The organism is Campylobacter sp. CH246, from assembly GCF_004378835.1.
Lineage (GTDB): Bacteria > Campylobacterota > Campylobacteria > Campylobacterales > Campylobacteraceae > Campylobacter_D > Campylobacter_D jejuni.
This window is the reverse complement of sequence record NZ_RYYA01000007.1, coordinates 20371-77469: the sequence shown is the minus strand read 5'-3', so window position 1 is coordinate 77469 and position 57099 is coordinate 20371. Positions and strand designations below refer to the sequence as shown.

Below are 57099 nucleotides of genomic sequence, written 5' to 3'. Positions count from 1 at the left end.
AAATTTAAACCTTCTTTGCTTTGTAGATAATGTTCATCGTGCGTATCATAGGTTAAAAGCAAATGCGTGTTATTAAAATCGATTTGATTTAAGGCTTTAAGAATATTTTCTTTGATTTTTAAAGCCTTATCAAAACCTAAACTTCCATCAATAAAATCATTTTGATAGTCCACTAAAACAAAAGCTTTTTTCATGCTTTTATGCCTTTTGAAGCCAAAAACTCTCCGTGTGTAAATTGGCAAAAGCGGTTTTTAAACTTGTAAAAAGCTTAGGATGATCTTTTTCTAAATTTGCTAAAAGCTGTTTAGCTTCTTCTCTAGCGTGGGGGAATTTTACATTTTTTTCGCTGAGTTTCATACCAGGACAAAATTCATTTCCTATCACGCTAAGTTCATTTTGCGTAGCATTATCCCTAAGCTGTCTTTCTCGCACAAAAATCAAAGGGCGTATCACAGTTACACCGCGTTTGCTTTGATAAATAGGCGCTAAGGTTCTTAAAGCTCCATTATGAATAAAATTCATAAAAAAGCTTTCTGCTGCATCATCTAAATGATGAGCTATAGCAAGCTTGTTAAAACCTTTTTCAAGAGCGTAAGTATATAAAGCTCCACGACGCATTCTCGAAAAATAACTACAAAAACTTGAATTTTCTCTTATGGTATCGCCTGAAACTTCATAAATATTTGAATCAAGCACGCTATGTTTAATGCCGTGTTCTTCACAATGTGCATGAAGATGAGAATAATCCTCGCCCATGCCATAACTCAAAGTTACCGCTTCAAGTTCAAATTTAAAAGGAGCGTGAGCTTGCATACGATTTAAAAGATGGGCTAAAGCCAAAGAATCTTTTCCGCCGCTAAGCCCTAAAAGAACCCTATCTCCATCTTTAATAAGTCCAAATTTAGCATTAGCTTGTGCAACTTGGCGTATGAGTTTTTTGCTAAGATTTATCATAATTTCTCGCACATTTTAAGCACAAAATTGGCTGAAATTTTAGCTGAATTGATCACAAATTCATCAAAATCAAATTCAGCCTTTTCCCCTGCTTTATCACTCATAGCTCTTAAGATAAAACAAGGCACCTTTAAAGCATCACAAACCAAAGCCACACTTGCGCCTTCCATTTCACAAGCATCAGCATTGAAAATTTCTCTGATTTTTGCTTTTTTTGCTTCATCGCAAATAAACTCATCACCCGTTGCAATAATGCCTGCACGCAGTTTGATATTTAATTCCTTAGCAACTTCTAAAGCAAGATTGTTTAATTTCTCATCGGTTTTGATAAAAATTTCATTACCTGGAACAAAACCCAAAGGATGCCCAAAAGCGGTAATATCAAGATCGTATTGAGCTAATTTTGTTGCATAAAGCAAATCGCCAATTTCAAGTTCAGGATTAAAAGCACCTGCAACACCCGTAAAAAGCAACACTTGTGCGCCAAATTTTTCTATCATCACACTAGCACTAAGAGTAGAATTTACCTTGCCGATTTTAGAATACGCTAAAACAAGTTCATGATTTTTATACTTTGCAAAATAATAAGTATTGTTAGCGTGTTCTATTTTCGTATAATCTTTAAGTGTTTCAAGTAAAGGAGTGATTTCTTCACTCATGGCTCCTAAAATTGCTATTTTCATCATATAACCTTTAAAAATTCATCAATATCATTCATATTTGTTAAAGCATAAGTTTCTTTTGAAGTGATTTTTTTATTCAAACCCTTAAGCACACTTGCACCAAATTCTATGAAATAATCTACTTCATTTTCACATGCCTTGATACTTTGTTTATAAAGCACAGGAGAGATAAGTTGTGCTTTTAAAAGTTCAAGGGCTTCTTCTTTGCTTGTATAAATTTTGGCATTTGCATTAGAAATTACGGCTTTAAAATTTGGTTTTAACACCTTTTCAAGCTCCACACAAAGCTTAGCTGAAGCATTTTCCAAAAGAGGACAATGACTTGCCACGCTCATATTTAAAAGCATAGCTCTTTTAGCTCCTGCTTCTTTAAATACACTTTCATAACTTGCTAAATCAGGTTTTAAACCTGCTACAACGATTTGTCCATCGCAGTTATAATTTGCAGCGAAAATTTGCTTGTTTTCTTTTTGTGCTTTTTGACAAAGCTCTTCAACTCTTTCATCATCAAGTCCCAAAACAACCATCATACCCGCTTCAACTTTTGCACAATCTTCTTGCATAAAAAGCCCTCTTTTATTAACCAAAGAAAGAGCCTCTAAAAAATCAAAAGCACCATTAACAGCTAAGGCTGAAAATTCCCCTAAAGAATGTCCTAAAGCAAATTTCGAACTTAAATCAGGTTTTTTTTCAAGTAAAACACTATAAGCCATTAAGGAATTTAAAACGATGGCGGGTTGAGTAAATTCACTTTGATTGAGTTTTTCGTTTTCTTCAAAAAGCAAATGTTTAAAATCAATCTTACAAAAATCACTTGCGTTTTGAAGGAGTTCTTTGGCTTTTATAGAGTTTTCATAAAAATCTTTTCCCATGCCAAGACTTTGTGAGCCTTGACCTGGAAATATAAACGCAGTCTTCATTAATGACAACCGCAACCGCCACCACAGCAACCGCCACCACCATGTCCGTGATGATGATCGTGCCCATGCCCACTTCCACAACCACAACTATGACTTCCTGCGATAATACCTGTAAGAATTTCATCTTCACTTGCAGCTCTAGCGTCTACGATATTTAAAGAAAAAAGCAAATCACGACCTGCATAAGGGTGATTATAATCAATTGTCACATCATTTTCACCAATCTCTTTTACAGTTACACGAACGGTTTCGCCATTTTCACCTTCGCCAAAAAGCTCCATGCCTACCTTTAAATCAATACCTGCAAATTGCTCTTTTGGTAAAGTTTGAACGGCATTTTCATCGTATTCGCCTAAACCTTTTTCTTTTTTAATTACCACATCAGCATTGCTAGGGCAATCAAGCTTCATCACTTCTTCTTCTAAGCTTTCTAAAATCTGACCTTTGCCTAAAATAAAAGAAATAGGTTGAGAATATAAATTTGATTCTAAAACTTCATTTGTATTTGCATCTTTTAACTCATAAAACATTGAAACTACACTATTTTTTTCTATAGCCATTTTATCTCCTTAATTATTTTCTATTAGGTGAAGCTTTTGCTTCGGGTGAATTTGGATAATTAGTTTTTAAAGCTTTATAAAAACCATTTGCTGTTTTTGTATCACCTGTTTTATCCAATGAAATGGCAGTATGATATAAAAGTTTTGGGAAATAATCCCCTTTTGTACTCAAAGAAGAACTTTTTTTATAATAAACAATAGCATTGTTATAATTTTTTTGTTTATACTCGATCTCCCCTAACCAAAAATTTGCTCTTGCAGGTTTATACTGCTTTGTTATGAGAAAATTTAATTTTGCTTTGGAATCTTCAAAAGCATTTTTATCAACATCTTTTATCGCTAATTCTAAAATTTCATTATTTTTTTTCTTTTTCCAAGATTCATCAATTTGTTTTGCTTTATCATCTTGGGTATTTTGAGTATTATTGTTTTCAATGGTACTATTTGAATCTGTAGTTGAAACAACAACACTAGGTGTAATAGTTTTAACGCTTAAATTTGCATCATTTAATTCGTTTTTAGAAACATAATTTGCATTAATAGCATCTACTAAAGAACTAAGTTCAGCTAAAACTTTTTTTACTTGCTTATTATTAGCTTCTTGAATTTTTCTACTTTCTTCAACATAAGCCTTTAATTTTTGAATTTCACTAGTAAAATTATTTTCAATATTTTGATTATTCTCTTCAACTTGACTTAATCTAGAATTTGATTTAGTATATTGAGAATTTATACCTTCTAAAGTGCTTTGTAAACCCTCGATTCTTTCATTAATTTCATTAATTCTAGCATTTGTTTGTATATTTTCATTATTTAAATTATCTAACTTTTCTTTAAATAATTTTTCATTTGAAGTTAAACCATAAGAAGAATTGCTTGTTATATCTCCTGCACCAAAAGCTGAGCTTTCTGCATAAAGCAAAGTAGCTCCAAGAAGAGCTACTGTGAATATTTTTTTCATTAATTATCTTGATAATTTAAATTCAGCACGTCTATTTTGCGCATCGCAAGCTTTAGTTTTCTCAGTGCACACAGGATTTGTTTCTCCATAGCTTTTAACAGCAATTCTATCAGCATTTACACCTTTAGCAATTAAAGCTTCTTTTACAGCTTTTGCTCTTTTTAAACCTAGAGCTTGGTTATATTCATCGGTTCCCCACTCATCGCAGTTTCCTTCAACAGTAATACTTACACCGCTTACTTCAGTGTTAAAAATATTAGCATTTGTGCTTACAACATTTTGCATATCAGGACGAATGTTGAATTTATCAAAATCAAAATATACTTTATTTAAAGTATCATTAAGTTGAGAAATTTTTGAATCAATATCCCAACCATCACTTCCACCTGAACCACGATTTGAATCAACACTACTATCACCGCTTACGCTAGTGCTTTTTGTGCTACAACCACTAATAACAACTGCAAGAGCTGCAATTGAAGTAAAAAGAATTTTTTTCATTTATGACCTTTCAAAGTTAATAAATTCTTATTATTATATCTAATTTTTAATTAATTTTAACCTAAAATTGAAATTTTTACCAATCAATTGATTGAATTTTTCCAACCCTAAGAGGAAAATAAAAAGTCTTATTTGCATTTACACGAATAACACCCAAAGCACTTTGCCCACCTAAATATTTGATAAATACTATACTTCCGCCATCACTAGAAAATCTTGGAAATAAATTTTTTCCATTTGCTGTAAGTTGACGGATATAATCACTATTAATTGACATCAAATAAATATTAAAAACACCTGCTTGATTTGGTTCACGACTTGAATAAACCAAAAAATCTTTATAAGTCGAAACAGCCGAATTGTTTCTACCATGAAAAACAACTTGTTCAGCACTATTGCTATTTAAATCTTGCATAAAAATATTAGGATATCCTAAACGATCGCTTACAAATACCACTTTACTATCATCTGAGCCAATAAAATTTCCATTAACATCAATACCAGAATAATTAGTTAATTGTGTTAGATTTTTGGTATTTAAGTCATATAAATAAACATCAGGCTGATCTTTTGGAGCCATGGTAACAAGTAGTTTACTTCCATCTACATTCACATCACTTGCTACAACCATACCGCCACTTGATAAAATTTTACTAGCTTTATTGGTATTTAAATCATAACGGTATAAAGTTGGCTTATCATGATCATAAGCTGTATAATAAAATAGAGTTTGTTCTTTATTTCCCCATTTTGGAAATAAATTAAGTCCACCATCAACAATAACTTTTTGATAAGTTAAAGTATAATCAGCCATAATAATTTGACTTTTTTTAGAGCTAGAATTTCTCGCGATCAAAATTTTATGATCCATCCAATCAACAGGTGCAAGTCCTAACGCATTTACAGAAGCTTTGACGCTTTTATGTGCCAAAAATGGATATTGCTCTAAACCATTTAAAGTATAAGTTTGCTCTGACTTATCAGAACCGCCAGCTTTTATTTTTACATTTAAACTCAAAGTGTTACCATTTTTATTTAAAGTGTATTCAAAAGTATAATTACTTGTCTCAGTTGCATTAGCAACAACTTCAAAGTTTGAACTTACTTTCAAATCATTCACAATGATATTATAAAAGCTTTTCTTTAATTTCTCATCACTTAAATTTGAATTGTCTTTAACAATAATCTTTGGTAAAACTACACCAGAATTAACAACATCAATCACTGGATCTTCTGCCCAAAGACTTCCTAAAAAGACTAAAAAAATTGCTACAATTTTTTTCATTTTTTTCTCCTAATCATTTTTAACTTTTACTTCATCTCTTAAATTCATGGTAATGCTTATATTTTTATTTTGCGGAGGATAAGTAATAAATTTACCTTTTTGACTTTCTAAAAATTCAGCCACTTTAGCATCATATAAAGGATTCCCACTTTTTTCAACTGAAGTATAGCCAAATTTTCCATTTTCATCAATAAAAATTTTTACCTTAACAGAAATTTTTTCACTATTTGGATAATACTGAGTCCATCTTTGAGTGATAATACGCACAACTTTCCCTAAAAATTCATCATAAATTCCAATCTTTTGCGCCTTTGTGCTTTCGCCTTGCGTTGAACTTTCTTCTTGAAGTAAACTATCATTAAGTTGTTTTACAAGTTCAGAAGCTTGAGGTTTTGGAGCACTAGAAATTCCTGATTTAGCACTTGATTGAATTTTTGTAGTCTTTTCTTCTTGTATTTCTTTAATATTTCCAAAAAGCTCATTAAAATTACTTGCCTTTTGGTCAATATCTTCAGTTTTAACTGTTTTATTTGTAGTCTGAGCAAAAAGCTTTTCTATATCAATTTGCTCTGTTGATTTTTGTATTTCTTTAGGAGTGTTGCTTTGAGTAATAACTTGTTTTGATGGTTCAGCAAGTTCAATATCTACAAAACTATCTTTTATATCGGTATATTGTATAGCAGGTTCAACCTCGCTTACAAGTCTAAAAAAAACAAGAATTACTATACCAATATATATTGCTAAAGCAAGTAAAAACGAATTTAAATTACTCAAACCATAATTTTTCATGATTATTCAGTCTGTAAAGCAACTTTATTAAATCCTAAATTTTTTACACTTCTTAAGACTGAAATAACATCGTCATATTTTAAGCTTTTATCAGCGCGTATAAAAACCGGATCTTCGGTATTAAATTGTGCTTTTCTTTGAGCAAGATTGTCAGCAAAACTTATAAAATCGTATTTTTCTTGATTTAAAAAAATTTCTTTTTTTGCATTAATACTAATAATTAAACTCTTAACAGTTGGAGCGCTAGTATTTTTTTGACTACCTTGTGGAAGATTAATTTTTTCTTCATAAGTAATGCTTGGAGCTGTTACCATTAAAATCGCAAGCAATACAAGCATAATATCTACTAAAGGTGTGATATTAAGTTCAGGTTTTTCATCATCAAATGGCATTTTTAACCTTATTTACTCGAACTTATAACTTTAATCTCGCTATCAATAATGCTTAAAAGTTCAAAAACTTTTCTTTTAATGATGAGATGAAATGTATAAGCAGGAATTGCTACTAAAATACCACAACCTGTAGCAACTAAAGCCTCACTGATTTTAGGAGCTATGAGACTTAAAGAATTTTGAGTTCCAAGCCCACCAAAAGTTTCAAGTATAGAAATAACTGTCCCAAAAAGACCTATAAAAGGTGAAGTTGAAGCAATAATACTAAGCCAAGTAAGTCCAGCAGAAGCGCGGCGACTTGCTAAATTTTTATAGATTTCTAAATGATTTGAAGTTGTATCATTACATTTTCTTAAAATCGAATCAGTACGACTTAAATCCTTCTCACCCAAGAGCAAAGTTTCTAAACTTTCTTTCTCCTTGTTTCTCCATGTAGCCAAATAAGTCAATCTAGCAAACAAAATACTAAATGCTAAAATAAAATATAAAGAAAGCCATAATAAAACTATATAAGTAATAATACTTGAACTATTGAAAAAATGAAATATAGCTTCAAAATTCATTAATGCATCCTTGCATTATCAAGTTTTGAAAAAGTTGCTGCTAAAGCTGCATTATCAGAACTCATAGATTTAATCAAATCTTTTGCTTGAGCAAGATTTCTTTCAATCTCACTTTCATCACTTCCACAAACCCAAATCGCACCCTTTGCTAACACGCAAATCTTATCTTCATCTACCTTTGCATGTCCAGCATCAATAGCAACTAACTCATGATTTAAATCAGCTTTTTCAATATCAATTACTCCAGATTTTAAAGAAGAAACCAAAGCAGCATGTCCTTTAAGCACACCAAATTCTCCTTCACTACCTGGTAAAGTAACAGATTTTACTTCTCCTTGATAGATTACACCCAAAGGCGTAACTATCTCGAAATTAATCAAATCGTTCATAAATTAACCTTTTAATTTATCCGCTTTTGCAATAGCTTCATCTATATTTCCAACCATATAGAAAGCATTTTCTGGTAAATGATCATATTTACCTTCTAAAATTCCCTTAAATCCTGCTATTGTATCTTCAAGGCTTATATATTTTCCTGGGCTACCTGTGAAAACTTCTGCAACGAAAAATGGTTGTGATAAGAATTTTTCAATCTTTCTTGCTCTTTCAACTACAAGTTTATCCTCTTCGCTAAGCTCATCCATACCTAAAATGGCAATGATATCTTGTAAATCTTTGTATTTTTGAAGTACTGATTGAACACCACGAGCAACATTATAATGTTCTTCTCCAATGATATTTGGATCAAGCATTCTTGAAGTTGAATCAAGTGGGTCAACTGCAGGATAAATACCCTTTTCAGCAATAGCTCTATTTAAAACTGTTGTAGCATCTAAGTGAGCAAAAACAGTTGCTGGAGCTGGGTCGGTTAAGTCATCAGCTGGAACATAAACAGCTTGAACTGAAGTGATTGAGCCTTTTTTAGTTGAAGTAATTCTTTCTTGGAATTTACCCATTTCACTTGCTAGGGTTGGTTGATAACCCACAGCTGATGGAATTCTTCCTAAAAGTGCTGACATTTCAGAACCTGATTGTGAAAATCTAAAGATATTATCAATAAACATAAGCACATCAAGACCCATTTCATCTCTAAAATACTCAGCCATTGTTAAACCTGTTAAAGCAATACGATTTCTTGCTCCTGGTGGTTCATTCATTTGTCCATAACATAGAGCAACTTTGTCTAAAACATTACTTTCTTTCATTTCATTATAAAGGTCATTTCCTTCACGAGTTCTCTCACCCACACCTGCAAATACAGAATATCCGCTATGCTTAAATGCAACATTGTGAATAAGCTCCATAATAATAACAGTTTTACCAACACCTGCACCACCAAAAAGACCTACTTTACCACCTTTTGCATAAGGAGCAAGTAAATCTACAACTTTAATCCCTGTTTCAAAAATCTCACTTTTTGTGCTTTGATCTTCAAAAGCTGGTGGATCTCTATGAATTGCCCATTTTTTATCAAAAGAAATTTCTTCACCTTCATCGATCAAATCTCCAGTAACATTGAAAATTCTTCCTAAAACTTTCTCACCAACAGGAACACTAATAGGAGCACCTAAAGCCTCAGCTTTTAAGCCCCTTACCAAACCATCTGTCATATCCATAGCAATAGTTCTAACTCTATTATCTCCTAAATGAGCTGCTACTTCTAAAACAAGTTTATGTTTTTTTCCTTCGCTTTCAAAATTTACAACAATTGCTTCATTAATTTGAGGTAAATAGTCGTTAAAATCTACATCAACAACCGGACCTAATACCTGTGAAATAAATCCTTGCATTATTTATCTTCTCCTTAAAATTTACTATTTCATTGATTCAACACCACTGATAATTTCTATAAGCTCAGTAGTAATGGATTCTTGTCTTGCTTTGTTATAAGCTAAATTTAGTTGTTTCACTCTTGCCTTTGCGTTATTAGTTGCATTATCCATAGCTTGCATTCTTGCACTATGCTCTGCCGCCAAAGAATCAATTAACGCATAATACATATTATACTCAAAATATGTTTTCATTAAATCTTCTAAAAGCTCAGTTCCTTCTGGTTCAAGCTCTAAAAGAGAATTATGAGTCTGTTTAATACTCTTTGGTTCAACCGGAATAAGATGATTAATTTTAAGTTCTTGGGTAATCATATTTTTATAACCATTATGAACTAAAATCACTTCATCTGTATTTCCATTTAAAAAATCATCCACAACAGCATGAATTACTTCACATGCTTTCTCATAATCAGGACTAGAACTAAGATGGAAATATTTCTCTAACAATTCTATTTTTTGAAAATTAAAATATTCAATCCCAGTTTTACCTATAGCTCTAAGACGAATATTAATATTTTTTGCTTCATATTCTTTTAGCATTTCACTTACTGTTTTTAAAGTCTTAATATTAAAACCACCGCATAAGCCTTTATCTGCAGTAATAAATATTAAATCTACGGTTTTAATTTGTTCTTTTTTATGAAACAAAGATAAACGCACATCATCTTCATTGTGAACAATTTTATTGATCTGAAATGAAATTTCACTTAAAATTTCATCAATTTTTTGTGCATAAATTTTTGATCTTTTAGCTGCTTCTTCTGCTTTTTTTAACTTAGCAGTAGAAACTAGCTTCATAGCATTTGTAGTCTTTTGAGTGTTATGAACACTTTTAATTTTTCTTTTAATTTCTTTTAAATTAGACATAAAAGACCTTATAAATGATTTGCTTTAAACTCATTAATGGCTTTAGCTAGTTTTTCTTCCAAATCAGAATCTAAAGCTTTTTTAGAGCGAATTTGCTCAAAAATATCTGGATGTTTTGCCTCAATAAAAGGATAAATTCCATCTTCAAATTCTTTAATTCTAGAAACAGCAATATCATCTAAGAAACCTTTGGTTCCTGCAAAAATTACAACTACTTGTTTTTCAACACTAAGCGGAGAATAAGGTGGTTGTTTTAAGAGTTCAACCATTCTTTGTCCACGTTCAAGTTGTTTTCTACTTGCTTCATCTAAATCACTAGCAAATTGTGCAAAAGCTTGAAGCTCTCTATATTGAGCAAGGTCAAGTCTTAATGTGCCTGAAACTTGTTTTGTAGCTTTAATTTGAGCAGCCCCACCTACACGAGATACTGATAAACCAACATTAATTGCAGGACGAATTCCTGAGTTAAATAAATCAGTTTCTAAGAAAATTTGTCCATCTGTAATTGAAATAACATTAGTTGGAATATAAGCAGAAACATCTCCTGCTTGTGTTTCAATTATCGGCAATGCTGTCAAAGAACCAGCACCTAATTCATCATTTAGCTTGCTTGCTCTCTCAAGCAATCTTGAATGAAGATAAAAAACATCGCCTGGATAAGCTTCACGACCCGGGGGACGACGTAAAATCAAAGACATTTCGCGATAAGCTACAGCATGCTTGCTCAAATCATCATAAACAATTAAAGCATGTTTTGCGTTGTCTCTAAAAAATTCACCCATGGTTACGCCAGTATATGGAGCTAAGTACTGTAAAGCCGCAGGATCTGAAGCACCAGCATTTACAACAATAGTATATTCCATAGCACCATGTTCTTCTAGTCTTTTAACCACTTGTGCCACTGTGCTTTGCTTTTGACCAATTGCAACATATATACAGATAACTCCTTGACCTCTTTGAGATATAATAGTATCAACAGCAACAGTAGTTTTACCTGTTTGTCTATCACCTATGATAAGCTCTCTTTGACCACGACCAATTGGCACAAGCGCATCAATAGCTTTAATTCCTGTATGTAAAGGTTCATGAACACTTTTTCTCGCCATAATACCTTTTGCTTTTTCTTCAACAAAACGATATTCATTAGCATTGATCACACCTTTAGCATCAATTGGCTCGCCTAAAGCATTTACAACACGACCAACCAAAGCCTCACCTACTGGAACTTTAAGTAATTTCTTAAGTCTTTTTACAGAAGCACCTTCTTTTAAACCTTCTCCTTTTCCAAGTATAACAATACCTACACTCGACTCTTCAAGGTTTAAGGCCATTCCTTTATCACCATTTTCAAATTCTACCATTTCTCCAGCCATAATATTCTTAAGTCCATATACCTTAGCAACACCATCAGCTACAGAAATAATCTTTCCTGTTTCTTCAATTTCAAGATTTAAATCAAAATTTTCAATTCTTTCTTTGATTATTGAACTGATCTCATCAGCTTTAAATTTCATTTACTTTTTCTCCTTAGATAATTTTCAATATATATTCATTTAGCTTATTTTGAAGAGCTTTCATAGAAAAAGAAAGTTCATAACCTAATTCTTCCAATTCTATTTTAATGCTATCATCTTGACTGATTTTATTGTTTAATTTAATATTTGCATTAAATTTTTTGTTAAGTTTTACTTCAAGATCTTTAAGATTTTCTTGACTTAATTTTTCTTTAGAATACACAATACCAACAAAAATATTTTCTTTAAAAGCTTTCTGTCTTTCAAGTTCTTTAACTATTTGAGGAATGCATTTTAATCTTGAATTTTCAATCAAAAGTCTTAAGAAATTTTGAAAACTAGAATTTTTAATATCAAAAAAAGAATCAAGAAATTCCATTTTTCTTTCTTTTTTAATCTCATTAGATTCTATAATATTTTTAAATTTTGGCAAAACAAAAGCAGAATTTAAAATACACAAATTCTGATAAAAATCATTTATATCAGCTCTTGAAGCTATCGCTTTTGCATATCTTCTTGCAATTATATTTTCCATATTTAAGATACCTTCTTCATCATAAGTTCTATTATTTCACTCTGTTTTAATGTCATATTTGGATCAGAAAAAATTTCATTTAAAGTATTTGATACTAATTCTTTTTCCATTTTTCTAAATTCATAATCTTTCTGTTCCTCGAAATGTTTTTGAAGTAAATCCAATTCATCTTGAGTTTCTTTCTTAATATTTTTAACTAAGATTTCAGCTTCTTTTTTTGCTGTAACTAAAGCAGCAGCAGCATTTGCTTTAGCTTCTTCAAGTTTTTTCATCGTATCTAATTTCTTAGCTTTACTTTCTAAAAGTTTTTTTTGAATTTCATCAAGCTTAGAAGAAATTTTTACAATACGGTTTTTGTAAAAATTTTTAAATGGAGTTGCAACAAAATAATACAATATACCCACAAAAATTAGAAAATTAATAGTCCTTGGAATAATATCATATTCTCCACTATCATTTGATGCACCAAAAGCATACAAAGGTAGCAAAAATATAATAAATAATAACTTACTCATTTCTCTCCTCTTAAATTTTCTTTATATTATTTTGCAAAGCTTGCTTAAGCTCAGGTAAATGTATGTTTAAATGTTCTTGTAACTCTTTTTTTTGAATAGCTAAATCTGCATAAAAGCTGGCCATTTTTCTTTCTAATTCTTCTTTCTTGCTTCTAAGAATTTGCTCTGCCTCTTCTTTAGCAGCAGCTATAGCACTTTGTTTGATTTTTTGAATTTCTTCTCTAGTGTTAATATGAATAACTTCTAATTCATCATTCACACATAAAACTTCTTGAGAATTTTCTTTTACTTTATTCTCATCATTTTTTATAGAATCATTTCTTTCATCCATAAATTTTAAAAGCGGCTTATACAGCATACTATTTAAAATAACTATCATAGCCAAAAAAATAGCTATAGTAGCAAGCATTATGGAAGGATGCATATCTTCAAACATAATTCTCCTTGGTTAGAATTTTTGAAGGACTATTTTACCATAAAAAATCTAAGATTTTGGTTAAAACTTTTCAAGCATTTTGATTAATTTTTTAATTTTATCAATATTTTCTAAATGAATTACAAAATCATTATTTTTATTTTTGCAGTCAAATCCAAAGCGATTTAGTATTTGTTTTAATTTTTTTATTTCATCTTCAAATTCTTGATTAGGTAAGCTTTCATTATTTTTTATTTTTTTAACTATTTTTTCAGTATCTCTAACATTAAGTTTTTGACCTATTATGCTATCAACCAACATTTTTTCATCTTTTTGATCTAAACCAACCAAAACTTTAGCATGACCCTGAGAAATTTTTCCAGAAGCAATCAACTCTTGAGTTCTAATATCTAAATTCAGAAGTCTTAAAGTATTTGTTATTTGAGTACGAGACTTATGAATAAGTTCTGCTAAATTCTCTTGAGTAATCTTATGAACTTGCATCAAATCCTTATAAGAATTAGCAAGTTCAATAGGGTTTAAATTCTCTCTTTGTATATTTTCAATAAGAGCCAATTCTCTAAGTTTATTCTCATCAATATCAGCAATAAAAGCTAGAATTTCTTTTTTTCCTAATGCTTTTACTGCTCTTAAGCGACGTTCTCCAGCAATTAAAATAAATTTATTATTTTTTTTAAATACAATAATAGGCTGAATAAGTCCAAATTCTTTGATAGAATTAGCAAGCTCATCTAAAGTTTCTTGATCAAAATTCTTTCTTGGCTGAAATGGATTAGGTGAAATTTGATCAATTTCTATCATAGTGCTTTGATTTTTATCAAAACCCAATTCTTTGCTATAAACAGTATCCATATCACTGATTAAACTACTTAAACCCCTATCTTTATTTAACCCCATTATAATTATCCTAATATAGAATACGCCAAATTTTGATAAGCAACAGAACCTGGCGATTTAATATCATAAAGAATTATAGGCTTTCCAAAACTTGGACTTTCTGCAAGTTTTACATTGCGAGGGATCACAATAAAATCATCTTCGTTCCCATTAATAGTAAAAAGTTGTTTTTTAAAATTTTGTTTCAAATCATCTACAACATCTTTAGAAAGATTATTTTGAGAGCTATACATTGTCGGTAAAAATCCACGAACCCTGAGTTTAGAATTAATAGTTTTTTTGATAATTTTAATTGTATTTAAAACCATAGCTACACCCTCAAGCGCATAAAATTCACACTGTATAGGGATAATTACGCTATCACTTGCTGCAAAAGCATTTATAGTAATACTTCCAAGAGCAGGTGGAGAATCAATAATAATAAAATCATACTCATCAATTACTTCTTGAATTTGATTTTTAAGTAACATTTTTTTCTCATTATTTTCACCTTTAGCAAGCTCTTGTTCTATACCTACAAGACCTATATTTGAAGGAGCTAAATGAAGTTGTGGCAATTCTGTTTTTAAAATAATATCTGAAAGCTTTTTTCTTCCTATAAAAACATGGTAAATATTATACTCATAATTATTACGATTAAAACCAAGTCCTGTAGTCGCATTAGCTTGCGGATCAACATCAATCAAAAGTACTTTTTTTTCAGCCACAGCTAAAGAAGCGGCTAAATTTACTGCTGTTGTAGTCTTTCCTACCCCACCTTTTTGGTTTGCTATTGTAATAATTTCGCTCATCTTAAACTATACACCCTTTTATCACCTAGTAAAATTGAACCATCTTCATACAAAAAAGAATTTTCAAGTGAAAAAACTTTACCTTCATGATGGACGCTAAATTTTCTTGATTTTTCAAATTCTAACATATACTTGCTAAAAATATTCTTCCATAAAATTTTTTTTTCTACTTTTTGCAAAAACTCACTCACTAAATCTTTAAGCGAAATTTCTATATCGCATAAAGCTGTATTTTGGGGTGAAAATTTCAGATTTAAACCCATACCGCCTATGATAAAATTTGAAATTTTAGCACTTATAACTCCTCCAGCTTTTTTATCATCTAAATATAGATCGTTAGGCCATTTAAGCCAAATTTTAGAACCTTTTTCTTGTAAAAGTTCTTTAAGTAAATAAGCAAAATAAATACTCACAGAAGCTAAAGGTAAATCTTTTGGTAAATCTTCTTCTTTAATACAAAAAGAAAGATGTAAATTTCCTTTAGAGCTTTGCCAAGAATTTTCCCTACTTCCAACTCCATTTGTTTGTTCTAAAGCATAAATAGCAAAATTTCCATCAATCTTTCCATTGCGTATTTGCTTGCATAAAAAAAGATGAGTTGAGTCTATACTTTCAACACAAACTATCTTCACTTTTAAGCCTTTTTCCATTTAAATAAGTCCTACCATCAAGAGCTTTTTTTCCACTTTCTTGAAGTTTTTTAATACGCAAAACTCCTTGTTTGCAAGCAAGCAAAAAACTTTCTTTTTCTAATTCTAAAATTTCACCCATCCTAGCATTTTGTTTTAATTCATCCACAAGTTCAAGTTCTAAGAATTTAAGTCCATTTTCCAAGAAAACTCCAGGCCAAGGGGTGAAAGCTAGATATTTTTGATAAAGTTCTCTTGCATTTTGCAAATTTATAAGCCCATCTTCTTTTTTGATTTTTCTACAAAGCGTTACTAGACTTTCCTCTTGTTTTTTAGGGGTGATTTTATCAAAATTTAAAAGAGTAGAGAGGATCAGCTTAGCGGCCAAATTTGCTAAAAGTTCAAAAACTTCACTTGAATTTTTATCTTTTATATCACATTCTAAGCTTTCAAGTATAGCACCTGTGTCAAGCCCTTCTTCCATGAGCATGGTGCAAACTCCACTTTTTTCATCTTTATTTAAAATTGCACTTTGGATCGGACTGGCACCACGGTATTTTGGAAGTAAAGAAGCGTGCAAATTCACACAAGGTGCTAAATCCAAAATGGCTTTAGGTAAAATTTTTCCATAGGCAGCAACCACGATAAAATCAGGATTTAAATCCTTAATCTCTCTTATAATATTTTCATCTTTTAAAGAACTTGGAGTAAAAATAGGAATACTAGGATAATTTTGACTTAAAAAAGCCTTAGTATCACTTGGAGTTAAAATTTGCTTTCTACCTACGGCTTTATCAGGCTGGGTAAAAAGTGCTACGAGTTTAAAATTTTCATTTTCTACTAGTGCTTTTAAAATACAAGTTGCGTAAGATGGAGTACCCATAAAAATAATTTTTTTCATTTTTTCGCTTTGTGTGAAATTAAAAATTTTAATTATAGCTTATTTGATTTTAAAAGAGAATTTAATAAATTAATCACTCAAACAAAGTTCCGCCTATTTGTTTATTTTCAAGCAAAAAGGTTTCAACCACATTTAAATTAAAGCCACTTGCTAAAAACATTTTTTTATTGTGTTCAAGTAAAAATTGAGCTGCTTTAAGTTTGGTTACTATACCACCTGTTCCGTGCTCACTACCTGTTTTTATGGTTGCTTGTAGCCATTCTTCTTTAATGTGAGTGATTTTTTCTAAACGCTTTGCATCACTAAATTCACTAGGATTTTTATCATAAAATCCATCAATATCGCTTAAAATCACAAGCAAATCCGCATCAAAAAAATGCGTAGCATAAGCACTTAAACTATCATTATCACCAAAGACAATTTCTTCTATAGCTGTAGCGTCATTTTCATTGATAATAGGCAAAATTCCTAAATTTATCATCATATCGATAGCATTTTTTGCGTGTTTAGTAGCTTTTCTAGAGTCAAAATCCTTGCCTGTAAGTAAAATTTGTCCGCCTAGTTTGTTAAATTTAGCTAAAAGCTCGTTATAAACACTGATTAAAAAAGGTTGTCCAATAGCAGCTAAAACTTGTTTATTAATAAGGTTTTTTCTATCGATATCTAGTTTGGTGTGTCCTGCCGAAATAGCCGCTGAAGTAACCAAAATTACTTCATATTTTTCCATGAGTTTAGCTAAAAATGCGACTAAATTTTTAAGACGCTCAAAACTTAAAGTGTTTTCTTCGCTAATCACATGAGAACCCACTTTAACAACTATTCTTTTCATGCTTATTCCTTGAAAAATTTTTATAATTTTAGCCAAAATTTCATATAAACTAGTTATTTTTTGAAAAAATAGGGAGTGTTTGAAATTTTTAATACAAAACACTTCCTAGAATTGTTAAAATTTTTTATTTGTTATTTCTTAAAGTTTTAATTTCTTCTAAAAGTATAAATTTAAGTTCTTTAAGTCCTGTTTTTTCAAGGCTTGAGACTTTGATTAAAAAGCTTTGCGGATTGTTTATTTCTTTGAGATAATTTTCTAACTCACTAATGTTTAAAGCAATTTGCTCAGCAAATTCTTCTCCTAAATTAACACTATCACTTTTTGAAATCATGATGCCAAATTTACGCCCAAAAAGTTCATTGGAAAATTTTTCAAGTTCTTTTCTTAGTACTATAAATTGTTCTTTTAAAGGCATTTGCCTCATAGGATCTAGCACGAAAAGCAAAAAGCTCGTTCTTTCTATGTGCTTTAAAAAGGCAAGTCCTAAGCCTTTGCCCCCACTTGCTCCTTCGATAATCCCTGGAATATCAGCCATAACAAAGGAATTATACTCATCTACATCTACGAGTCCAAGTTTTGGAGTAAGGGTGGTAAATTCATAATTTGCAATTTCAGGTTTTGCATTTGAAACAACGCTTATAAGAGTAGATTTTCCCACATTTGGAAATCCCACAAGCCCTACATCGGCAATAAGTTTAAGTTCAAGTCTGACTAAGCGACTTTCTCCTTTTATACCAGGTTGTGCGTAATCGGGGCGTTGATTGGTGGCGTGTTTAAAATGGGTGTTGCCAAGTCCACCTTTTCCACCTTTTAAAAAAAGCTCTCTTTGTCCTTCTTTGGTAAGATCAAGTAAAATTTCATTAGTTTGTGCATCGATAACTTGCGTTCCTTCGGGTACTATAAGTTCTAAATTTTCACCTTTTTTGCCATTTTTATTGCGTCCCATTCCACCAGCACCATTTTGCGCGCGTAATTCTCTTTTGCCTTTGAAATTTACAAGAGTGTGGGTATTATTATCACATACGAAAATAATATCACCACCATTTCCACCATCTCCTCCATCAGGGCCACCAAGTGGAACATGTTTTTCACGGCGAAAACTTACAGCACCTTTGCCACCATCGCCTGAAGCTAAAGTAATTTTAACACTATCAATAAACATTTAAATTGCCTTTGACTTTAAATTTATAAAGCTAAATTTGAGTACATAAAAGAAGTTAAATTTATAAATTTAAAGTTTTCAAGACGCTAAAAAGCGTCCTAAAAACTTATGCAGGATATACAGAAACTTTTTTTCTATCTTTGTCTTTTCTTTCGAATTTTACAAAACCATCAATTAGAGCAAAGATAGTATGATCTTTTCCCATGCCTACATTGTTACCTGCATGAGTTGCAGTTCCTCTTTGGCGGATGATGATATTTCCAGCTCTAACAAACTCGCCACCAAATTTTTTAACACCTAAACGACGACCTATGGAATCGCGGTTATTTTGAGTTGAACCTTGACCTTTCTTGTGTGCCATTCTTTACTCCTTAAACTTTGATATCTTTTACTACAACGCGAGTAAATTGTCTTCTAAAACCGCGTTTGAGTTTAGAATCTTTTCTGCGTCTTTTTTTGTAAATCACAACTTTTTTATCTTTTCCGTGATTGATCACTTCCAAAACAACTTTTGCACCTGCTACGAAAGGCGCACCTACCTTTAATTCTTTATCATTGATAGCAAGAACTTCGCTTACTTCAATACTTGCTTTGCTTTCAGCTTCAAAGCGATCTAGTTTTAGCTCATCGCCAACACTTACTTTGTATTGCTTTCCACTGTGTTTGATAATAGCATACATTGCTTTTCCTTATAAATTGGTAGTACCATAAAGCACCGTAATAACGGATTTAAAAGCTTTAGTGGTTTAATAAAATTTCGATTTTACAAAATTTTTCTTTAATTTTTGATGAATTTAAGAAAGAGTTTAGAGTTTGAGAAAAATCAAACTCTAAAAATTTAAAAGCCTAGATTTACTCCGCCACCTTCTTGGGTTTCATAATTTGTATCACGACCTATAGTGTAGCCATTTCCACTACCAGTATTACTTAAAGGTCTGCAAATATCGCCCACTTTTACACTACCTTCTATGATTTTTGCATAAGAAAATTTAGGGCTTGTGCGAGTGATTTCAATACTTCCTGTTTTGCTTTCTACTCTTCCTGTATTTTCTTTTGTATAAGTATCTTTTATAACCTTCCCAAGAGCAAAACATTCATAAACATCACCTTGATTTAAGCTTTGAGAAAATATTACTTCATTGTTTTCAACAGCTGCAACCTTTAAAGGATAAATTGCATTTAAAATATCTCCTGAAATGCGGTTTGCAATTTGTTTGAGTGCAGCTTCATTGGCACTAAGACTATTGTCTTTAAGATTGACTTTCATGCTTAAAGTATTAGAAAATTTAATTTGTCTTGTAGCAAATAAAAGCACACGATAATCTACGATAACTTCAATTTCAGTTTTGCTTTTTCCTGTTAAATTGCTTGTTTTTTGTTTACCTTCAAGTCCTGAAATAGAAAACAATAAAATATAATCTGTTGCTAACATATTTTTAAGTTTATAAACTTCATCGCTAGCTGCGTCGCCACTTTTGATTAAAGCTTTTTCCATTTCATAATAGCCACTAGAATCACGGTCTAAAACATTAAATTTACGACTTTGCAATAAATCAGAAATGATTTTTTGTTGCAAAGCTGAGCCTATACCTCTTTTTGCAGCATCTGGAGTAGAATCAAAAACAGTAATACTTCTTCTATTATCTGCACTTAAACCTGGAGCTTGATACTTTTTTGTTGTTGTGGTTTTAAAAATCGTTACATTGGCTGTATATTTACCATTTGCATCTTGTTCAACACTATTGATTTCATAAGTATCAGCTCTACCTTTGGTGGCTTTTGAAATTTGCTCGCTGTAATTATCTTGTATATTTGAACCTGAATTATCAGTTGAAACGCTAGTATTAGATTTCTTAAGAGAATTGATGCTTACTCCACTCATTTTTCCTATAGCTTCTATAATGGCATTGTTTATCGCATCTTCCCTAGTCAAGCCTGTGCCTTCACCTGTACTTGATTTTGTTGAAGTTGTGGTTATAACTTTAGCATTAAGACTTAGGCTTAAAAATAAGCCTAAAAAAAGAATTTTAATTATTTTCATCTTTTACCTTTAAAAATCATCCATACTATTTACAACATTAGAGCTTCTTTGTATGCTAGAAGATTTTTTAGCTTCATTTTTTGTTGCATTTGACTTTGAATTTAAAGCCTCATTTGTGTTAGCTAAATTTTCATAAGAATAAAATCTCACAGCTCCTACATGTTCAATACCATTTTCACTTGTATAGCTCCATTTTTTAAGAGTACGAATACCACGAATTTTACCGCTTGCGCTTGCTTTTATTTTACTATTTACTTTGTCAATAATATTTGTTATGTTTTGAGTTTGTTCTTGAGTGGAACTATCATTAACATTAATACTTTGTTTGATGATTTCCTCGTAAGTATCACCAGTTGTTCTTTCATCTTTAAGACTTAAATTTGTATTAATAAACTCTATAATAGCAGCATCAGCCATAGTAAGTGCTGTTTCTTTGGCTCTATCTTCTAAAATATTTGTTTTTTTAGCATTGCTAGGATCTGCTACATAACCCCAGTTTCCATAACTTAAAATAATAGGTGCACCATTTTCATCATAAACTAAGCGAATTCCATATTCATTTAAAAAGCCTTTTGTATCTTTTGGCAGATACTCACTTATTGCCTTGCCTTTACCCTTAATAGCACTCTGTCTTGCTAGTGCCATATCTTTTGCTAATTGGCGAGTTTTATTGGAAATAATAGCAATAACACCTACATCATACTCACCTCTTCTTTGTGTAACTATAGTTTGCACAGGAACAAGTCCACTCATAGAACCTATGGCATTTGTCATAGTTTTATTAAGAAATTCTTGCTTTAATAAAGTCTTTTTTCTGTCTTCGCTTAAAGAATTTGTATCTATACCTAAATCTTTTAATGCCTTATCAAGCTGAGCACCAGCTAATTGTGTAAGTTTATTTAAAATTTGATCAACCTTATCACCTTTTGGCAATTCATCAAATTCCTTAGCATTAGTAGAATTGTCTGCTTCATAATTTTGAATCTTGCTTGTAGCAATTCTTCCAAAAGCATCTCTTATAAATTCGCTTTGCAAATTTAACATTGCTTTTTGGTAAGCATTTTGTAAAGCTTGTGCAAATTGTGGATCAGTATCATTTACAGCAACAGTACTTTTTCCAGTATAAAAAGTTTTTCCATCTTTGGTTATACCATATTCTATACCGAAATTATCCGCAAATTCTTCAAAAAAATCTTCAATTGATTTTGGGGTAATATCCTTAGTACTTGCGTCAGACATTTCATTTTGAGTATTTATATCTTGTTGTGTAATTTCTACAGGCTGGGAACCTTGTGCATAAAGTAAACTTGCCATAACTAAAGAGCCGATAAATAATATTTTTTTCATTTCGTATCCTTTTAAAAATCATAAAAAAAGCCCAAGCTAAACACTTGAGCTAAAAAATTTTATTCATAAATTAATTTTTATTTTACCAAGTAACTGATTTACTAGAACCGGTTTTATCAATAGTTTGCTCATCTTCCCAATAAACTAAACCTGATGTTAGATCAGTAAGTCTTAACAAGAAAAAGTATTCTACTTGAGTTTTACCATTGCTAAGTTTTACATTATCTTGTCTAATTTTACCCGCAAGAGAAAAATCAGGCGATACCAATGTCCCTTTTTTTGCTATGGTTTTTTGATTAAACTCATCATTATCTCTTAATTCTCTTACATCTTCACTCATGCTATCAAGTGCTCCGCCTGCAGCAACTGCTGAAGTTAGAACAAATTTACCTGATTTTCTTAATGCAGAAGTGATTTTTGCGGTGAGTTTTTCAGTATCGATTCTTTGCGGGGTATCATTCACAACCCTACCAATAGCAATAACCTTTCTTGTACCTGGTTTAATATTTGCAAAAGCAGGATCGCTTAACATACTATTTATCATAGTTTCAGCTGCACTTTCAAAATCTTGTCTATCAAGACCCAAGGTTAAAGCATCACCTTTTTTTATCTGACTTGCCTTTCCATCTGTATAAGCTATTTGCGCACAACCACTAAAAAGCAAAGCTCCAATAAGAGCTGTTCCTAAAATTTTTGTTTTTTTCATGATTTATCCTTCCTAAAATGAGATTAATTTTTTGCTTTAATTTCTAATCTAAAATCCTTCGCTCTTGTATCAGATGCAAGTTTACGAAGAATCACCTCTTGTCCTGCTGGAATTCTAAGGGCTTGATAGTCCTCATTTAAAACATCTCTTAGCACAAAACCATCTTTATCTAACCAATCCACTTTATAAATTACATCTTTAGCAAAAGTACTGCGTAAAATCACTTCAAATTCTAAATAACCATTGCTATTTATACGCTTTTGAAATTGTTTTACTAAACTTTTTGGTAAATTTGAATCTAAAATTACAGTATTTTGATTTGAATTTATTTGATAACTTGGTACACAAGCACTAAGTAAAAACATTAAAATAAATAAAATATTTTTTTTCATCTTTTAGCCTTATTTTTCCATGATAGCAACACTTGCGGGTAAATACGGAGCAAAAGAACGCACTATCACAAGAGCATTTTTATTTTTATCCAATGATTTTTGAAACAAAATATTGCCTTGTGGATCTTTGATTTCTAAATTTCCGTCGTTTTCTATTGTTGCTATGGCAATACTTTTTGGTAAACCTCTCCAAGAACGCACATCAGCTTTATTGGTTGCAGCAGTTGCTACTGCTGTTGCAAGACTTAGCCATCCACCTGTAGAGTCATTATTTGCAACAGCTACATTTAAAGTGGTTTTAATTATAGTTTGAGCTAAGGCTTTAGCAATCATTGCAGGCATATTTATTTTAAATTCAGTAGCGACAATATTGTCTAAATCTACAAAATCATTTGTATTTTGACCATTTATATTTAAATTTGCAAAAGAAGCTTCCCTTTTTTTCAAGGTTTGTAAAGCAATATTTGTGCTAATAATTTTTTTATCCACTATAAAAGGTAAGGTTAAAGCAAATTCATCCTTAACTACACCAAATCCATTTTCATAAACTACAAAAACATATTTTTTAGCTTTTTTGACTTTTATTTTTGTGGCATATTCTTTAAAAATTTTAGCCTCTTTTTTGATAGTTTTGTTTTTTGGATAAATAATAGCTACTTCTCTAAATAAATCTGCAGCTTTTCTATAATCTTTATCCATAAAGAAAAATATTGAAGCAAGATAAGTCGCATAAGGATTTATGAAATTTTTTGTTGTATCAAACTCTTTAAACAAGTTATCGTATTGTGCTTCTATAACTTTTGAGTTTTCATTCATATTTTTATCATAATTTTTATCTTCTTTTGCCTTATCTAAATCAGCACGATTTTTCTCAATTTCTTTAGCAAAATATTCTTTTGCCTTATCTTGACGCATTAAAGCACGATTAAACTCAACTCTTGCATTTTCATAATCATCTTCTTCCATATAGTTTAGAGCTTTATATATATTAACCATAATTCTTTCATATAAAGAACCATCATAATCAACTATAGTATCATTAAGCAAGGTTGTACCAACAAATTTAGCTGCTTTAGAGCCTACATTTTCTAAATCCACATCATATTTATAAGATTCTTCCGCAGCATCAAAAAATACATTACTTTTGTTAAAATCACCACAATTTCTAGCAATCAAACCTGCATTTAATCCTGTATAAATGACATCATCATTTTTTTTAATTTTTTCTAAATTTTGATTGAAAAAATCATCACCACAATATTTTTGTGTTAAAGTATTTTCAAATGTTGTATTTTGTTTAACCTGATTAACACAAGCTGTTAAAAAAAGGCAAACAATACCTGAAAAAATCAACCCAACTTTTATCTTCATTAAATTCCTTTCTTAAAGAAAATTGAAAATGAATATTATAACGTAGTATATACTTAAAAACTAATGAAAAAAATTTAACCCTAGGAGAAAAACCTAGGGTTTGATTTAAATAAGCATAGGAGCTAATACAAAGCCTAATACTACAGCAATTGCAATAGCTAAAACCCCTGGTATAAAGAATGAGTGATTAAATATAAATTTACCAATTCTAGTCGTTCCTGTATCATCCATTTGCACTGCACCTAACAAAGTGGGATAAGTTGGAAGTACAAAAAGTGCTGAAACTGCTGCAAAACAAGCTACAAGCATATAAGAATCATGCGGATTTGCTGCTGAAATTCCTAAAGCAGTGATAATTACAGGTACAATGGCCTTTGCGGTTGCTGCTTGAGAATATAAAAGCATACTTGCAAAGAAAAATGCAACTGCTAACATAGCAGGGGTTTGTTTAACCCAGTCGCCTGCTACTTCTTTGATAGAAGCTTCGTGTCCTGCAACAAAAGTATTTCCAAGCCATGCTACACCAAAAACACAAACACAAGCAGTCATACCGCTTTTAAATACACTAGTGTCAAGAATTTTACCTGGTTCAACTTTACAAAGCCAAGTGATCAAAGTTGCTGCAGTAAGCAAAAAGCTCATAATAGCTGCATCTCTTGGAACCACAACAGGATCAATCCATTTAATATTACTTGAAATTGCGGTTGCATAAAGTACAACTGCCAAAACAGTGATCAAGAAAATTACCACTGAAAGTTTAGCACCTGGTTTATCTTCGCCATGCAAAACAGCTCCTGCATCCTTTACAAGTCCTGCTTTTAAGCGTTCTTGATAAACGCTATCTTTGCTTAAATCCATAGGAGTGATTAAACTCACTATAAAAGCTGCAAGCATACAAGCTACAAAAGTTGTGCTAATCCAAATTCCAATTAAAGTTGGATAATTCCATCCAAGTGGCTCTAAAACTCCGCTCATATAAACCACAGCTGCACTTACAGGAGAAGCAGTGATTCCAATTTGCGAAGAAACAACCATTAATGAAAGTGGAACACTAGGTTTTATGTTTTGAGATTTTGCAACATCAACTACAACAGGCATTAAAGAAAATACCGCATTTCCTGTTCCTGCTAAAATTGTAAGCAACCACCCACAAGCTGGAGCTAAATAATTTATAAATTTAGGACTTGATCTTAAAATTTTTTCTGTCACCCTTACCATGTAATCAAGTCCACCTGCTTGTTGCATAGCAGAAATTGCTGCAATAGCTGCAGCAATAATTAAAATAACATCCCAAGGAATATTACCAGGTTTCATACCTAAAACAAGTCCTAGTATAACTACACCTAATCCTCCAGCATAACCTATAGCAATACCGCCTAGGCGAATACCGATAAAAATCGCCCCAAGAAGGACGATTACTTGCAAAATTATCATTATATCCATATTAAATCCTAAAATGCTATTTTTTAGCTTCCATGTGAGGATTTAGCATATTTGATGGAGTTAAAATTTCATCAATTTGCTCTTTGCTTAAAAGCCCTCTTTCAAGCGCAATATCAGCCACTCTTTTTCCAGTGTTCATTGCCTCTTTGGCTATAGAAGCTGAATTTTCATAACCAATATAAGGATTTAAAGCTGTTACTATACCTACTGAATTATAGACAAAGTCTGAACAAATTTTTTCATTTGCGGTAATACCATCTATACATTTATCAGCTAAAGTATACATTGCTTTTTCTAGCATTACAACAGAATTAAATAAGCTATATGCTACAACTGGTTCAAAAACATTAAGTTGTAATTGTCCACCCTCACAAGCAAAAGTTACAGTTACGTCTGCTCCAATAACAAAATAACAAACTTGATTAACTACTTCAGGAATAACAGGATTTACCTTACCTGGCATGATAGAACTACCTGGTTGCATTTTTGGAAGATTAATCTCATTAAGACCACATTTTGGACCACTACTTAAAAGTCTTAAGTCATTACATACTTTAGAAAGTTTTGTTGCAACACGTTTTAAAACACCTGAAATTTGTACATAAGCTCCCGTATCTTGAGTCGCCTCGATTAAATCCTCAGCCACAGTATATTCAAAACCTGTCACTTCTCTTATTTTTCTTTCTACAACCTTCGGATAATCAGGATGAGAATTAATTCCTGTTCCAATAGCAGTTCCACCCAAATTGATCTCTAAAATCAATTTTCTAGCTTCTAATACTCTTTGTATATCTTCACCTATCATTACGGCAAAAGTTTTAAATTCACGACCTAAAGTCATAGGTACAGCATCTTGCAGTTGGGTTCTACCCATTTTAAGAACATCTTTAAATTCTTCAGCTTTTCTCTCATAAGCTTTTTTTAGATGTTCCATAGCTTTTGCCAAATCACTTAAATAATCATGCAAGGCAAGGTGTAAAGCTGTAGGATAAGCATCATTAGTACTTTGGCTTAAATTAACATGATCATTTGGATGAAGATATTGGTATTCACCTTTTTTATGACCCATAAGTTCAAGTCCTATGTTTGCTATAACTTCATTAGCATTCATATTTGTACTTGTTCCAGCACCTCCTTGGATCATATCTACTACAAATTGATCATAATACCCACCTTCTAAAATTTTATCACACGCTTTAATAATCGCATCTTGGATATTTTTATCCAAAAGACCTAATTCATGATTTGCCATAGCTGCAGCTTTTTTTACTCTAGCCAAAGCCCTAACAAAGCGAGGAAAATCTTTTAATCTATCATGAGAAATATCAAAATTTTCAACAGCTCTAAAAGTTTGCACTCCATAATAAACCTCATCAGAGATTTCCAATTCCCCAATAAAATCATGTTCTTTTCTTGTTCCCATTTTGAACCTTTCATAAAAGTATTTTAATTTTAAATCAAAATTTTTGATTTAAATCATAAAATAATAATATTGCATTTTTAGTTAATAATTGGTTAATAAATAAATTACTTTAAAGATATAATAAATTAAGTGTATTTATATCCTAAATTATTTCTTTATATTTAACTTTTATTAATATAAAAATTTATCTATTTTAAAAAATTAAAATATTTTTGAAAGTTTTTTGATAAAATAAATTTTTAATAATTTTAATAATTTTAAGAAAAATATGGAAAAAATTACAATAAACATAGATAAGATTAAAATAAATGATGACTGGAAAGAATTTTTAAGAGACGAATTTCAAAAAAAATACTTTCTAGAAATCAAAAAACAATACCTAAATGCGATTAATCAAAACATAATTATTTATCCGCCTGCGAATTTAATCTTTAATGCTTTTAATTTATGTCCTCTAAAAGAAATTAAAATCATTATCCTAGGACAAGATCCTTATCATCAACCAAATCAAGCAATGGGGCTTAGTTTTTCGGTTCCAAAAAATGTAAAAATCCCGCCAAGTCTTAATAATATTTTTAAAGAATTACAAAATGATTTAAACATCACTCCAGCAAAAAGTGGAGATTTAAGCTCTTGGGCAAAACAAGGAGTTTTACTCTTAAATTCTATTCTTAGCGTTGAAGCAAATAAAGCAGCTAGCCATAGTTCGTGGGGTTGGCAAGAATTTAGTGATGCTGTAATACATAAATTAAGTAATGAAAAATCAGGGCTTGTTTTTATGCTTTGGGGAAATTACGCAAAAAGCAAGGAGATTTTGATTGATAATACTAAGCATTTGATTTTAAAAGCAGCCCACCCAAGCCCTTTAGCTAGAACAGGATTTTTAGGTTGTAAGCATTTTTCAAAGGCTAATGAATTTTTAAAAAAAGTTGGTAAAATTCCTATAGATTGGAAAATAGTTTAAAAAATTATTTTAAATTTTAATAAAAATATTAAAATATATTTATTTATTTAAAAATAAATCATATTTCTATGAAATATATTGTAATAAAATAACTCAAAAATTAATTCTTAAGGAGAAAAATGAAAACCATTGGTATTATAGGCGGAATGAGTTTTGAAAGCACTATTACTTATTATAAAACAATAAATCAAGCTATAAATGATAAATTAAAATCTTTAAATTCTGCAAAAATTTTACTTTATAGTGTTAATTTTGAAGAAATAGAAAATTTACAAAGCCAAGATAAATGGCAAGAAGCTGCACAAATTTTGACTCAATGTGCTAAAAAATTAGAACTTGCAGGGGCTAATTTTATAATAATTGCAACTAATACTATGCATAAGGTTTTTGATGAAATTCAACAAAATATAAATATCCCTATTTTACATATTGCAAAAAGTTCTGCTAAGGCTTTAAAACAAGAAAACATACAAAAAATTGGTTTATTGGGTACTAAATACACAATGACTCAGGATTTTTATAAAAAAGTACTGATTGAAGAAAATATTAGCGTTATTACTCCTAGTGATGAAGATATAAAAATCGTTAATGATATTATTTTTAATGAGCTTTGCAAGGGTGAAATTAAACAAGAATCTAAAGAAAAATATTTAAATATTATAAAAAACTACAAAAAAAAGGAGCAAATGGAGTGCTTTTAGCTTGCACTGAAATTGGTTTATTAATATCCAAAAATGATACAAATATCAAAATTTTTGATATAAGTCTTATTCACGCCCTTGATGCTGCTAATGAAGCTTTAAAAGATTTATAATTAAAAGATGCCCAAAAATGGGCAAATTGCAATATTTTGAAAAGATTTATACTTATATCGGTTTAAATCTTATCTTGCTTTATAGTTTGCTATCTTTTTCTAATTGATTGATATTTAGCATTATAAATTTATAGCTCAGATAAATTACTAAAGGCCAAGCCAATAAAAACAAAGCATGTAACATTTTTTCTCCTTAATACGCGTGATCATCGTTTGCGATTTCTTCGCGTGTGATTTTTACTTTATCCATTGCATTCCAAACATAGATAATATAAGCTAAAACAAAAGGTACAAGTAAAGACACATAAGCCATGACGCTTAGAGTATAATAGCTTGAACTTGCATTTTTTAAAGTTAAAGAACTTTGTAAATCACTTAAAGATGGGTAAAAAGCACTTTGACCTAAACCAATGCTTGATAATAAAGCAAAAACTGTTAAAACCGTTCCAAGTCCTAGGGTAAAAATAGCTTTAGAGCAACCTTTTGCTCCTTGAACCATACCTAAAAGCACTAAAATCACACCAACAACAAGCAAAACAGCAAAAATCATTTGATTTAAGAAATTATATAAATACAAATTCGCACTCATGCTTACAACTCCATTTGCATCTACACTAAAACCATCTTTTAAGAAAATCCACACTAAAAAACCTAAGAAAAAAGGTAAAAATAAAATGCTATTGACCATGAGTTTTTTCATAGCTCTTATTTTGATATTCTCATCATTGATATTGTTCATAAAATACGCTGCACCTAAAAGCCTTGCTAAAAATACTAAAGCTAAGCCTAAGAGATAATTAAAAGGATTAAGTAAAAGTTCTAAGCCATGCAAAGGATTTTGCCAAGAAACAAAATTATGCTCATTTAAGATAAATTCAGAGCCGCTAAAAAAGCTACTTACCGCAACTCCGATTAAAAACACACCTAAATAGCCATTGATTTTAAGAAAAATTTCATAGGTTTTAGAGCCATAAACATTATTTTCTTTTTTGCGATATTCATAAGCTACAGCTTGCAAGATAAAACAAAATAAAATACAAAGCCAAGCCCAATAAGCACCGCCAAAACTTGTACTATAAAAAAGTGGAAAAGCCGCAAAAGCTGCTCCACCAAAAAGTACGAGAGTTGTAAAACCAAGCTCCCATTTACGCCCTAAAGAATTGACTAGCATGGTTTTTTCAAGCTCATCCTTGCTAAGCTCATCGATTAAAGTCTGTCCGCCTTGGACAAAAAACATAAAAACCAAAAGTCCGCCGAGCAAACTTAAAATCAACCACCAATAAATTTGCAAACCTTCAAATTCTAAACCAAAAAACATTATTTTTCTCCTTTGCCCATAAGTGGAGTATGTCCTGCATGTGCGTCAAAACCTTTTTTAATCTGAGTAAGCATGATTTTAACTTCTGCAATCAATAAGGCTGTAAAAAGTACTGCAAAAATCCAAAATGAAATTTGAACATTGACTTTTCCAAGTTGTGTTGCTGCGATATGTACAGGAAGCAAGTCTTGAATTGCCCAAGGTTGTCTGCCTACTTCAGCAACAATCCAACCTGCTTCAGCGGCAATATAACCCAATGGAATGGATAACAAACACACCCAAAGTACTTTTCTAAATTTCTCAATATCATTTGCCATGGTAAGATAAAGCGTAACGATGAAAAGTAAAAAGAAAAAACTTCCTAAAGCAACCATGATATGAAAGCTATAAAAAGTTAAAGCCACAGGTGGAATAGTATCGCTTGGTTTTTCTAAATATCCATAACCAAAATCTTTAAAATGAGTTTCTAAAATGGATTTGTGATTTGCCATAGCTATTGTATCATTGTTTTCTTTAGCAAGTTTATAGTCTTTTAGAGCTTGTATAGCGATTTTTCCTCTATCGATACGATTTTGCATAGGTTCTATACCTTTGCTTTCATTTCCATAGATCAAATCTTCAATTCCTGGAACAAAAGAATTTGGATCACGGTTTCCTAATATAGAAAGAGCGTAAGGTATAGTAATGTCAAATAAAAACACACTTTCGTTATTATCTATGGTTTTTTTAGGATTTAAAATTCCAAAAGGTACAAGTCCTGCACGATGTTCACCTTGATAAACCCCTTCCATAGCTGCAAGTTTCATAGGTTGAGTTTGAGTTACACGGTAAGCGCTTTCATCTCCGCTGAAAAACAAAAAGATTGAACAAACCAAACCAAAACTAGCTCCTACAACTAAGCTTTTTTTAGCCTCGATAATATGGCGTCCTTTTAACATAAACCAAGCTGAAATTCCCATTACAAATAAAGCTGAAATCACATAACCACTGCCTATGGTATGTAAAAATTTTGAAATAGCTACAGGAGAAAGTGCTACTTCAAAAAAGCTTTGCATTTCATTTCTTGCTGTGTCAGGGTTAAAGCTCATTCCTACAGGATATTGCATCCAACCATTTGCCACTAAAATCCAAAAAGCAGAAAGATTACTTCCTATAGCCACACACCAAGTTGAAAGTAAGTGAAAACCCTTGCTTACTTTATCCCAGCCAAAAAACATAACTGCAAAAAAAGTAGCCTCTAAAAAAAATGCCATAATACCTTCAACCGCCAAAGGTGCACCAAAAATATCACCCACAAACCAGCTATAATTTGCCCAGTTTGTTCCAAATTCAAATTCCATTATAATGCCTGTAGCTACACCGATAGCAAAATTTATAGCAAATAATGAAAGCCAAAATTTGGTGATTTTTTTCCATCTTTCATTTTTAGTTTTTACATAGATGGTTTCCATGATAGCGATCATAAAAGACAAGCCTAAGGTTAAAGGCACAAACAAAAAATGATAAAGTGCAGTTAAAGCAAACTGCGCTCTTGACCAATCAACGCTACTAAGTTCGTTCATTTATTTTCCTTCGAGTGTAAGATTTTTGAGTACAAAAGTGCTTTTTTCTTTGTCGCTTTTAAAAATAGAATTAAAATTTACATCAAAAACAAAAAGTTTTAAAATCACAAACATAACAAAAAGTTTGATAAAAATAATTTTCCAAAGGGTCTTTCCAAGAGTTAAATTTTTAAAACCTTCTTTGTAAAAATTAAAAATTTGAGAGATGCTAAAATATAAGTGTTTAAGATACATGTAAATTCTACCTTTAAAAACAACAAAATAAAACATTTTTAAAAAGCGGAAAATTATAATGAAATTTATGTTATTATTTTCTTAAAAATTTAAATACATATCAAGGTTTTTAATGCAAAAAATTATAGTTTTTATTTTATGTTGTTTTATGACTTTTTTTCTTTATGCATGTTCTTCTAAATTAAAATGTAAATCCTTTGGGGCGTTCATTTGGAGAATTTGAAGATACTGATCCTTTAAAACTAGGACTTGAACCTACTTTTCCTACCAATCAAGAAATTCCAAGTTTAATTAGCGGTGCTGATTTAATACCTATTACTCCTATTACCCCACCTTTAACTAGAACAAGCAATAGTGCCAACAATAATGCAGTAAATGGGATCAATCCTCGCTTTAAAGACGAAGCTTTTAATGATGTTTTAATTTTTGAAAATCGCCCTGCGGTTTCTGATTTTTTAACCATTTTAGGCCCTAGCGGAGCAGCTTTAACGGTTTGGGCTTTAGCACAAGGAAATTGGATTTGGGGCTATACTTTAATCGATAGTAAAGGATTTGGCGATGCTAGAGTTTGGCAACTTTTGCTTTATCCTAACGATTTTGCAATGATTAAAAATGCCAAAACCAATACTTGTCTTAATGCTTATGGTAATGGAATTGTCCATTATCCTTGCGATGCAAGCAATCACGCACAAATGTGGAAACTTATCCCTATGAGCAATACAGCGGTTCAAATTAAAAATTTAGGAAATGGAAAATGCATACAAGCACCTATTACAAATCTTTATGGTGATTTTCACAAGGTTTTTAAAATTTTTACCGTAGAGTGTGCAAAAAAAGATAATTTTGATCAACAATGGTTTTTAACTACTCCGCCTTTTACCGCAAAACCTTTATATCGCCAAGGAGAGGTACGATGAAAAAAATTATATGTTTATTTTTATCTTTTAACCTTACTTTTGCAAATTTAGAAAATTTTAATGTTGGCACTTTGGAATTTGCAAGGCTCATCCGCAGCCACAAAAAGCGAATGGAGTGTTAGCGTAAGACAACTTGTAAGTGGAGCAAACCCCTTAGATATCTTAATGATACAAGAAGCAGGAACTTTACCAAGAACAGCCACTCCAACAGGACGCCATGTGCAACAAGGTGGAACACCTATTGATGAATATGAGTGGAATTTAGGAACTCTTTCAAGGCCTGATAGGGTTTTTATTTATTATTCTCGCGTTGATATAGGAGCTAATCGTGTAAATTTAGCTATAGTTTCAAGAATGCAGGCTGAAGAAGTGATTTGTTTTACCTCCGCCTACTACAGTTTCAAGACCCATTATAGGAATTCGCAATGGAAATGATGCTTTTTTCAATATCCATGCTTTAGCTAATGGAGGAACAGATGTAGGAGCAATTATCACAGCCGTAGATACACATTTTGCAAATATGTCTCAAGTTAACTAGATGATAGCAGAGGATTTTAACCGTGATCCTTCTACTATAACAAGTACAGCGGATAGAGAATTAGCAAATAGAATTAGAGTGGTTTTTCCCACTAGCGCAACTCAAACAAGCGGAAGAACTCTTGATTATGCAATTAGCAGGAAATTCAAACAGACAACAAACCTATACTCCACCGCTTTTAGCTGCGATTTTAATGCTTGCAAGTTTAAGATCATTTTTAGTAAATTTTAGGACATTTAATATGAAAAAAATTATTACTTTGTTTTTTTATGTTTATAACTTTAGCCTTTGCAACTCTTGCTGGAAATTTGAAAGATTTTACCGAAATGGTTTCTATAAAGAAGCTCGAAAACGGGAATTTTTAGTGCCTTTAGGGATACCTCAAAAGATCCTATTGATCAAAATTTGGAATATTAAAGAAATTGTTTTAAGCAATGAGTTAAAACAAAAAGATAAATTAGCTAATGAACTTCCTTTTGGTTATGTGTAATTTACAAATCCAAAGGAAAACGATCTTTGTTTGACTATCTTAGAAGATGGAACCTTTGGAGCAAAATCTTGTCAAGATGATCTAAAAGATAGTAAATTAGAAACTGTATTTTTATAATACCAACAACAACTTCAGCTGTGCAAATTCGTTCTTTAGTTTTGGAATCTGATGAATGTATAGTAACTTTTTTTAATCCAAATATTCCTATACAAAAACGCTTTGGAATAGCCCCTTGCACCTTAGATTCTAATTTTTTGCTGAAGTAAATAAACTAATGATTATAACCCCATCTTTAACAGCTGCTACCCCTTTAGAATAAGTTCTATTTTTATATTGATTTAATATTTATGATATTACTAAAATACACAAAATAATTAATAATAATACAATGTAATTTACCTTACTCTATAATTCTTTTATTTTAATTTAATTTTTTGTTACAATAAATTTATACATAATAATTATCAAGGAGGAAAAATTGGAACAAATTTTAACATGGCAACAAGTTTATGACCCTTTTTCAAACATTTGGGTAAGTGCTTTAGTGGCATTTTTACCTATACTATGTTTTTTAGTTTGTTTGGTTGTTTTAAAACTTAAAGGCTATCAAGCAGGTTTTTTAACTGTTATACTTGCTACTTTGATAGCTTTATTTGCCTATAAAATGCCTTGGAATTTAGTGGGTGCAAGTTTTATTCAAGGTTTTACAAATGGTATGTGGCCTATAGCTTGGATTATCATCGCGGCAATCTTTCTTTACAAACTTTCTATCAAATCAGGTTCTTTTGAAATCATTAAAAAAAGTGTGATGAGTATTACCCCAGATCATAGAATTCAAGTGATTTTAATAGGTTTTTGTTTTGGTTCATTTTTAGAGGGTGCTATAGGTTTTGGTGGCCCTGTGGCTATAACTGCTGCACTTTTAGTAGGACTTGGCTTGCGTCCTTTGCAAGCTGCAGGGCTTTGTCTTATCGCAAATACCGCTCCTGTTGCTTTTGGTGCGGTGGGGATTCCTATCATTGCTATGGCAAATCTTGTTGGCATAGAACAACATTCAGTTTCTGCCATGGTAGGTAGAATGCTAGTTCCTTTAAGCCTTACTATACCTTTTTTCATAGTTTTTTTAATGGATGGATTTAAAGGTATTAAAGAAACTTTTCCAGCTATTTTAGTTGCGGCGCTAAGTTTTACAACTACTCAATTTTTAAGCTCAAATCACCTAGGAGCGGAATTACCTGATATTATTTCAGCTGTGGTTTCTTTAGCAGTTACGACTGTATTTTTGAAATTTTGGAAACCAAAAAATATTTTTAGATTTGACAATGAAAGCAATTTCACTCAAGATAACACCTTAAGTTTTAATCAAATTTTAAAAGCTTGGTCACCTTTTATTTTACTCATTGTTTGTATTATCATTTGGACACAACCTTGGTTTAAAGCCCTCTTTGACAAGGACGGAATTTTAAGCTATACAAGTATTACTTTACAATTTAGCAATATCACAACTGGAATTTTAAGCCCTTCTATCACAGGCATAGGAGAAGCTAAGCCTTTATCTTTGGCCTTGGGTGTAGATTTAATCAATGGAAAAACCGTAGCTCAAGCAGGAACAGCGATTTTACTTGCCGCTTTTCTAACTATAGCTATTTTAAAAATCAAAGCCGAAGATGCTGCAGAATGCTTTTGGGTTACCTTAAAAGAAATGGCTATACCTTGTATCACCATAGGTTTGGTTGTGGCCTTTGCTTTTATCTCTAAAAATAGTGGTATGAGCACTACTTTAGGACTTGCTTTTGCACACACAGGTGATGCTTTTTCTTTCTTTTCACCAATCATTGGCTGGATAGGGGTATTTTTAACAGGCTCTGATACAAGTGCTAATTTACTTTTTGGAACCTTGCAACAAGTAAGCGCTCAAAAACTAGGTATTAGTGAAGCTTTATTTTTAGCAGCTAATTCAGTAGGTGGGGTTGTTGGAAAGATGATCAGTCCACAAAGCATTGCTATAGCTTGTGCAGCGGTTGGACTTGTGGGAAAAGAATCTGATCTTTTCAAATTCACATTAAAATATTCTGTAGCTTTTATTATTTTAATAGGAATTTGGACTTGCATTATAGCTTTTTTCTTACAAGGAATCATCCCTGAAGTTATAGTGAAATAATTAAAAAAATTTAAGTTTTATTTCAACAAATATTCGTTTTTAGAATATTTGTTAGAAATTTTACTTTGCTTTTATTTTTACAGGATTAGAATATTTATCCTAAATTATCCTAAAAGGAGAAAAATGATGAAAAAAGTGTATTTTTACGCCACATGCTTAGGAAGCGCTGCTATGCAACAAAGCGTTTTAAATGCGATAAAACTTTTAAGGCGTGAGGGTATTGAAGTGATTTTCAAAAAAAATCAAACCTGTTGCGCCCAACCTTCTTTTAACTCAGGTTATTTCGATGAAAGTCGTGAGATCGCTTTATATAATGTAGATTTATTTGATAAAGATTATCCCATCGTTGTACCCAGTGGTTCTTGTGCGGGTATGATGAGTCATGACTATAAAGAGCTTTTTAAAAACAGACCTGAATTTTCCAAAATAAAAACTTTTAGCTCTAGAGTGATAGAACTTTCACAATACCTTGATGAAGTTTTAAAAGTAGATTATGAAGATAAAGGTGCACCTATAAAAGTAACTTGGCATTCTAATTGCCATGCTTTAAGAGTGCAAAAAAGCATACAAGCGAGTAAAAATCTTATCAAAAAACTAAAAAACGTAGAATTAGTAGAACTTCAATACGAAGAAGAATGCTGTGGTTTTGGAGGAACCTTTTCAGTAAAAGAGCCTGAAATTTCAAATGCTATGGTAAGAAGCAAAATCAAAGATATACAAAATAGCGGTGCAAAATATCTCATCAGTGGTGATGGAGGTTGTCTTTTAAATATAGATGGCACAATGAAAAGAATGGGTTTGGATATAAAAGGCATACATTTATATGACTTTTTACTTAAACGCTTAGAAGGAGAGAGACTATGAGTCAAAAAATTCCTCACGAACAAATCGTTCAAATTAAACTCAATGACAAACAAATGCAAGAAAATTTAATGACTGCCATGCATACTTTGCAAAAAAATAGACTCAATGTTATTGATGCTAGATTTAAAGACTGGCAGGGCTTAAGAGCTAAAGCTAAGCAAGCTAAAAATAATGCCTTAATGAGCTTAGAAGAAAGACTTTTAGAATTTGAAAAAAATGCTACAAAAAATGGCATTAAGGTGCATTGGGCAAGTAGTGATGAAGATGCCTGTGAAATCGTCTATGAAATCATGAAAGAAAAAAATATCACCAAGCTTTTAAAAGGCAAGTCTATGGCAAGTGAAGAAATAGGCCTAAATCACTACCTAGAAAAAAAAGGTTTAAAAGCTATAGAAACCGATCTTGGAGAGCTTATTTTACAGCTTAATGAAGAACCCCCTTTACATATAGTTGTACCTGCCATACATAGAAACCGCCATGAAATCGGAGAAATTTTCAAAGAAAAATTAGGAGCAAATTTAGAAAACGATGAACCCGAAAGTTTAAATGCGGTGGCTAGAGAATATTTAAGAAAAGATTTTGAAGGCTTAAAACTTGGACTTAGTGGGGTCAATTTTGCCATGTCAAGAGAAGGAGCTTTTTGGCTTATAGAAAATGAAGGAAATGGTAGAATGTGCACTACAGCACCTGATATTCATATCGCACTTTGTGGTATAGAAAAAGTCATGGAAAGCTTTGAAGATGCGGCTACTATGGTTTCTTTACTTACTCCTTCAGCCACAGGACAGTTTATACCAACTTATAACAATATCATTACAGGCCCTAGAAAAAATGGAGATTTAGATGGTCCTAAAGAAGTACATGTGATTTTATTTGATCACAATCGCTCTAAAATGTTAGCTCATGAGGATTATTATGAGGCTTTGCGTTGTATTCGATGCGGGGCTTGTATGAATTTTTGCCCTGTTTATGATCAAATCGGCGGACATGCTTATCAAACCACTTATCCAGGACCTATAGGAGAAGTAATCAGTCCTAATATTTTTGGTATAGATCATACAGGAGATATTTTGAATTTCTGTTCACTTTGTGGGCGTTGTTCTGAAGTTTGTCCAGTGCAAATTCCTTTGGCTGATCTTATTCGCAAATTAAGATGTGATAAAATAGGACAAGGTAAAAATCCACCTTTAGGAGCAAATAATGTTCATCACAATGCCCTAGAAGCCTTTACTTTTAAACAATTTAAAAATATCGCAACCAATGGCGATAAATGGCGTTTTTCACTTTCAAAAGTACATTATTTCAACTGGACGGTACAAAATTTCGCAAGCATTTTGCCTGTGATTAAAAAATGGTACGCTTTTAAAGAATTACCTCAAATTAAAATGGATCTTTATAAAGAAGTGCAAAAACTAGAAGGAGTAAGCTATGAGTAAAATCGATGAAATTTCAAGCAAAAGCAAAGCAAATATTTTAGAACATCTTAAAAAAGCTTACAAAGAAACAACTTTCACACGCATTGAAAGTATAGATCCTGTAGAACATATCCAGACAACCCAAGATATGCTTACAGAAATGAAGCAAAAAATGAGCGATAACAAATACATCGTTGAAAATGCTACAAAAGATACCTTAGAAGAAAAAATCAATGAAATTGTCGCAAAATATGGCTTTAAAAGTATGATTTATGGAGCGGATTTAAATTTAAATTTAGAACAAATCAAAGCAGAAAAAAAGATTTGCTTTGATAAAGAAATCGAAAATTTAAGATCTGAAGTTTTTCATAGTGATTTTTCCATCATTCACGCAAGAGCAGGGGTAAGCTCTCACGGAGTTGCACTTATACCTTCAAGTAAAACCCAACCTAGAATGCTAAGCCTTGCACCTAAACTTTGCATAGTATTGCTTAAAAAAGAAAATGTTGTTAAAAGTCTTAGCGAAGCTTTAAATTTAGTAAAAAAAGAAAATGAAATTTTACCTACTAATATCTTATTTATAGCAGGGCCTTCAAGAACAGCAGATATAGAACTTATCACTGTTTTTGGTGTTCATGGGCCACAAATTGCACATATTATTATTTACTGATTCTATACTAGAATCAGTAAGTCTTAATTTTTAATATTAATTATATATATTTTTTATATTATATAAATATAAATAAAATAAATAATTTCTAATTAATAATATTTCACTCAAATATATTAAATTAATTTTAAATACAAAAATTAAAGAAGGTGCTTTTAGATAAAACTAATTCCAACTTGGAATGAAAAATACAGTATTCATGACACAATGATTGACATTCAACACCAAAAACTTTTTGAACTTGCAAGCAAGGTTGAAAGTGCTGTTTATAAATTTGCAAAACGAGAAGAACTCAAAGAAATTTTAACAGAACTTTTTAACTATATGAAAGAACATTTTAGTAATGAAGAAGATTATATGCAAGAAATTCATTATCCTTATTTAAATGAACACAAAATCATGCATAAAATATCATTCGTGATATGTCTTATCTTATACAAAACATAAAAACCACTAATGATTTAAAAGAGAAGCTTTACACAGTTTCTAAAAAATGGCTTTTAGAACATATACTCTATAAAGATATGAAAGTTGAACAATACAGAAGATCTTCTTTAACTTCTGAAGATGATGGGGAAGTAAGCTTTGAAGAAGTCAAAGAAGAAAAAGATGATGAAAATACAGTTTATCTTTATACATGCGAATGCGTAGAACAAATGCATGATGTACCATTTGGAATTTATCAAAAAATTCAACTTAAGGGCGTAAAATTTAAATGTAAAAAATGCAAAGAAGTCATACAGTTTTATAAAAAATATTCATCAAATTTCTAATTAACTATTTATGCGTTAAAATAATAAATTAAAGTATAAGTTAGACAAAGAAGGAAATTTAATGGATAAAAAAAATAAAATATTTTATTTTGGATAAATTTGACTATTCCTATCCTATACTAACCAAAGATACAAAATGCTCATTTTGTGAAAATTTTTTCCCGATAGAATATAGCTCAAACTTAAAAACAATAGAAAAAGAATGTCCATTTTGCAATAATAAAATGGACATTAAACTAAAGACTAAGCCTTAGTTTTACTTACAATATTAATAATATTTGAAGCTACTTCATCAGCAAGTTCTAAATGAGAAGTAAAGCCTACACAAGAACAATTAATCTCGCCTAAAACATATTTATCATTGCCCTTTTCATCAATATCTAAAATAAAATCAGCCGTCCAAATCAATGGTAAGTCGTAATTGCCTAATTTTTCCCTTACCTTAGGAAGCTCGCCTAAAAACATATCCACCAAAGTTTTCCAATCTTCTGGCTTATCATAGCGATATTTTGCCCCACTAAAAAGCGTAGCAGAAAAAGCATCGGCATCTTCGGCTGGTTTTTTATGCACTACATTTACAGGGGTGTTATAAAGCATTAAAAGTCTGATTTCACCTTCTTTAATGCGCGGTAAAAAAGTCATATCCACAAGCATACCATTATCACCTATAATATATTGCTCGCAAAAATCCATAAATTCCCCAAGCTCTCTATGTTCTACATGATTATCCTTAGCTTCTGTACATTTGATTTTTGTGTTTAAAGGCAAACTATCTCCACTAACATTACCCTCTACACTCACACGCCAAATTCCCTCTCCTGTAGAGCCACGATTTTGTTTTAAAACCCTTTCACCTTTAGCCAAACTTTTTGGAAAATTTTCTTTAAAAGTCTTAATATCATAGTAAGCATAAGTATCGCTTGGAACAAGATCAGTGTCTGCTAATTTTGTAAGTGCATCTTTAGCGCCATAACCTATCATAGCATCAGGATGAGGCATACCTACAAGCTTGTCGGCACAAAGTTTTCTTAACATATCAAAATACTCATTTTCTTCTTTAAGATTACCAGGATTGATGCGAGAAACATAACCATCAAAATTTTCTTTTACATATTTGTAAATTTCATCTTTTTTACCCACTTCAAAAAAAATCACCTCAGCATTCCAACCCTTAGCTTTTAAGGCATTTACCATAGGCATGGTATCTTTTCTATAACCATCTTCACCTTTATCACTCCCACCTTTAACTTCGAAAAAAACAATATTTTTTTTCATTATTTTTACTCCTTATCTAAGATATAAATAATTATTGCGTAAACATATTGCAAAAATTAAATAAAAATATTTATATATTTTATCTAGCATTTATAAAACTGCTATTAGTCTTATAAGCGATTTCAATTAAGCTTTTACTTATCAAGCTTGATGCTTGTCCTTCTAGGCGGTTAAGAAATTTATCAATCTTATCTTCTTCTTTCCAAACAGGATTTGAAACATTAGCAAGTTTTTCAAGCTCCTTTTTAGCATTTTCATAATTACTAAGCTCATCTATAAGACCAAGCTCCTTAGCCTTGGCAGCTAAAAACACTCTTGCATTTGCCCATTGATCTTTTTTGTTAAGATCTAATGCTCTTTCCTTGGCAACAAAACCTGTAAAAAGATCATAACTTTGATCAATTAAACCCTGTAAAAAATTTCTTTCATTCTCATTCCAAGCTCTTGCAAAAGTTCCAGCACTTTTAAATTCACCCGCTTGAATAGTTTGTTCTTTAATACCAAGTTTATTAGCCAATCCACTTAAATCAGCTCCTTGCATAATCACACCGATAGAGCCTATAAAGCTTGCCGGATTGGCTAAAATTTTATTTGCTCCAACTCCTGCTAAATAACTTCCACTTGCCATAGTTCCACTTGCATAAACAAGCACAGGCTTTTCAATTTTTAAATCCTCTATAGCTAGAGCTAGTTCCATACTAGGAGCAAAAGCTCCACCAGGAGAGTCTATAACAAAAAGCACTCCTTTGATATTGCTATCATTTTTAGCATTGATAATTTTTTCCAAAACCGCAGAGCTGTCAAAAATTTCACCCTTTAAATCAATGCGTTCTAAATTTGCAAGATTAGAGCTTGAATTTGCACTAGGCATTAAAATCCATATAACAATCAACAATAAAACAAAGGTTTTAAAATAAGTATTGATAAATTTTATACCACATCCTAAAGCCTTAAAAAATGATTTTAAAATTTGCATTCTTTTCCTTTTATAAATAATTTATCTACTTCCTTGGCGTTTAAAATAAACTGCAAAGGAGCTTGCTTTTTATCACATTCTCCTAGCTCAAATACGCTAAAATCAGCAATTTTACCTTTTTTAAGCTCTCCTAAATTTAAATTTAAAGCCCTTGCAGGATAAAGCGTTGCCATTTGCAAAAGTTTAGAGGCTAACTCTAATAAATCAAAATTTTTATGTATAAGCAAATTCGCGCGCATTTCATCTAGCAAAGACAACGAAATATTTGAGCTAAGTCCATCGGTTCCTAAATGGATATTTAATCCACTTTTTAAAGCCGTTTTTAAATCTAAGCTTTTTTGACTTAAAAGGCGATTTGAAAATGCACAATGTGTAATAGAATGTAAATTTTTATCTAACCATTCATATTCTTTTAGATAAACACAATGCGTAAAAAGAGTCCTTACTCCTTTAAAAAGTTTAACAAAATCCTTTGGTGTATAAAGAGGCTTAGGATGAAGTGTGAAATTTTCAAGCCATTTTTTAAAACCCCCTTTAGACTCTCTAAGCCAGATATTTTCAGCCTTACTTTCTAAAAAATGCGTACTAGCTAGTAAATTTTGCTTTTTAGCTAAATCAAGAGCAAAATGAGCCAAACTAGGATGAGTTGAATAAGGAGAATGAATCGAAATTGCCGGAATAAAAAAATCATTTTTAAATTTCAAAGAATTTTCAAATCTTTTTAAAAATTCTTGTTTTCTATCTTCAACTTGATTTTCATTTGTACCCAAAATTTCATTAAAAAATATTACACGTATACCCTTTTGACTAGCCTTTAAGCAAGAATCTAAATCACTCCCAAAACTTGAAATTTCACCTATAGTGCCTATACCGCTTTTTTGCATTTTTTTAATGCTTTGAAGTATTAATTCTTCTTTGGCCTGTGCATTTAATATGGAACGAGAATTTATAACACTTTTAAGCCAAATTAAAAATTCTCCAAAATGTAAAGTTGTTGAATTTGCACTAAATTCTAAGTGCGTGTGAGGATTTATAAAAGCAGGTAAAATAACCGAATTTTTAGGTGTTTTGATGATTTTAGCCTTGGGATATTTTTTTCTTAAATTATCCAATTCACCCAATTCTAAAATTTTATCTTCAAAAACAAAGGCTTGATTTTCTAGTATCGTAAAATCTTCATCGCATAAAAAAAGATATCTTGCAGCAACTATAAACACGATTTTCCTTTCAAAAATTACATTGTAGCAAAAATTTATTTTTAAAATGTTATAATAAAAGGTTAAAAAATAAATTTTTAAGGTTAAATCCATGAAAATAATGATTATCCAAGGCCCAAATGTTAATATGCTTGGCGTAAGAGAAGTGGGAATTTATGGTGCTATGAAAATGGAAGAAATTCACGAGCAAATGAAACTTGCAGCATCGCAAAATAATGTAGAACTTGACTTTTTCCAAAGTAATTTTGAAGGTGAAATCGTAGATAAAATTCAAGAATGCCTTGGAACAGTTGATGGAATTATTATCAATGCAGCAGGCTATACTCATACTTCAGTAGCTATTCGCGATGCTATTGCAGCAGTAGCTTTGCCTACAATTGAAGTACATATTAGCAATGTTTATCGCAGAGAAGAATTTCGTCAAAAAAGTCTTATAGCGCCTGTATGTTCTGGAACTATTGTTGGTTTTGGTCCTTTTGGCTATCACTTGGCTTTAATGGGTATAATTCAAATTTGCGAACAAATAAAAAATTTGCGCGCGATGCAACAAGCACAACAAACGAATAAATAATAATGCTAAAAATTCAAGGAGTAAAATACTTTGAAAAAAGTCGTTTTTTTCCTTTTTTTAGTCAAAATATACGATCTTTTAAATATTTAGCTCTTATAGGCTTAGGAAGCAATATAGAGCCCGAAAAAAAAAGATTTAATATGCTTTTTCGAGTAATGATGGATGATAAAAGATTTAAAATTTTATCCACATCTCCTATGTTGATAAATGAAGCCTTTGGTTTTAAAGAGCAAAAAGATTTTACCAATGCTGTTATGTTGATACAAACTAATTTGCATGCACGAGCACTTTTGAAAGTTTTGCTTTACTATGAAGTAAAATTTAAACGCAAGAGAACTTTCAAAAACGCTCCTAGAACGCTTGATTTAGATCTTTTATACTTTTCACAAAAAGTCAAGCGTGATAAGTGGTGTGAGGTGCCTCATAAAGGGGCTAAAGAAAGAGTGAGTGTAATTTTGCCTTTAGGCATGATATAAGGAATATAAATGGGACAACTTATACATACTTTTACTGTTGAAGATACAGAACAAATTATACCCAAAGTAAAAGAAGATTACGGAGATAAAGCTTTAATTATAACAAATAAACAAATTCGTCCTAAAACCTTAAATCGCAGTGCGCTTTATGAGGTTATGGTAGCCATAGAAGAAAGCGACTATGAAGAACACTTAAAAAAACAAGGAAAATCTTTACCTGCAAAAAAAAGCTCGCCAAAACCATCTTCTACCTCTCTTGCAGAAGAAAAAATTAGATCTCAAATCCCTCAAGAAGATGAAGATGTAGTCTTGGATTTCTCAAACACTCGCTTAAATACAAATTTAAACACTGTAAAAAACAATGACTTAACTAAAAAAACCTATCAAGATTTTCCACAAAACAAAATCAACCCTCATCAAAATAAGACTCTAGGCTTTGATGATTTCAAAGAAAAACTAAGTGAAGTTAGCAATGAAATTTCTAAAGTCACAAACACACCTTTAGAAAATTACACCCCTAATCCAAATTATAATAAAAAAATAGAAAATTTTGAAAAGCAATTTGAAAAACAAATCAACAAGCTTAATGATAAAATAGATCTTCTTGCAGATATGATGTGGGACGATAAAGCTGAAGCTAGAAAAAATCTTATGATACCTCCTGAATTTGCAAGTATTTATAAACAAGCCAAAGAAAGTGGAATGCTTGAAAATCATCTAGAAGCGATTATGAAAGCAACTATAGAAAATATGCCAGCTGCTATGAAAACCAACAAAGATGCGGTTCAAAGATATTTTCACTCACTTTTAAGAAATATCTTGCCTTGTCGTGTTGAAAGCGATATAAAAAAACAAAAAATCATGATGCTAGTAGGCCCAACAGGAGTCGGAAAAACAACAACCTTAGCTAAGTTAGCTTTTCGCTATGCTTATGGAGATAAGCGTTATAAAACAGGTATTATTACGCTTGATACTTATAGAATCGGTGCGGTTGAGCAACTTTTTCAGTATGCAAAAATGATGAAACTTCCTATTATTGATAGCATAGAACCAAAGGATTTAGATGAAGCGATAAAAAGCTTAAATAATTGCGAAGTAATTTTAGTTGATACTATAGGAAATTCACAATACGATCAAAGCAAACTTGCTAAAACTAAAGAATTTTTAATGCACTCAAATGCAGAAATTGATGTAAATTTAGTGGTTTCTGCAAACACCAAACATGAAGATTTAATGGAAATTTATAAAAATTTTTCATTCTTAAATATTGATACTTTGATTATTACTAAATTTGATGAAACAAAGGTTTTTGGAAATATCTTCTCTCTTGTTTATGAAACAAATATTCCTCTAAGCTTTTTCTCTATAGGACAAGAAGTGCCAGATGATTTAGAAGTAGCCAATAGTGATTTTCTAGTTCATTGTATTTTAGAAGGGTTTAACAAAGGAAAAAATAATGAATAACCAAGCAAATAAACTTCGCAATCTCATGAGTCAAAATGGAACCAAAAAATCCCAAAACACTCATTTTATAGCTATTACAAGTGGAAAAGGTGGCGTTGGAAAAAGTACGATTAGCGCAAATCTAGCCAATGTTTTAGCAAATAATGGCTATAAAGTTGGGCTTTTTGATGCTGATATTGGCTTGGCAAATTTGGATGTCATTTTAAATATACGCATACAAAAAAATCTCTTGCATGTTTTACGCGGAGAATGCTCCTTGGAAGATATTTTAATAGAAGTTAAGCCAAATTTATGGCTCATCCCAGGCGAAAGTGGAGATGAGATTTTAAAATATAATGATAAAAATATTTACGAGAGATTTTTAAATCAAGCAAGTATTTTAGATGAACTTGATTTTCTTATTATCGATACAGGAGCAGGCATTGGTGGAAATATTTTAAATTTTTTAGAAATGGCTGATGAAGTTATAGTAGTAACTGTTCCTGATCCTGCAGCAATTACCGATGCGTATGCAACCATAAAAACAACTTCTAAGACAAAAGAAAATTTATTAATGCTCTTTAATGTTGTAAAAAACGAAAATGAAGCTTTAAAAGTGTTTGAAAATATTAAAAAAGTTGCAGATGCAAACATTAAAAATCCTTTAAATTTAGAATTCTTAGGTCATTTAAGTGCTTCTAAAGATGTAAGTGGTAGTATTAAAAAAAGAACTTTATTTAGCGATGAAAACACAACCTCAACCGATGAGCTTAAAACCCTAGCTTCCAAGCTTTTATATAGATTGGAACAGAAAGTGCTTGATAATGTTTCAAATCGTAGCTTTTCAAGTTTTTTTAGAAAAATTATTGAAAGATTTTAGCAATAAAGAGAAGAAATTATGAGGCCAGAAAATTACGTAGCTTTTTTTACTGTTTGTGGATTTTTTATAGGGCTTGCATTTAGCGTTATTAGCATAGATGAAGCTTTTGATATAGTGATTTTTACTTGTTTTATTACTTTTATGTTTTATGTTTTTATTCATATTGCTATTATGAATTTTATAGATGTAAAGAAAATTAGTGGCAGAATCTTTAATAAACACGATTATGAAAAAACTAGTAATAATATCATTAATGATTTAGTTATTCGTGAAAAGAAAATGGATATAATTTTAGAAAAGCTCAATGAGGAAAGAGAAGAGCTAAAGAAAAATGAATCCAAAGAAAGACGAAAAAATGCTAAAAGAGCCGCCTAAAGCTTATGCACAAATGCTAAAGAAAGAACAAGATGAACTTGTACTTTCTTATATGCCAGCTCTGCGTGCTATGGCTTTTAGATTAAAAGAACGCTTGCCTTCAAGTATAGATGTTAATGATCTTATCAGCATAGGTGTTGAAGAAATGATCAAACTTTCGCGTCGTTACGATAAAGAGCAAAATGACAGTTTTTGGGGTTTTGCAAGAAAAAGAGTTAATGGTTCTATGCTTGATTATCTTAGAAGTCTTGATATAATGAGTCGAAATAATCGTAAAATTATTAAAGATATTGATGCAATCATGGATGAATATTTTTTAGAACATGAATGCGAACCCGATGATGAGTATCTAGCCAAAAAACTTGACTTGGATGTAGAAAAAATCAAAGAAGTAAGAGCGGCTCATGCTATTAGTTATACTTTGCCCATCGATGAGCAAATCGAACTTTATAACGAAGACAATACTTTAGAAAAAATTGAAAAAGAAGAACTTTTGGATAAAATTCATGAAGTATTAGACGATCTTAAAGAACGTGATCAGCTAATCATCCAGCTTTATTATTATGAAGAATTAAGCTTAAAAGAAATCAGTGAAATTTTACAAATCAGTGAAAGTAGAATTTCACAAATTCATAAAAAACTTCTTAAAAAACTTAGAGAAAGGCTAGCGTAATGGCTGAGATACTCTCCCAAGAAGAAATTGATGCTCTACTTGAAGTTGTCGATGACAATACTGATACACCCATAGCCTCAAATTCAAAAGATGAAAAAGATGAAAGAAATATCGTTGTATATGATTTTAAGCGTCCCAACAGAGTCTCAAAAGAACAACTTAGGACAATCAAAGGCATACATGATAAATTAGCAAGAAATTTAGCCTCTCAAATTTCATCGATGATGAGAAGTATTGTTGAAACTAAACTTCATTCAGTCGATCAAATGACTTATGGAGAATTTTTAATGTCTTTACCAAGTCCAACAAGCTTTAACGTTTTTTCTATCAAACCCTTAGATGGAAACTGTGTTTTAGAAATCAATCCAAGCATAGCTTTTCCTATGATAGATAGACTTTTGGGCGGACAAGGTGATAGCTATGAAGCTTCGCGTGAGCTTACGGATATTGAGCTTAATTTGCTTGATTCTATTTTGCGTATCATTATGCAAAGACTTAAAGAAAGCTGGGCTACTGTAACTGAAATTTATCCTAGTATTGAAGCTAAAGAATCAAGTCCAAATGTTGTACAAATCGTATCTCAAAATGAGATTGTTATCATGGTGGTAATGGAAATCATCATAGGAAATTCAAGCGGAATGGTAAATATCTGCTATCCTGTAGTACATTTAGAAAGTATATTAAGCCGTTTAGCAAACCGTGATATTATGATGGGTGAAACTTCGGCCAAAAAATCACGCAACAAAGAGCTTAAAACTTTAATCGGTCGTGCTGAAGTGGTATATGAGGCAATTTTAGGAAAAACCTTAATTAATGTTCATGAATTTTTAGAACTTAAACAAGGCGATATTTTAAGGCTTGATAGAGAAGCAGACGATAAAGCTATAGTAAGTATCGATAAAAAAGATGTTTTCTTAGCACAAATTGGATTGCATCGTTTTAGAAAATCTATTAAAATTTTAGAACTTATACGCACAGATAAAGATGAAATCAAAGAAATTTTGGAAAAATACGAAGAAGAGCGTAAAGCTAAAGCCAGTGTTTATGATGAGCCTGAAGAGGAGGATGAAGAAATATGATCAATGATTTTTTAAAAATGTTTACAAATGAATGCATCAGCACTATTGAAGGTTTAACAGGAAAAAGTGCTGAATTTAGCGAATATAAAGAATTTGATGTCAATACAAGCGATACTTTAAAAGCACCTTTAGTGTATGCTATATTTAATATAGCAAATGGAGGAAAAATAGGAATTTTAGCCGGTGCTGTTTTAATGAGTGCTATTGGTGAATGGATGATGGGTGAAGAAGAGATCACCAAAAACGATAAACTAGGTCCTGATGAAATGGATGCAGCTAAAGAAGCCATCCAAAATATCGTTTCAGCATTTTCTACAACCTTAGGAGCCCAAAAAGACATTCCAAAAATGGATTTTAGCATAGAATCTTGTGAATTTGTGCCTGAAAGTGTAGATTTTAAAGATTTTAAAAAATTATTTTTATATGATGTAAAAATAAATGATTTAGAAGAACAAGTTTCTTTAGCCATGGATCAAACACTCTATGACATTTTAAGTGGAAAACCAGCTGAAACAGGAAATACAAGCACTGATTCTAATCACAATACTGAAGAAAAAGCGGTAATGCTTAGCGAAGAGCTTAAAAATATCAATCTTATCATGGATGTGCGTTTGCCTGTTCGTGTGCGTATAGGCAATAAAAAAATGCTTTTAAAAGATGTTTTAACTATGGATATAGGCTCAGTTGTGGAGCTTAATCAACTTGCAAACGATCCGCTTGAAATTTTAATTGGGGATAAAAGAATTGCTTATGGCGAGGTAGTAATTGTCGATGGTAACTTCGGCGTTCAAATTACAGAAATTGGTTCTAAAAAAGAAAGATTAGAACAACTAAGATAAAAAGTTTTAGCCTACAAATTAAGAATAATAAATATAAACGAATTAAAACTAAAACAAACTAAAAGGGCTGAAATCAAAATGTAAAGATTTTGGAGTGTTTAACTTAAAAGGTTTTAGCTCTTTTTTAGGAGCGATAATTAAAGCATAACCACCTTTATTATATCTATCCCAAATGCTAAAAAATTGACTTTTAGAACTTATATATTCTCCATGGCTTGGATCAAGTATTTGTAAATAATTACCTTTATGATTGATAATTATAACAAAATGTGGAAAGCGTGGATCATCTTCAATTTTTACAAGCATTGGAATATTTACAAGTTTATCCAAGTTTTCTCTATTGATTTGATATGAATTGCTTTCATAGCCTAGTTTTTTAACTGCATCGTTTAAATCTGCAAAGCTTACCATATCCGTATAAAGTTCTTGTCCGCTCATAATCTTTAAAAGTTCAAGTTCATCAAACTTTTTTTGATCATCAAGTATATTAAGTAAAGTTGCTAAAGATGAAGCACCACAAGACTCTTCATAAGTTTGTCTTATTACTCTTTCGTTTTTAATTTCTTGATAAGACTTAACTACCCATTCGGCTTTTGTACTCAAAGCAAGAATGGGTAAAAATAATAAAATTTTTAGAATTTTTTCCATAAGCTTATCCCAAATATGCTATCAGGAGAAGCAGAGCTTCCTCCAAAACTAGCATTAACAGAAACTGCGGTATCTGAATTAATGCTATAAGTAGAACCTAAACTTAAAGTTGGAATAGAACGCACTTCAGAATTTTGATAACCATTAATTTTTTGTTTCATTTGAAATCTTTGCTCTGCTCCTAAATCTAAAGTAATTTTAGGACTTAGAATAATAGATAAATCCCCACCCACATAAATACTATTTCCATACTCTATTTTAAGGGTTTTAAATTTTCTTGATTGATTATAACCAAATCCTGTATAAATACTATAAACCACAGGATCGCTATATCCCCTTAAACTAGCTTGTAAGCTTTGTGATTTTAGATAAAAGTTTTTGGTTTGATTGATTGCTTTTTCTCTTTGAACGACTGCAGTTTGAAAGGTAATTTGTGGAATTAAATCTGCAATGCTATCGCCTGTATCAATAAAACCTAGCCATAAACTATCAAAACCTATTCTGTTTTTACTAGAATACTCATTTGTAAAAAAGTTTGTATATTCAGCTCTTGCATAACTTCCGCCCCCTGAAATAAGTATGTCAAACTTAGGTGTTAGGGTATAAATGAAAGTTTGAGTTAAAAACACTTGCTTTGTATCATTCCAAATTGTAGGATCTCCGCCTATTGTTATATTAGGATAAAGAGAATACGAGTTTGCATTTCCTGTGCTAAGCAAAGAAAAGCTTGTAATGCTTCTTAAGCCTATTTGCTTTTTAAATAAACTGTCTATATTTAGCTCATCACTAGCAAAAACACACCAGAAATACTAAATAAATCTTTTTCATTGTTGCCTTTCTAAATATTTTCAAATTTTTTTAAAAGCAATGAATGTTCCAAATAAAAAAATTTGATTTTAATATATAATTTGTGATATTATTCAAATAAAGAGTAAAAATAATTAAATAAGGAAAAATTGTATTTAAAAAATTAGCAAGTTCATTGATTTTAGGTTCTTTGTTGGCTAGTTCTGCTTTTGCTGGGGATTTTTTAGCTAAAGTTAGTAATGGTGCTTTAAGTGATAATTCTCAAGGGGTTAAAGCTCTTAATTTAGATGAGATGAAACAAGTTAAGGGTGGGTATCAAACTAGCTTTAAGCTAGTTGGGAATAATGAGCTTTTAGCTTTTGCTAAGCCTAGTTGGACTTCAGAATTAACCTTATTTCAAGATAGTAACGGAGATCAATATTATTGGAATAGAGAAGGGCTTGTCCGATTTGGTGGAATGTGCGGTATAGATACCACAAATTGCTTAGTTAATGGAAAACATACATACACAAATCAACAAAGACTTTTGGAAACTATGAGTATAGTAGGAAATGATCCTTATCACAATTTTATTGGATATACTGTAAAAAGAAATATTGGTGTTTCTAATTTAGGAAAAAGATTTGTATATTTCTCCTATGGTGTAGCTGTTATTAACGAACAATTAGGTAGTTGGTATAGAGTAAAATCGAGCACTGTTTTAAACAATTACAAAGTAATTAAAGAAATAAGTTCAAAATATAAGAATGATATGGAATTAGCTCTTGGTGGTTATTCTATAAAATAAAAAGGATAAGTTAATGATAAACGGTATAAATTTCAATTTAAATCATCATCACACTATCTTAAATTTAAATAATAAGAAAGAAGATGAAAAATTTTCAAATAATACAATGACTGAAAATTCTATTTATCGTGGGGAAAAATTTGAATTTAATTCTAAAATATTCGGACTTGATAAAAGTATTAGCAAAAAAGATATGAAAAAATTTAATAACTTTATGAAGTCAAATGCTTTAAAAGATCCAAATAAAATAGAAAAATCTTCACTTAAAAATCTTGGTAAAGATTATAATAGTTGGGATATAAAAGATGAAGATATTAAATTGATGAACTTTTCCTCTTACTCTCAAATGTTTAATCTTGGATCTGATATTACTAAAAAAGCATCTAATTTTAGAAAAGAATTTAATAATCTTATGCAAGAAGATTTAACTCTAGAGGAATTTAAAACTAAATATCTTGATTTTAAACAAAGACACGATGAGTTTGTAAAAGAATTTGAAATAGCTATGGGCGATAAAATGTTACTTAATGATAATAATGATACTAGCATACAAGAAAACAAAGAAACTTTTAAACCTATACAAGCAGAAAGTAAAAACAAAGAAACTTATAAAGATGATAATACAAGAAATGATCTTGTAAAAAAACTATTAGAAGGTAAATTTAGCACAAGTAAAGAATTAGAACTTCTTTTTGGTATGAAATTTAGCGATGATGATACAGGAGAATTTAACAAAATTATTTCTCAAAATACTGCACAAAAAAGTATAGATATTAAAGCTTAAGGATTTAAAAGTCTTTAAATTCCTAATCTTAATAAAATAAATCTATTAAAAACTTATACAATAAAGAACTTATTATAAATTTTTAGCTAGAATGGAATTTATCTTAACTAAAGGTTGCAAAATGAATGAAAAAATAAGCCAAGATTTAGAAAAATTTGCTAACATACCAAACCTAAAAAATGCCGTAACTTTTTTTGGTTCTGCAAGATTAAAAGAAGGTAATTTTTATTTTGCACAAGCCAAAAAATTAGCCAATTTATGTGTAGAAAATGGCTTTTGTGTTATTAGCGGCGGAGGTGGTGGCATTATGCGCGCAGCCAATGCAGGCGCATTTGAATGCAAAAACAATGCAAATTCTATAAAATCAGTAGGCTTTAATATACTTTTGCCTCATGAGCAAAAGCTAAATGATTTTGTGGAATACAATATAACCTTTGAGAGCTTAGCCATACGCAAAATGGCTCTTATTGAAAAGAGTCTAGCTTTTGTGATTTTCCCAGGCGGCTTTGGAACACTTGATGAATTGTGTGAAATTCTTACATTAAAACAATTAGAATTTAAAAAAGATGTTCCTATTATTTTGTTTGGGAGTGAATTTTGGCGAGGTTTTGATGAGTTCGTCAGAAATTCTTTACTCAAACTTGAAGTGATTTCTAAAGGAGATGAGTTAAAGTATAAAATCACTGACGACTTGGATTTTATAATTAATACTTTAAAGGAAATTTAATGAAAATTCTAGTCGCTATGAGCGGTGGGGTCGATAGCACAGTAACTGCTTATAAACTTAAAAATTTAGGTCATGAAGTTATAGGTTGTTATATGAAGCTTCATGGCAAACCAAATTACCATGAAGAAAATATCAAAAAAGTAGAAAAAGTTGCAAATTTTTTGCAAATTCCTTATCATATTTTAGACTTACAAGAAGATTTTAAAAACAAAGTTTACATGCCTTTTGTGGATACTTATAAAGAGGGTAAAACACCAAATCCTTGCGCTTTATGTAACCGTTTTATCAAACTTGGAAAACTTTTAGAATTTGCTAAAAGTTTAGGTTGTGAAAAACTTGCCACAGGGCATTATGCAAGACTTGAAAACAACTTAATAAAAACCGCAGTAGATGAAAGCAAGGATCAAAGCTATTTTTTGGCCAGTGCAGATAAAGAAGCTTTAAAATATCTTATTTTTCCGCTAGGCGAAATGAAAAAAGAAGATGTGAAAAAATTTGCTTCCACTATAGAGGTTTTAAAATCTTTTGCCACCCAAAAGGAAAGTTCTGAAATTTGCTTTGTTGAAGATACTTATGTGCAAGTTTTAGATCAGTTTATGGATACAAAAATTCCTGGAGAAGTATTAGATAGTAGCGGAAAAGTAGTAGGCAAACATGAGGGCTATATGCACTATACCATAGGCAAAAGAAGAGGCTTTGAGGTACGTGGGGCGCATGAGCCGCATTTTGTTTTAAAAATCAATCCTAAGCAAAACCAAATCATCGTAGGAACCAAAGAAGAACTTAAAATCAGTGAATTTAACCTAAAAAATATCAATCTTTTTATAGACGCTAAAGAGCTTGATTGCGAAGTAAAAATCCGCTATCGTTCAAAATCTACACCTTGTAAGGTAGAAATTTATGAAGATAAAAGCGCAAAAATCACTCTAAAAGATCCTGTTTATGGACTTGCTAGCGGACAAATGGCAGTCTTTTATGATCATGATAAAGTCATAGCAAGCGGTTTTATAGAATAATTTCTAGGAATTAATTCCTAGAAATTATTAATAAAATCCTAAAATTTTCCACCAAAAAAGCCCAACAGCTATCATCACCACTATATCAACTATGGAAATCACAAAACCTATACTCCACCATTTTTTAAGAGTTACATAGCCCGTTCCAAAAATAACAGGAGCTGTTCCTGTTGCATAGTGAGTTAATGCCATCATAACATTACCTGAAGCTATCATAATAAAAGCATAAAAAAGTGGTGGTGCTCCTAAGGCAAGCTGCACTATAAAAAACAAAAAACATTGCTGATATATGAGCTGTAATGGAAGCAAAGAAATAGTGTGTATATAAAAAAAGCAAGGCTTAAAAATATCATAATAGAAATTTCCCCAAGTCCCATAGTAGAAGCAAATTCACCTTAAGCTTCAGCCCATAAAAGCAAAAGCAAGACAAAAACACTGAGCATGATTTTTTCACTATTTTTCATTTTTCCAAGTTCTTTTAATTTATCTTTAGCAAAAGCGGAAGCATTAGGCGTGGATTTAATTTCTAGCGGAGAAAGAAAATAAAACACCAAAGGCATCAAAAGCATAGCAGCTATACCGGGTAAAAACATCCCTAAAGCCCATTGTCCCCAAGTTAAATGCACTTCTAAATTTGTAGCTTGTGCTATAAGATCAACCACCAAAGGATTTGGAGCTGTAGCTGTAATAAACATAGCTGATGAAATAGGATTGGCTCTTGATAATTTACCAAAGAAAGATAAGTGCCTATTTTATTTTGTGTTCCATCTTCAGGAGTAGATTTAAAACTTCTTGCAATAACTTGAACTATAGGATTTATGATAGCCCCTGCTCTTGCAGTATTTGAAGGAGTAACTGGAGCTAAAATAGCTTCACAAAAAGCTATAGAATAAGCAATACCTAAGGTTTTTTACCAAAAATACTGATAAAATGATAAGCCAAATGCTCTCCAAGTCCTGTTTTAATAACTCCACGAGCCACAATAATAGAATAACTATAAGCTAAATAAGAAAATTTGAAAAACCACTTAAAGCGTCTTTTATACCCGTTTTAGATTTTAAATTTGATATAGCAGTATTTACCTTTTCATCTTATACTCTTTTGATATAAAAAATCAAGTGCTGAAGTATTTAAAGGAAATTTTAGTCTCATCAATAAGTTGTTGCGTAGAAGTTTTTGAAGTAGCTTTGGCGTAAATTTTACTTAGATTTTCAATTGGGTAGTGGTAATACCACTAAGAGCTACTATGGCAATAGCTATAAAAGGCATTACTTGTAAAATCACTGCCATAATCACGGCAATAAAAAACTCAAGAAAATGCAAGAATTATCTTCCAAACCTACAAGGAGTAGGTACAAGCCAAAACACAGTTGCAATTAAATACACAGCACCAACAAGGGAATTTTCTTTCTATCCATTGTTTATCCTTTGATATTGGTAATGTAATTTGCAATGCTTAAATTCTAATTAACTAATATTTTAATAAATCTTAAAATGATAATTTTTAAATAAATTTTTAATTTATAAAAAAGCTAGCCTAATTGAAAAATAGGAATTTTAAAATGAATAAAACCCTTCCCCAGATAACTGCGGCACACGCTAAAATCAAGTGCTCTGCTGTGTTCCCACCCTGAAGCGGTGCTTAAAAATAGCATTGCACAGGTCTAAGAAAAGGCTTAAAAATTATATCATAATATACTTAAAAAGCCTTGAGTTGTTAAGATTCAATATATAAATTTGCAATCAATCCATTGTTTTTATAAGAATTTTAAAAATTCATTTGTAAAATTATTATTTTATTTTCAAAAAATACGATATAAAAATAATTATTACATCCAAAAAGGAAAAATATGGAAGTTAAATGGAGTAGAGATTTTAGCATTAAAAATATGCAATTAGACAAACAACACGAACTAATTTTTGAAATTACCAATCTTGCAAATGATTTAGCTCTAAACATTCAAGATAATAATACACAACACAAAAATGATTTAAAACAAATGCTTGTAAAGCTATTTCAATACATCAAAATTCACTTTAAAGATGAAGAAAAATTTATGGAAAGCATTGATTTTCCTTTGATTGAAGAACATAAAAAATCTCATCAAATATTAGTAGAAAAAACTAAAGAGCTTTTAGAGCATTCAGATAATATTGTAAAAATGTCTCAAGAACTTTCCATATTAACCAAAGATTGGATTTTAGATCATTTTGCTAATGAAGATTTATGGATAGCTAATTTTACAAAAAAAACCCTACACCTTCAAGAAATCCATTATACCTTAGAACAATACATAAAACTAAAATCAATCAAACAAGACCTAAGAGCTGAAAAAACTCATGATTATATTTGCAATTGTTATTTACGTACTCATGCAGTTCCACAAACCATACACGAAGAACTTGTTAGCAAGGAAAATACTTTAAAATGTGAAAAATGTGGACAAATTTTAGTTCATTTGGATTATTTTGATTTGAATCAAAATTTCGAAAAATTCAATGCTATTTTTGAAGATGCACTACAAAATCACCATTTCACGACTCAAAAAAATGATATGGGGGGGGGA

The 57099-nt window shown here is 31.0% G+C and carries 63 protein-coding genes, 1 other RNA gene and 6 pseudogenes (1 of these 70 only partly in view); 25 read left to right on the top strand and 45 right to left on the bottom strand.

From position 1 onward, the window contains the following. The 33 genes from ELQ06_RS06560 to aspA form a co-directional block, all read right to left on the bottom strand. Window positions 1-194, bottom strand: partial view of a cysteine hydrolase family protein gene (locus ELQ06_RS06560; protein ID WP_052782311.1) — the start only. Its footprint begins 328 nt before the window's first position; the window shows 194 of its 522 coding nt (coding positions 1-194); its start codon is at window positions 192-194; the stop codon falls past the left edge of the window. A 4-nt stretch (window positions 195-198) separates the two neighbouring features. Beyond that, complete coding sequence (locus ELQ06_RS06555; RefSeq protein ID WP_002866734.1) at window positions 199-954, bottom strand: tRNA 2-thiocytidine(32) synthetase TtcA; 756 nt, start codon at window positions 952-954, stop codon at window positions 199-201. Next, a complete protein-coding gene (pfs, locus tag ELQ06_RS06550) occupies window positions 951-1640 on the bottom strand; it encodes an aminodeoxyfutalosine nucleosidase (protein WP_002860591.1) in 690 nt (229 codons plus the stop codon). Before pfs ends, ELQ06_RS06555 begins: the two co-directional genes overlap by 4 nt. After that, a complete protein-coding gene (locus tag ELQ06_RS06545; protein WP_230095753.1) occupies window positions 1637-2509 on the bottom strand; it encodes an ACP S-malonyltransferase in 873 nt (290 codons plus the stop codon). The genes pfs and ELQ06_RS06545 overlap by 4 nt, the downstream gene beginning before the upstream one ends. Before the next feature lie 47 nt (window positions 2510-2556). Further along, window positions 2557-3117, bottom strand: coding sequence for a peptidylprolyl isomerase (locus ELQ06_RS06540; RefSeq protein WP_052797973.1), 561 nt, complete (start codon window positions 3115-3117; stop codon window positions 2557-2559). 13 nt (window positions 3118-3130) lie between these two features. Beyond that, window positions 3131-4078 (bottom strand): tetratricopeptide repeat protein, encoded by a 948-nt coding sequence (locus ELQ06_RS06535; RefSeq protein WP_002892557.1) that lies wholly within the window; start codon window positions 4076-4078, stop codon window positions 3131-3133. 3 nt (window positions 4079-4081) lie between these two features. After that, window positions 4082-4579: a peptidoglycan-associated lipoprotein Pal gene (gene pal / locus ELQ06_RS06530; RefSeq protein ID WP_002851617.1), complete on the bottom strand. Its 498-nt coding sequence runs from the start codon at window positions 4577-4579 to the stop codon at window positions 4082-4084. 76 nt (window positions 4580-4655) lie between these two features. Next, entirely contained in the window at window positions 4656-5864 is a 1209-nt protein-coding gene (gene tolB / locus ELQ06_RS06525; RefSeq protein ID WP_052797976.1) for a Tol-Pal system protein TolB, read from the bottom strand. 9 nt (window positions 5865-5873) lie between these two features. Next, window positions 5874-6653: a TonB C-terminal domain-containing protein gene (locus ELQ06_RS06520; RefSeq protein ID WP_052794160.1), complete on the bottom strand. Its 780-nt coding sequence runs from the start codon at window positions 6651-6653 to the stop codon at window positions 5874-5876. Between the two features lie 2 nt (window positions 6654-6655). After that, on the bottom strand, window positions 6656-7045 hold the full coding sequence (locus ELQ06_RS06515; RefSeq protein ID WP_002866730.1) for an ExbD/TolR family protein: 390 nt from the start codon (window positions 7043-7045) through the stop codon (window positions 6656-6658). 8 nt (window positions 7046-7053) lie between these two features. Further along, window positions 7054-7608: a MotA/TolQ/ExbB proton channel family protein gene (locus ELQ06_RS06510; protein ID WP_052797978.1), complete on the bottom strand. Its 555-nt coding sequence runs from the start codon at window positions 7606-7608 to the stop codon at window positions 7054-7056. Beyond that, on the bottom strand, window positions 7608-7997 hold the full coding sequence (gene atpC, locus ELQ06_RS06505) for an ATP synthase F1 subunit epsilon (protein ID WP_002885351.1): 390 nt from the start codon (window positions 7995-7997) through the stop codon (window positions 7608-7610). The genes ELQ06_RS06510 and atpC overlap by 1 nt, the downstream gene beginning before the upstream one ends. Before the next feature lie 3 nt (window positions 7998-8000). Continuing rightward, window positions 8001-9398, bottom strand: coding sequence for a F0F1 ATP synthase subunit beta (gene atpD / locus ELQ06_RS06500; RefSeq protein ID WP_052794159.1), 1398 nt, complete (start codon window positions 9396-9398; stop codon window positions 8001-8003). Window positions 9399-9422: 24 nt separating this feature from the next. Next, window positions 9423-10307, bottom strand: a complete 885-nt coding sequence (atpG, locus tag ELQ06_RS06495) for an ATP synthase F1 subunit gamma (RefSeq protein WP_052794158.1) — start codon at window positions 10305-10307, stop codon at window positions 9423-9425. 8 nt (window positions 10308-10315) lie between these two features. Next, on the bottom strand, window positions 10316-11821 hold the full coding sequence (atpA, locus tag ELQ06_RS06490; RefSeq protein WP_052794157.1) for a F0F1 ATP synthase subunit alpha: 1506 nt from the start codon (window positions 11819-11821) through the stop codon (window positions 10316-10318). A 13-nt stretch (window positions 11822-11834) separates the two neighbouring features. Beyond that, the gene (locus ELQ06_RS06485) at window positions 11835-12356 is read right to left on the bottom strand and encodes a F0F1 ATP synthase subunit delta (protein WP_052794156.1); all 522 of its coding nucleotides are present in this window, start codon (window positions 12354-12356) and stop codon (window positions 11835-11837) included. A 2-nt stretch (window positions 12357-12358) separates the two neighbouring features. Then, entirely contained in the window at window positions 12359-12871 is a 513-nt protein-coding gene (locus ELQ06_RS06480) for a F0F1 ATP synthase subunit B (protein WP_052794155.1), read from the bottom strand. A gap of 10 nt (window positions 12872-12881) precedes the next feature. Then, a complete protein-coding gene (locus ELQ06_RS06475; protein ID WP_002859779.1) occupies window positions 12882-13307 on the bottom strand; it encodes a FoF1 ATP synthase subunit B' in 426 nt (141 codons plus the stop codon). A gap of 60 nt (window positions 13308-13367) precedes the next feature. Next, complete coding sequence (locus ELQ06_RS06470; protein WP_052794154.1) at window positions 13368-14204, bottom strand: ParB/RepB/Spo0J family partition protein; 837 nt, start codon at window positions 14202-14204, stop codon at window positions 13368-13370. A 5-nt stretch (window positions 14205-14209) separates the two neighbouring features. Further along, window positions 14210-14995: an AAA family ATPase gene (locus ELQ06_RS06465; RefSeq protein ID WP_002851697.1), complete on the bottom strand. Its 786-nt coding sequence runs from the start codon at window positions 14993-14995 to the stop codon at window positions 14210-14212. After that, window positions 14992-15645, bottom strand: a complete 654-nt coding sequence (locus tag ELQ06_RS06460) for a biotin--[acetyl-CoA-carboxylase] ligase (RefSeq protein ID WP_002899761.1) — start codon at window positions 15643-15645, stop codon at window positions 14992-14994. Before ELQ06_RS06460 ends, ELQ06_RS06465 begins: the two co-directional genes overlap by 4 nt. Then, the gene (gene fmt / locus ELQ06_RS06455; protein WP_052794153.1) at window positions 15608-16525 is read right to left on the bottom strand and encodes a methionyl-tRNA formyltransferase; all 918 of its coding nucleotides are present in this window, start codon (window positions 16523-16525) and stop codon (window positions 15608-15610) included. Before fmt ends, ELQ06_RS06460 begins: the two co-directional genes overlap by 38 nt. A gap of 73 nt (window positions 16526-16598) precedes the next feature. Further along, a complete protein-coding gene (proB, locus tag ELQ06_RS06450; protein WP_052794152.1) occupies window positions 16599-17354 on the bottom strand; it encodes a glutamate 5-kinase in 756 nt (251 codons plus the stop codon). Between the two features lie 124 nt (window positions 17355-17478). Next, on the bottom strand, window positions 17479-18516 hold the full coding sequence (obgE, locus tag ELQ06_RS06445) for a GTPase ObgE (protein ID WP_052794151.1): 1038 nt from the start codon (window positions 18514-18516) through the stop codon (window positions 17479-17481). A 106-nt stretch (window positions 18517-18622) separates the two neighbouring features. After that, window positions 18623-18877, bottom strand: a complete 255-nt coding sequence (rpmA, locus tag ELQ06_RS06440; RefSeq protein WP_002800974.1) for a 50S ribosomal protein L27 — start codon at window positions 18875-18877, stop codon at window positions 18623-18625. 10 nt (window positions 18878-18887) lie between these two features. Continuing rightward, window positions 18888-19196 (bottom strand): 50S ribosomal protein L21, encoded by a 309-nt coding sequence (rplU, locus tag ELQ06_RS06435; protein WP_052794150.1) that lies wholly within the window; start codon window positions 19194-19196, stop codon window positions 18888-18890. Window positions 19197-19354: 158 nt separating this feature from the next. Further along, window positions 19355-20557 carry a CsgG/HfaB family protein gene (locus ELQ06_RS06430; RefSeq protein ID WP_052797979.1) on the bottom strand — a complete coding sequence of 401 codons (1203 nt, stop codon included), beginning with the start codon at window positions 20555-20557 and terminating at the stop codon, window positions 19355-19357. Window positions 20558-20566: 9 nt separating this feature from the next. After that, entirely contained in the window at window positions 20567-21904 is a 1338-nt protein-coding gene (locus ELQ06_RS06425; protein WP_004308244.1) for a DUF6844 domain-containing protein, read from the bottom strand. An 82-nt stretch (window positions 21905-21986) separates the two neighbouring features. Further along, window positions 21987-22610, bottom strand: coding sequence for a penicillin-binding protein activator LpoB (gene lpoB, locus ELQ06_RS06420; protein WP_002867824.1), 624 nt, complete (start codon window positions 22608-22610; stop codon window positions 21987-21989). A gap of 23 nt (window positions 22611-22633) precedes the next feature. Then, on the bottom strand, window positions 22634-23002 hold the full coding sequence (locus ELQ06_RS06415) for a YcfL family protein (protein ID WP_052794148.1): 369 nt from the start codon (window positions 23000-23002) through the stop codon (window positions 22634-22636). 9 nt (window positions 23003-23011) lie between these two features. Then, the gene (locus ELQ06_RS06410; protein ID WP_052794147.1) at window positions 23012-24373 is read right to left on the bottom strand and encodes a COG3014 family protein; all 1362 of its coding nucleotides are present in this window, start codon (window positions 24371-24373) and stop codon (window positions 23012-23014) included. Window positions 24374-24478: 105 nt separating this feature from the next. Beyond that, entirely contained in the window at window positions 24479-25816 is a 1338-nt protein-coding gene (locus ELQ06_RS06405; RefSeq protein WP_002859768.1) for an anaerobic C4-dicarboxylate transporter, read from the bottom strand. A gap of 16 nt (window positions 25817-25832) precedes the next feature. Then, the gene (gene aspA / locus ELQ06_RS06400) at window positions 25833-27239 is read right to left on the bottom strand and encodes an aspartate ammonia-lyase (RefSeq protein ID WP_002851742.1); all 1407 of its coding nucleotides are present in this window, start codon (window positions 27237-27239) and stop codon (window positions 25833-25835) included. A gap of 268 nt (window positions 27240-27507) precedes the next feature. On the opposite strand from aspA, the gene ung reads away from it, so the two are divergent. Both ung and ELQ06_RS06390 read left to right on the top strand, forming a co-directional pair. Then, window positions 27508-28203: a uracil-DNA glycosylase gene (gene ung / locus ELQ06_RS06395; RefSeq protein WP_052797980.1), complete on the top strand. Its 696-nt coding sequence runs from the start codon at window positions 27508-27510 to the stop codon at window positions 28201-28203. Window positions 28204-28322: 119 nt separating this feature from the next. Next, window positions 28323-29017: pseudogene (locus ELQ06_RS06390) on the top strand (aspartate/glutamate racemase family protein). A 193-nt stretch (window positions 29018-29210) separates the two neighbouring features. Here the strand turns inward: ELQ06_RS06390 and cydB are convergent. From cydB to ELQ06_RS06375, 3 genes are read right to left on the bottom strand one after another with little or no spacing between them, the layout of a single operon-like run. Then, complete coding sequence (gene cydB, locus ELQ06_RS06385) at window positions 29211-30335, bottom strand: cytochrome d ubiquinol oxidase subunit II (protein ID WP_052797982.1); 1125 nt, start codon at window positions 30333-30335, stop codon at window positions 29211-29213. After that, window positions 30335-31897 carry a cytochrome ubiquinol oxidase subunit I gene (locus tag ELQ06_RS06380; protein WP_002859765.1) on the bottom strand — a complete coding sequence of 521 codons (1563 nt, stop codon included), beginning with the start codon at window positions 31895-31897 and terminating at the stop codon, window positions 30335-30337. The genes cydB and ELQ06_RS06380 overlap by 1 nt, the downstream gene beginning before the upstream one ends. Further along, window positions 31898-32131 (bottom strand): DUF4492 domain-containing protein, encoded by a 234-nt coding sequence (locus tag ELQ06_RS06375; protein WP_002851632.1) that lies wholly within the window; start codon window positions 32129-32131, stop codon window positions 31898-31900. Window positions 32132-32243: 112 nt separating this feature from the next. On the opposite strand from ELQ06_RS06375, the pseudogene cdtA reads away from it, so the two are divergent. The 9 genes and pseudogenes from cdtA to ELQ06_RS08755 all read left to right on the top strand — a co-directional run bounded on the left by cdtA (window position 32244) and on the right by ELQ06_RS08755 (window position 39959). Continuing rightward, window positions 32244-33048: pseudogene (gene cdtA, locus ELQ06_RS06370) on the top strand (cytolethal distending toxin subunit Cj-CdtA). Continuing rightward, window positions 33045-33800, top strand: a pseudogene (locus ELQ06_RS06365) (cytolethal distending toxin subunit B family protein); the annotation flags it as partial. The pseudogenes cdtA and ELQ06_RS06365, both read left to right, overlap by 4 nt. Before the next feature lie 55 nt (window positions 33801-33855). Next, window positions 33856-34395: pseudogene (locus tag ELQ06_RS06360) on the top strand (cytolethal distending toxin subunit A/C). 159 nt (window positions 34396-34554) lie between these two features. Next, window positions 34555-36237 (top strand): L-lactate permease, encoded by a 1683-nt coding sequence (locus ELQ06_RS06355; RefSeq protein ID WP_052797983.1) that lies wholly within the window; start codon window positions 34555-34557, stop codon window positions 36235-36237. Between the two features lie 123 nt (window positions 36238-36360). Next, complete coding sequence (locus ELQ06_RS06350; protein ID WP_002860572.1) at window positions 36361-37101, top strand: (Fe-S)-binding protein; 741 nt, start codon at window positions 36361-36363, stop codon at window positions 37099-37101. Continuing rightward, complete coding sequence (locus ELQ06_RS06345) at window positions 37098-38537, top strand: LutB/LldF family L-lactate oxidation iron-sulfur protein (protein WP_052797984.1); 1440 nt, start codon at window positions 37098-37100, stop codon at window positions 38535-38537. The genes ELQ06_RS06350 and ELQ06_RS06345 overlap by 4 nt, the downstream gene beginning before the upstream one ends. After that, entirely contained in the window at window positions 38530-39186 is a 657-nt protein-coding gene (locus ELQ06_RS06340; protein ID WP_002857772.1) for a lactate utilization protein C, read from the top strand. Before ELQ06_RS06345 ends, ELQ06_RS06340 begins: the two co-directional genes overlap by 8 nt. Window positions 39187-39393: 207 nt before the next feature. Beyond that, window positions 39394-39633, top strand: a complete 240-nt coding sequence (locus tag ELQ06_RS08760) for a hemerythrin family protein (RefSeq protein ID WP_052794140.1) — start codon at window positions 39394-39396, stop codon at window positions 39631-39633. Further along, window positions 39609-39959, top strand: coding sequence for a cation-binding protein (locus tag ELQ06_RS08755; RefSeq protein ID WP_052794139.1), 351 nt, complete (start codon window positions 39609-39611; stop codon window positions 39957-39959). The genes ELQ06_RS08760 and ELQ06_RS08755 overlap by 25 nt, the downstream gene beginning before the upstream one ends. Window positions 39960-40202: 243 nt before the next feature. Here ELQ06_RS08755 and ELQ06_RS06330 read toward each other — a convergent pair whose 3' ends face one another. The 3 genes from ELQ06_RS06330 to ELQ06_RS06320 form a co-directional block, all read right to left on the bottom strand. Beyond that, complete coding sequence (locus ELQ06_RS06330; protein ID WP_052794137.1) at window positions 40203-41234, bottom strand: Cj0069 family protein; 1032 nt, start codon at window positions 41232-41234, stop codon at window positions 40203-40205. Between the two features lie 79 nt (window positions 41235-41313). Next, window positions 41314-42210 carry a signal peptide peptidase SppA gene (gene sppA, locus ELQ06_RS06325; RefSeq protein WP_052797985.1) on the bottom strand — a complete coding sequence of 299 codons (897 nt, stop codon included), beginning with the start codon at window positions 42208-42210 and terminating at the stop codon, window positions 41314-41316. Then, entirely contained in the window at window positions 42198-43427 is a 1230-nt protein-coding gene (locus tag ELQ06_RS06320) for a metal-dependent hydrolase (RefSeq protein WP_052794135.1), read from the bottom strand. Before ELQ06_RS06320 ends, sppA begins: the two co-directional genes overlap by 13 nt. A gap of 91 nt (window positions 43428-43518) precedes the next feature. Between ELQ06_RS06320 and aroQ the strand changes: the two genes are divergently transcribed. Genes aroQ through fliY form a run of 8 tightly spaced genes read left to right on the top strand, consistent with a single transcriptional unit; the run spans window position 43519 to window position 49763 of the window. After that, a complete protein-coding gene (aroQ, locus tag ELQ06_RS06315; RefSeq protein ID WP_002852001.1) occupies window positions 43519-43998 on the top strand; it encodes a type II 3-dehydroquinate dehydratase in 480 nt (159 codons plus the stop codon). Window positions 43999-44000: 2 nt separating this feature from the next. Next, window positions 44001-44474, top strand: coding sequence for a 2-amino-4-hydroxy-6-hydroxymethyldihydropteridine diphosphokinase (folK, locus tag ELQ06_RS06310; RefSeq protein ID WP_044260133.1), 474 nt, complete (start codon window positions 44001-44003; stop codon window positions 44472-44474). A gap of 9 nt (window positions 44475-44483) precedes the next feature. Further along, entirely contained in the window at window positions 44484-45938 is a 1455-nt protein-coding gene (gene flhF / locus ELQ06_RS06305) for a flagellar biosynthesis protein FlhF (protein ID WP_002868362.1), read from the top strand. Beyond that, window positions 45931-46797 (top strand): flagella biosynthesis ATPase FlhG, encoded by an 867-nt coding sequence (flhG, locus tag ELQ06_RS06300; protein WP_052794134.1) that lies wholly within the window; start codon window positions 45931-45933, stop codon window positions 46795-46797. Before flhF ends, flhG begins: the two co-directional genes overlap by 8 nt. 18 nt (window positions 46798-46815) lie before the next feature. Beyond that, window positions 46816-47172, top strand: a complete 357-nt coding sequence (locus ELQ06_RS06295; protein ID WP_044260130.1) for a hypothetical protein — start codon at window positions 46816-46818, stop codon at window positions 47170-47172. Next, on the top strand, window positions 47153-47845 hold the full coding sequence (locus ELQ06_RS06290; protein WP_052782289.1) for an RNA polymerase sigma factor FliA: 693 nt from the start codon (window positions 47153-47155) through the stop codon (window positions 47843-47845). Before ELQ06_RS06295 ends, ELQ06_RS06290 begins: the two co-directional genes overlap by 20 nt. Continuing rightward, the gene (gene fliM / locus ELQ06_RS06285) at window positions 47845-48924 is read left to right on the top strand and encodes a flagellar motor switch protein FliM (protein ID WP_002851710.1); all 1080 of its coding nucleotides are present in this window, start codon (window positions 47845-47847) and stop codon (window positions 48922-48924) included. The genes ELQ06_RS06290 and fliM overlap by 1 nt, the downstream gene beginning before the upstream one ends. Next, complete coding sequence (gene fliY, locus ELQ06_RS06280; protein ID WP_052797986.1) at window positions 48921-49763, top strand: flagellar motor switch protein FliY; 843 nt, start codon at window positions 48921-48923, stop codon at window positions 49761-49763. The genes fliM and fliY overlap by 4 nt, the downstream gene beginning before the upstream one ends. 48 nt (window positions 49764-49811) lie before the next feature. Here fliY and ELQ06_RS06275 read toward each other — a convergent pair whose 3' ends face one another. Together ELQ06_RS06275 and ELQ06_RS06270 are read right to left on the bottom strand one after the other, a co-directional pair. Further along, window positions 49812-50411, bottom strand: coding sequence for a C39 family peptidase (locus ELQ06_RS06275; protein WP_052797987.1), 600 nt, complete (start codon window positions 50409-50411; stop codon window positions 49812-49814). Then, window positions 50396-51239, bottom strand: a pseudogene (locus tag ELQ06_RS06270) (hypothetical protein). The gene ELQ06_RS06275 and the pseudogene ELQ06_RS06270 overlap by 16 nt, the downstream one beginning before the upstream one ends. Before the next feature lie 172 nt (window positions 51240-51411). On the opposite strand from ELQ06_RS06270, the gene ELQ06_RS06265 reads away from it, so the two are divergent. The 4 genes from ELQ06_RS06265 (at window position 51412) to mnmA (ending at window position 54532) form a co-directional block, all read left to right on the top strand. Next, window positions 51412-52005 carry a hypothetical protein gene (locus ELQ06_RS06265; protein WP_172669346.1) on the top strand — a complete coding sequence of 198 codons (594 nt, stop codon included), beginning with the start codon at window positions 51412-51414 and terminating at the stop codon, window positions 52003-52005. A 13-nt stretch (window positions 52006-52018) separates the two neighbouring features. Next, window positions 52019-52789, top strand: a complete 771-nt coding sequence (locus tag ELQ06_RS06260) for a hypothetical protein (RefSeq protein WP_052797988.1) — start codon at window positions 52019-52021, stop codon at window positions 52787-52789. Window positions 52790-52910: 121 nt separating this feature from the next. Next, a complete protein-coding gene (locus ELQ06_RS06255) occupies window positions 52911-53516 on the top strand; it encodes a TIGR00730 family Rossman fold protein (RefSeq protein WP_052782323.1) in 606 nt (201 codons plus the stop codon). Beyond that, complete coding sequence (gene mnmA / locus ELQ06_RS06250; protein ID WP_002892108.1) at window positions 53516-54532, top strand: tRNA 2-thiouridine(34) synthase MnmA; 1017 nt, start codon at window positions 53516-53518, stop codon at window positions 54530-54532. Before ELQ06_RS06255 ends, mnmA begins: the two co-directional genes overlap by 1 nt. 27 nt (window positions 54533-54559) lie before the next feature. On the opposite strand, the gene ELQ06_RS08750 is transcribed toward mnmA, so the two are convergent. The 3 genes and pseudogenes from ELQ06_RS08750 to ELQ06_RS09050 form a co-directional block, all read right to left on the bottom strand. After that, window positions 54560-54805 carry an anion permease gene (locus ELQ06_RS08750; RefSeq protein ID WP_032604057.1) on the bottom strand — a complete coding sequence of 82 codons (246 nt, stop codon included), beginning with the start codon at window positions 54803-54805 and terminating at the stop codon, window positions 54560-54562. A 122-nt stretch (window positions 54806-54927) separates the two neighbouring features. Next, window positions 54928-55227 (bottom strand): anion permease, encoded by a 300-nt coding sequence (locus ELQ06_RS09055; RefSeq protein WP_052797989.1) that lies wholly within the window; start codon window positions 55225-55227, stop codon window positions 54928-54930. Further along, window positions 55179-55513: pseudogene (locus ELQ06_RS09050) on the bottom strand (anion permease). Before ELQ06_RS09050 ends, ELQ06_RS09055 begins: the two are co-directional and overlap by 49 nt. 265 nt (window positions 55514-55778) lie before the next feature. On the opposite strand from ELQ06_RS09050, the gene ELQ06_RS08735 reads away from it, so the two are divergent. Then, a complete protein-coding gene (locus ELQ06_RS08735) occupies window positions 55779-55964 on the top strand; it encodes a hypothetical protein (protein ID WP_009881598.1) in 186 nt (61 codons plus the stop codon). A 141-nt stretch (window positions 55965-56105) separates the two neighbouring features. Here ELQ06_RS08735 and ffs read toward each other — a convergent pair. Continuing rightward, window positions 56106-56203, bottom strand: an RNA gene (ffs, locus tag ELQ06_RS06225) — signal recognition particle sRNA small type. Window positions 56204-56382: 179 nt separating this feature from the next. Between ffs and ELQ06_RS06220 the strand changes: the two genes are divergently transcribed. Next, window positions 56383-57099, top strand: a 717-nt coding sequence (locus ELQ06_RS06220) for a bacteriohemerythrin (RefSeq protein WP_052782326.1), incomplete at its 3' end; no start/stop codon positions are given.

Coding starts and splice junctions, on each gene's coding strand:
- ELQ06_RS06555 (WP_002866734.1), bottom strand. CDS start 954: ATGATAAATCTTAGCAAAAAACTCATACGCCAAGTTGCACAAGCTAAT.
- pfs (WP_002860591.1), bottom strand. CDS start 1,640: ATGATGAAAATAGCAATTTTAGGAGCCATGAGTGAAGAAATCACTCCT.
- ELQ06_RS06545 (WP_230095753.1), bottom strand. CDS start 2,509: ATGGGAAAAGATTTTTATGAAAACTCTATAAAAGCCAAAGAACTCCTT.
- ELQ06_RS06540 (WP_052797973.1), bottom strand. CDS start 3,117: ATGGCTATAGAAAAAAATAGTGTAGTTTCAATGTTTTATGAGTTAAAA.
- ELQ06_RS06535 (WP_002892557.1), bottom strand. CDS start 4,078: ATGAAAAAAATATTCACAGTAGCTCTTCTTGGAGCTACTTTGCTTTAT.
- pal (WP_002851617.1), bottom strand. CDS start 4,579: ATGAAAAAAATTCTTTTTACTTCAATTGCAGCTCTTGCAGTTGTTATT.
- tolB (WP_052797976.1), bottom strand. CDS start 5,864: ATGAAAAAAATTGTAGCAATTTTTTTAGTCTTTTTAGGAAGTCTTTGG.
- ELQ06_RS06520 (WP_052794160.1), bottom strand. CDS start 6,653: ATGAAAAATTATGGTTTGAGTAATTTAAATTCGTTTTTACTTGCTTTA.
- ELQ06_RS06515 (WP_002866730.1), bottom strand. CDS start 7,045: ATGCCATTTGATGATGAAAAACCTGAACTTAATATCACACCTTTAGTA.
- ELQ06_RS06510 (WP_052797978.1), bottom strand. CDS start 7,608: ATGAATTTTGAAGCTATATTTCATTTTTTCAATAGTTCAAGTATTATT.
- atpC (WP_002885351.1), bottom strand. CDS start 7,997: ATGAACGATTTGATTAATTTCGAGATAGTTACGCCTTTGGGTGTAATC.
- atpD (WP_052794159.1), bottom strand. CDS start 9,398: ATGCAAGGATTTATTTCACAGGTATTAGGTCCGGTTGTTGATGTAGAT.
- atpG (WP_052794158.1), bottom strand. CDS start 10,307: ATGTCTAATTTAAAAGAAATTAAAAGAAAAATTAAAAGTGTTCATAAC.
- atpA (WP_052794157.1), bottom strand. CDS start 11,821: ATGAAATTTAAAGCTGATGAGATCAGTTCAATAATCAAAGAAAGAATT.
- ELQ06_RS06485 (WP_052794156.1), bottom strand. CDS start 12,356: ATGGAAAATATAATTGCAAGAAGATATGCAAAAGCGATAGCTTCAAGA.
- ELQ06_RS06480 (WP_052794155.1), bottom strand. CDS start 12,871: ATGAGTAAGTTATTATTTATTATATTTTTGCTACCTTTGTATGCTTTT.
- ELQ06_RS06475 (WP_002859779.1), bottom strand. CDS start 13,307: ATGTTTGAAGATATGCATCCTTCCATAATGCTTGCTACTATAGCTATT.
- ELQ06_RS06470 (WP_052794154.1), bottom strand. CDS start 14,204: ATGGGGTTAAATAAAGATAGGGGTTTAAGTAGTTTAATCAGTGATATG.
- ELQ06_RS06465 (WP_002851697.1), bottom strand. CDS start 14,995: ATGAGCGAAATTATTACAATAGCAAACCAAAAAGGTGGGGTAGGAAAG.
- ELQ06_RS06460 (WP_002899761.1), bottom strand. CDS start 15,645: ATGGAAAAAGGCTTAAAAGTGAAGATAGTTTGTGTTGAAAGTATAGAC.
- fmt (WP_052794153.1), bottom strand. CDS start 16,525: ATGAAAAAAATTATTTTTATGGGTACTCCATCTTACGCAACTTGTATT.
- proB (WP_052794152.1), bottom strand. CDS start 17,354: ATGAAAAGAATAGTTGTTAAAGTGGGTTCTCATGTGATTAGCGAAGAA.
- obgE (WP_052794151.1), bottom strand. CDS start 18,516: ATGTTTATTGATAGTGTTAAAATTACTTTAGCTTCAGGCGATGGTGGC.
- rpmA (WP_002800974.1), bottom strand. CDS start 18,877: ATGGCACACAAGAAAGGTCAAGGTTCAACTCAAAATAACCGCGATTCC.
- rplU (WP_052794150.1), bottom strand. CDS start 19,196: ATGTATGCTATTATCAAACACAGTGGAAAGCAATACAAAGTAAGTGTT.
- ELQ06_RS06430 (WP_052797979.1), bottom strand. CDS start 20,557: ATGAAAATAATTAAAATTCTTTTTTTAGGCTTATTTTTAAGCCTAAGT.
- ELQ06_RS06425 (WP_004308244.1), bottom strand. CDS start 21,904: ATGAAAAAAATATTATTTATCGGCTCTTTAGTTATGGCAAGTTTACTT.
- lpoB (WP_002867824.1), bottom strand. CDS start 22,610: ATGAAAAAAACAAAAATTTTAGGAACAGCTCTTATTGGAGCTTTGCTT.
- ELQ06_RS06415 (WP_052794148.1), bottom strand. CDS start 23,002: ATGAAAAAAAATATTTTATTTATTTTAATGTTTTTACTTAGTGCTTGT.
- ELQ06_RS06410 (WP_052794147.1), bottom strand. CDS start 24,373: ATGAAGATAAAAGTTGGGTTGATTTTTTCAGGTATTGTTTGCCTTTTT.
- ELQ06_RS06405 (WP_002859768.1), bottom strand. CDS start 25,816: ATGGATATAATGATAATTTTGCAAGTAATCGTCCTTCTTGGGGCGATT.
- aspA (WP_002851742.1), bottom strand. CDS start 27,239: ATGGGAACAAGAAAAGAACATGATTTTATTGGGGAATTGGAAATCTCT.
- ung (WP_052797980.1), top strand. CDS start 27,508: ATGGAAAAAATTACAATAAACATAGATAAGATTAAAATAAATGATGAC.
- cydB (WP_052797982.1), bottom strand. CDS start 30,335: ATGTTTTTTGGTTTAGAATTTGAAGGTTTGCAAATTTATTGGTGGTTG.
- ELQ06_RS06380 (WP_002859765.1), bottom strand. CDS start 31,897: ATGAACGAACTTAGTAGCGTTGATTGGTCAAGAGCGCAGTTTGCTTTA.
- ELQ06_RS06375 (WP_002851632.1), bottom strand. CDS start 32,131: ATGTATCTTAAACACTTATATTTTAGCATCTCTCAAATTTTTAATTTT.
- ELQ06_RS06350 (WP_002860572.1), top strand. CDS start 36,361: ATGATGAAAAAAGTGTATTTTTACGCCACATGCTTAGGAAGCGCTGCT.
- ELQ06_RS06345 (WP_052797984.1), top strand. CDS start 37,098: ATGAGTCAAAAAATTCCTCACGAACAAATCGTTCAAATTAAACTCAAT.
- ELQ06_RS06340 (WP_002857772.1), top strand. CDS start 38,530: ATGAGTAAAATCGATGAAATTTCAAGCAAAAGCAAAGCAAATATTTTA.
- ELQ06_RS08760 (WP_052794140.1), top strand. CDS start 39,394: ATGATTGACATTCAACACCAAAAACTTTTTGAACTTGCAAGCAAGGTT.
- ELQ06_RS08755 (WP_052794139.1), top strand. CDS start 39,609: ATGTCTTATCTTATACAAAACATAAAAACCACTAATGATTTAAAAGAG.
- ELQ06_RS06330 (WP_052794137.1), bottom strand. CDS start 41,234: ATGAAAAAAAATATTGTTTTTTTCGAAGTTAAAGGTGGGAGTGATAAA.
- sppA (WP_052797985.1), bottom strand. CDS start 42,210: ATGCAAATTTTAAAATCATTTTTTAAGGCTTTAGGATGTGGTATAAAA.
- aroQ (WP_002852001.1), top strand. CDS start 43,519: ATGAAAATAATGATTATCCAAGGCCCAAATGTTAATATGCTTGGCGTA.
- folK (WP_044260133.1), top strand. CDS start 44,001: ATGCTAAAAATTCAAGGAGTAAAATACTTTGAAAAAAGTCGTTTTTTT.
- flhF (WP_002868362.1), top strand. CDS start 44,484: ATGGGACAACTTATACATACTTTTACTGTTGAAGATACAGAACAAATT.
- flhG (WP_052794134.1), top strand. CDS start 45,931: ATGAATAACCAAGCAAATAAACTTCGCAATCTCATGAGTCAAAATGGA.
- ELQ06_RS06295 (WP_044260130.1), top strand. CDS start 46,816: ATGAGGCCAGAAAATTACGTAGCTTTTTTTACTGTTTGTGGATTTTTT.
- ELQ06_RS06290 (WP_052782289.1), top strand. CDS start 47,153: ATGCTAAAAGAGCCGCCTAAAGCTTATGCACAAATGCTAAAGAAAGAA.
- fliM (WP_002851710.1), top strand. CDS start 47,845: ATGGCTGAGATACTCTCCCAAGAAGAAATTGATGCTCTACTTGAAGTT.
- fliY (WP_052797986.1), top strand. CDS start 48,921: ATGATCAATGATTTTTTAAAAATGTTTACAAATGAATGCATCAGCACT.
- ELQ06_RS06275 (WP_052797987.1), bottom strand. CDS start 50,411: ATGGAAAAAATTCTAAAAATTTTATTATTTTTACCCATTCTTGCTTTG.
- ELQ06_RS06260 (WP_052797988.1), top strand. CDS start 52,019: ATGATAAACGGTATAAATTTCAATTTAAATCATCATCACACTATCTTA.
- ELQ06_RS06255 (WP_052782323.1), top strand. CDS start 52,911: ATGAATGAAAAAATAAGCCAAGATTTAGAAAAATTTGCTAACATACCA.
- mnmA (WP_002892108.1), top strand. CDS start 53,516: ATGAAAATTCTAGTCGCTATGAGCGGTGGGGTCGATAGCACAGTAACT.
- ELQ06_RS09055 (WP_052797989.1), bottom strand. CDS start 55,227: ATGTTTATTACAGCTACAGCTCCAAATCCTTTGGTGGTTGATCTTATA.
- ELQ06_RS08735 (WP_009881598.1), top strand. CDS start 55,779: ATGGCAATAGCTATAAAAGGCATTACTTGTAAAATCACTGCCATAATC.